This is a genomic window from Lactobacillus sp. UCMA15818 (genome assembly GCF_030400225.1).
Taxonomy (GTDB): domain Bacteria; phylum Bacillota; class Bacilli; order Lactobacillales; family Lactobacillaceae; genus Liquorilactobacillus.
In genome coordinates, this window is record NZ_VJYB01000001.1 from 519,042 (window position 1) to 562,054 (window position 43,013).

At 37.2% G+C, this 43,013-nt stretch carries 43 protein-coding genes, 19 tRNA genes, 1 rRNA gene, 1 riboswitch and 2 other annotated features (1 of these 66 only partly in view); of the genes, 6 read left to right on the top strand and 57 right to left on the bottom strand.

Annotated elements, in window-relative coordinates:
* From FFX44_RS02640 to FFX44_RS02760, 25 genes are all read right to left on the bottom strand, one after another.
* Positions 1-173, bottom strand: the 5' portion of a protein-coding gene (locus FFX44_RS02640) for a YceD family protein (protein ID WP_289977611.1). Its footprint begins 358 nt before the window's first position; the window shows 173 of its 531 coding nt (coding positions 1-173); the start codon lies at positions 171-173; the stop codon falls past the left edge of the window.
* An 82-nt stretch (positions 174-255) separates the two neighbouring features.
* A complete protein-coding gene (locus FFX44_RS02645; RefSeq protein WP_289977612.1) occupies positions 256-1,398 on the bottom strand; it encodes a nucleotidyltransferase in 1,143 nt (380 codons plus the stop codon).
* Between the two features lie 12 nt (positions 1,399-1,410).
* Positions 1,411-2,148, bottom strand: coding sequence for a class I SAM-dependent methyltransferase (locus tag FFX44_RS02650; RefSeq protein WP_289977613.1), 738 nt, complete (start codon positions 2,146-2,148; stop codon positions 1,411-1,413).
* Entirely contained in the window at positions 2,148-2,504 is a 357-nt protein-coding gene (gene rsfS, locus FFX44_RS02655; RefSeq protein WP_289977615.1) for a ribosome silencing factor, read from the bottom strand. Before rsfS ends, FFX44_RS02650 begins: the two co-directional genes overlap by 1 nt.
* 11 nt (positions 2,505-2,515) lie before the next feature.
* The gene (yqeK, locus tag FFX44_RS02660; protein ID WP_289977617.1) at positions 2,516-3,109 is read right to left on the bottom strand and encodes a bis(5'-nucleosyl)-tetraphosphatase (symmetrical) YqeK; all 594 of its coding nucleotides are present in this window, start codon (positions 3,107-3,109) and stop codon (positions 2,516-2,518) included.
* The gene (locus tag FFX44_RS02665; RefSeq protein WP_289977618.1) at positions 3,102-3,743 is read right to left on the bottom strand and encodes a nicotinate-nucleotide adenylyltransferase; all 642 of its coding nucleotides are present in this window, start codon (positions 3,741-3,743) and stop codon (positions 3,102-3,104) included. Before FFX44_RS02665 ends, yqeK begins: the two co-directional genes overlap by 8 nt.
* An 18-nt stretch (positions 3,744-3,761) precedes the next feature.
* A complete protein-coding gene (yhbY, locus tag FFX44_RS02670) occupies positions 3,762-4,076 on the bottom strand; it encodes a ribosome assembly RNA-binding protein YhbY (protein WP_289977620.1) in 315 nt (104 codons plus the stop codon).
* Between the two features lie 10 nt (positions 4,077-4,086).
* Complete coding sequence (yqeH, locus tag FFX44_RS02675) at positions 4,087-5,205, bottom strand: ribosome biogenesis GTPase YqeH (protein ID WP_289977623.1); 1,119 nt, start codon at positions 5,203-5,205, stop codon at positions 4,087-4,089.
* Positions 5,198-5,731: a YqeG family HAD IIIA-type phosphatase gene (locus FFX44_RS02680; protein WP_289977625.1), complete on the bottom strand. Its 534-nt coding sequence runs from the start codon at positions 5,729-5,731 to the stop codon at positions 5,198-5,200. Before FFX44_RS02680 ends, yqeH begins: the two co-directional genes overlap by 8 nt.
* 304 nt (positions 5,732-6,035) lie before the next feature.
* A complete protein-coding gene (gene rplT, locus FFX44_RS02685; protein WP_289977628.1) occupies positions 6,036-6,395 on the bottom strand; it encodes a 50S ribosomal protein L20 in 360 nt (119 codons plus the stop codon).
* Between the two features lie 93 nt (positions 6,396-6,488).
* Positions 6,489-6,689 (bottom strand): 50S ribosomal protein L35, encoded by a 201-nt coding sequence (gene rpmI, locus FFX44_RS02690; protein ID WP_003690491.1) that lies wholly within the window; start codon positions 6,687-6,689, stop codon positions 6,489-6,491.
* A 27-nt stretch (positions 6,690-6,716) separates the two neighbouring features.
* A complete protein-coding gene (gene infC / locus FFX44_RS02695) occupies positions 6,717-7,217 on the bottom strand; it encodes a translation initiation factor IF-3 (protein WP_289977632.1) in 501 nt (166 codons plus the stop codon).
* Between the two features lie 45 nt (positions 7,218-7,262).
* Positions 7,263-7,396 (bottom strand) — a sequence feature (ribosomal protein L20 leader region).
* 41 nt (positions 7,397-7,437) lie between these two features.
* Positions 7,438-9,375, bottom strand: coding sequence for a threonine--tRNA ligase (gene thrS, locus FFX44_RS02700; protein ID WP_289977633.1), 1,938 nt, complete (start codon positions 9,373-9,375; stop codon positions 7,438-7,440).
* Positions 9,376-9,689: 314 nt separating this feature from the next.
* Complete coding sequence (gene dnaI, locus FFX44_RS02705) at positions 9,690-10,607, bottom strand: primosomal protein DnaI (protein WP_289977634.1); 918 nt, start codon at positions 10,605-10,607, stop codon at positions 9,690-9,692.
* Positions 10,608-10,624: 17 nt separating this feature from the next.
* The gene (locus tag FFX44_RS02710) at positions 10,625-11,995 is read right to left on the bottom strand and encodes a DnaD domain protein (RefSeq protein ID WP_289977635.1); all 1,371 of its coding nucleotides are present in this window, start codon (positions 11,993-11,995) and stop codon (positions 10,625-10,627) included.
* A 14-nt stretch (positions 11,996-12,009) separates the two neighbouring features.
* The gene (gene nrdR, locus FFX44_RS02715) at positions 12,010-12,504 is read right to left on the bottom strand and encodes a transcriptional regulator NrdR (protein ID WP_289977637.1); all 495 of its coding nucleotides are present in this window, start codon (positions 12,502-12,504) and stop codon (positions 12,010-12,012) included.
* Between the two features lie 43 nt (positions 12,505-12,547).
* The gene (gene coaE / locus FFX44_RS02720) at positions 12,548-13,147 is read right to left on the bottom strand and encodes a dephospho-CoA kinase (protein WP_289977638.1); all 600 of its coding nucleotides are present in this window, start codon (positions 13,145-13,147) and stop codon (positions 12,548-12,550) included.
* Positions 13,148-13,975, bottom strand: coding sequence for a DNA-formamidopyrimidine glycosylase (gene mutM, locus FFX44_RS02725; protein WP_289977640.1), 828 nt, complete (start codon positions 13,973-13,975; stop codon positions 13,148-13,150).
* 22 nt (positions 13,976-13,997) lie between these two features.
* Positions 13,998-16,679, bottom strand: a complete 2,682-nt coding sequence (polA, locus tag FFX44_RS02730) for a DNA polymerase I (protein WP_289977641.1) — start codon at positions 16,677-16,679, stop codon at positions 13,998-14,000.
* A gap of 138 nt (positions 16,680-16,817) precedes the next feature.
* Positions 16,818-17,513, bottom strand: a complete 696-nt coding sequence (locus FFX44_RS02735; RefSeq protein WP_289977642.1) for a Bax inhibitor-1/YccA family protein — start codon at positions 17,511-17,513, stop codon at positions 16,818-16,820.
* Positions 17,513-17,998, bottom strand: a complete 486-nt coding sequence (locus tag FFX44_RS02740; RefSeq protein WP_289977644.1) for a MaoC/PaaZ C-terminal domain-containing protein — start codon at positions 17,996-17,998, stop codon at positions 17,513-17,515. Before FFX44_RS02740 ends, FFX44_RS02735 begins: the two co-directional genes overlap by 1 nt.
* A 211-nt stretch (positions 17,999-18,209) precedes the next feature.
* The gene (gene murC, locus FFX44_RS02745; protein WP_289977646.1) at positions 18,210-19,541 is read right to left on the bottom strand and encodes a UDP-N-acetylmuramate--L-alanine ligase; all 1,332 of its coding nucleotides are present in this window, start codon (positions 19,539-19,541) and stop codon (positions 18,210-18,212) included.
* Between the two features lie 75 nt (positions 19,542-19,616).
* Positions 19,617-21,812, bottom strand: coding sequence for a DNA translocase FtsK (locus FFX44_RS02750; protein ID WP_289977648.1), 2,196 nt, complete (start codon positions 21,810-21,812; stop codon positions 19,617-19,619).
* 157 nt (positions 21,813-21,969) lie between these two features.
* Positions 21,970-22,581: a YtpR family tRNA-binding protein gene (ytpR, locus tag FFX44_RS02755; RefSeq protein ID WP_289977651.1), complete on the bottom strand. Its 612-nt coding sequence runs from the start codon at positions 22,579-22,581 to the stop codon at positions 21,970-21,972.
* A gap of 62 nt (positions 22,582-22,643) precedes the next feature.
* Positions 22,644-22,964 (bottom strand): thioredoxin family protein, encoded by a 321-nt coding sequence (locus FFX44_RS02760; RefSeq protein WP_289977653.1) that lies wholly within the window; start codon positions 22,962-22,964, stop codon positions 22,644-22,646.
* Between the two features lie 168 nt (positions 22,965-23,132).
* On the opposite strand from FFX44_RS02760, the gene FFX44_RS02765 reads away from it, so the two are divergent.
* Positions 23,133-23,465 carry a hypothetical protein gene (locus FFX44_RS02765; protein WP_289977655.1) on the top strand — a complete coding sequence of 111 codons (333 nt, stop codon included), beginning with the start codon at positions 23,133-23,135 and terminating at the stop codon, positions 23,463-23,465.
* 40 nt (positions 23,466-23,505) lie between these two features.
* On the opposite strand, the gene trmB is transcribed toward FFX44_RS02765, so the two are convergent.
* The 4 genes from trmB to FFX44_RS02785 form a co-directional block, all read right to left on the bottom strand.
* Positions 23,506-24,153 carry a tRNA (guanosine(46)-N7)-methyltransferase TrmB gene (trmB, locus tag FFX44_RS02770; protein ID WP_289977658.1) on the bottom strand — a complete coding sequence of 216 codons (648 nt, stop codon included), beginning with the start codon at positions 24,151-24,153 and terminating at the stop codon, positions 23,506-23,508.
* A 349-nt stretch (positions 24,154-24,502) separates the two neighbouring features.
* Positions 24,503-25,297, bottom strand: coding sequence for a phosphotransferase family protein (locus FFX44_RS02775; protein WP_289977661.1), 795 nt, complete (start codon positions 25,295-25,297; stop codon positions 24,503-24,505).
* Positions 25,298-25,361: 64 nt separating this feature from the next.
* A complete protein-coding gene (locus tag FFX44_RS02780) occupies positions 25,362-26,567 on the bottom strand; it encodes an ABC transporter permease (RefSeq protein ID WP_289977663.1) in 1,206 nt (401 codons plus the stop codon).
* Positions 26,560-27,300, bottom strand: a complete 741-nt coding sequence (locus FFX44_RS02785; protein ID WP_289977665.1) for an ABC transporter ATP-binding protein — start codon at positions 27,298-27,300, stop codon at positions 26,560-26,562. Before FFX44_RS02785 ends, FFX44_RS02780 begins: the two co-directional genes overlap by 8 nt.
* Before the next feature lie 137 nt (positions 27,301-27,437).
* On the opposite strand from FFX44_RS02785, the gene FFX44_RS02790 reads away from it, so the two are divergent.
* The 3 genes from FFX44_RS02790 to FFX44_RS02800 all read left to right on the top strand — a co-directional run bounded on the left by FFX44_RS02790 (position 27,438) and on the right by FFX44_RS02800 (position 29,212).
* The gene (locus FFX44_RS02790) at positions 27,438-27,866 is read left to right on the top strand and encodes an HIT family protein (protein ID WP_289977666.1); all 429 of its coding nucleotides are present in this window, start codon (positions 27,438-27,440) and stop codon (positions 27,864-27,866) included.
* A gap of 3 nt (positions 27,867-27,869) precedes the next feature.
* Entirely contained in the window at positions 27,870-28,172 is a 303-nt protein-coding gene (locus FFX44_RS02795; RefSeq protein ID WP_289977668.1) for a hypothetical protein, read from the top strand.
* 149 nt (positions 28,173-28,321) lie between these two features.
* Positions 28,322-29,212 (top strand): peptidylprolyl isomerase PrsA, encoded by an 891-nt coding sequence (locus FFX44_RS02800; RefSeq protein WP_289977669.1) that lies wholly within the window; start codon positions 28,322-28,324, stop codon positions 29,210-29,212.
* 181 nt (positions 29,213-29,393) lie between these two features.
* Here the strand turns inward: FFX44_RS02800 and FFX44_RS02805 are convergent, their stop codons facing one another.
* Positions 29,394-30,344 (bottom strand): alpha/beta hydrolase, encoded by a 951-nt coding sequence (locus FFX44_RS02805; RefSeq protein ID WP_289977732.1) that lies wholly within the window; start codon positions 30,342-30,344, stop codon positions 29,394-29,396.
* A 231-nt stretch (positions 30,345-30,575) separates the two neighbouring features.
* On the opposite strand from FFX44_RS02805, the gene FFX44_RS02810 reads away from it, so the two are divergent.
* Positions 30,576-31,025, top strand: a complete 450-nt coding sequence (locus FFX44_RS02810; protein ID WP_289977670.1) for a universal stress protein — start codon at positions 30,576-30,578, stop codon at positions 31,023-31,025.
* Between the two features lie 16 nt (positions 31,026-31,041).
* Here the strand turns inward: FFX44_RS02810 and FFX44_RS02815 are convergent, their stop codons facing one another.
* The 3 genes from FFX44_RS02815 to pepV form a co-directional block, all read right to left on the bottom strand.
* Complete coding sequence (locus FFX44_RS02815) at positions 31,042-31,323, bottom strand: hypothetical protein (RefSeq protein ID WP_289977673.1); 282 nt, start codon at positions 31,321-31,323, stop codon at positions 31,042-31,044.
* 82 nt (positions 31,324-31,405) lie between these two features.
* Positions 31,406-31,651, bottom strand: a complete 246-nt coding sequence (locus tag FFX44_RS02820) for a hypothetical protein (RefSeq protein ID WP_289977676.1) — start codon at positions 31,649-31,651, stop codon at positions 31,406-31,408.
* Positions 31,652-31,810: 159 nt separating this feature from the next.
* Positions 31,811-33,211 carry a dipeptidase PepV gene (pepV, locus tag FFX44_RS02825; protein WP_289977677.1) on the bottom strand — a complete coding sequence of 467 codons (1,401 nt, stop codon included), beginning with the start codon at positions 33,209-33,211 and terminating at the stop codon, positions 31,811-31,813.
* Positions 33,212-33,344: 133 nt separating this feature from the next.
* Here pepV and FFX44_RS02830 point away from each other — a divergent pair, with 133 nt between their 5' ends.
* Positions 33,345-34,190: an NAD(P)H-hydrate dehydratase gene (locus FFX44_RS02830; protein WP_289977678.1), complete on the top strand. Its 846-nt coding sequence runs from the start codon at positions 33,345-33,347 to the stop codon at positions 34,188-34,190.
* A 116-nt stretch (positions 34,191-34,306) separates the two neighbouring features.
* Here the strand turns inward: FFX44_RS02830 and FFX44_RS02835 are convergent, their stop codons facing one another.
* The 24 genes from FFX44_RS02835 to rrf all read right to left on the bottom strand — a co-directional run bounded on the left by FFX44_RS02835 (position 34,307) and on the right by rrf (position 43,003).
* Complete coding sequence (locus FFX44_RS02835) at positions 34,307-35,029, bottom strand: pseudouridine synthase (protein WP_289977680.1); 723 nt, start codon at positions 35,027-35,029, stop codon at positions 34,307-34,309.
* An 11-nt stretch (positions 35,030-35,040) separates the two neighbouring features.
* Positions 35,041-36,717 (bottom strand): polysaccharide biosynthesis protein, encoded by a 1,677-nt coding sequence (locus FFX44_RS02840; protein WP_289977683.1) that lies wholly within the window; start codon positions 36,715-36,717, stop codon positions 35,041-35,043.
* A 298-nt stretch (positions 36,718-37,015) separates the two neighbouring features.
* Complete coding sequence (gene leuS / locus FFX44_RS02845; RefSeq protein ID WP_289977686.1) at positions 37,016-39,430, bottom strand: leucine--tRNA ligase; 2,415 nt, start codon at positions 39,428-39,430, stop codon at positions 37,016-37,018.
* 65 nt (positions 39,431-39,495) lie between these two features.
* Positions 39,496-39,716: a binding site (T-box leader), on the bottom strand.
* 50 nt (positions 39,717-39,766) lie between these two features.
* Positions 39,767-40,957, bottom strand: a complete 1,191-nt coding sequence (gene metK, locus FFX44_RS02850) for a methionine adenosyltransferase (RefSeq protein WP_289977687.1) — start codon at positions 40,955-40,957, stop codon at positions 39,767-39,769.
* Positions 40,955-41,039, bottom strand: a riboswitch (SMK box riboswitch). (Overlaps the previous gene by 3 nt.)
* Positions 41,040-41,156: 117 nt before the next feature.
* Positions 41,157-41,230 (bottom strand) — tRNA-Asp (locus FFX44_RS02855).
* A 13-nt stretch (positions 41,231-41,243) separates the two neighbouring features.
* A tRNA-Met gene (locus tag FFX44_RS02860) sits at positions 41,244-41,317 on the bottom strand.
* A 9-nt stretch (positions 41,318-41,326) separates the two neighbouring features.
* A tRNA-Glu gene (locus tag FFX44_RS02865) sits at positions 41,327-41,398 on the bottom strand.
* A gap of 6 nt (positions 41,399-41,404) precedes the next feature.
* Positions 41,405-41,492: transfer RNA gene (locus FFX44_RS02870), tRNA-Ser, on the bottom strand.
* Positions 41,493-41,507: 15 nt separating this feature from the next.
* Positions 41,508-41,578: transfer RNA gene (locus FFX44_RS02875), tRNA-Gly, on the bottom strand.
* Positions 41,579-41,588: 10 nt separating this feature from the next.
* Positions 41,589-41,661, bottom strand: a tRNA-Phe gene (locus FFX44_RS02880).
* A 34-nt stretch (positions 41,662-41,695) separates the two neighbouring features.
* Positions 41,696-41,769: transfer RNA gene (locus FFX44_RS02885), tRNA-Asp, on the bottom strand.
* Positions 41,770-41,771: 2 nt separating this feature from the next.
* Positions 41,772-41,845 (bottom strand) — tRNA-Met (locus FFX44_RS02890).
* Between the two features lie 15 nt (positions 41,846-41,860).
* Positions 41,861-41,950: transfer RNA gene (locus FFX44_RS02895), tRNA-Ser, on the bottom strand.
* A 43-nt stretch (positions 41,951-41,993) separates the two neighbouring features.
* Positions 41,994-42,067 (bottom strand) — tRNA-Ile (locus FFX44_RS02900).
* Between the two features lie 20 nt (positions 42,068-42,087).
* A tRNA-Met gene (locus FFX44_RS02905) sits at positions 42,088-42,161 on the bottom strand.
* Positions 42,162-42,189: 28 nt separating this feature from the next.
* Positions 42,190-42,263: transfer RNA gene (locus FFX44_RS02910), tRNA-Pro, on the bottom strand.
* 5 nt (positions 42,264-42,268) lie between these two features.
* Positions 42,269-42,342 (bottom strand) — tRNA-Arg (locus FFX44_RS02915).
* Positions 42,343-42,361: 19 nt separating this feature from the next.
* A tRNA-Leu gene (locus FFX44_RS02920) sits at positions 42,362-42,447 on the bottom strand.
* A 12-nt stretch (positions 42,448-42,459) separates the two neighbouring features.
* A tRNA-Gly gene (locus FFX44_RS02925) sits at positions 42,460-42,531 on the bottom strand.
* 13 nt (positions 42,532-42,544) lie between these two features.
* Positions 42,545-42,617: transfer RNA gene (locus FFX44_RS02930), tRNA-Thr, on the bottom strand.
* Between the two features lie 5 nt (positions 42,618-42,622).
* Positions 42,623-42,707, bottom strand: a tRNA-Leu gene (locus tag FFX44_RS02935).
* A gap of 22 nt (positions 42,708-42,729) precedes the next feature.
* A tRNA-Lys gene (locus FFX44_RS02940) sits at positions 42,730-42,802 on the bottom strand.
* Positions 42,803-42,806: 4 nt separating this feature from the next.
* Positions 42,807-42,879: transfer RNA gene (locus FFX44_RS02945), tRNA-Val, on the bottom strand.
* A gap of 7 nt (positions 42,880-42,886) precedes the next feature.
* Positions 42,887-43,003 (bottom strand): 5S ribosomal RNA (rrf, locus tag FFX44_RS02950).
* Positions 43,004-43,013: the final 10 nt, after the last annotated feature.

A 43,013-nucleotide genomic window follows, 5' to 3' on the forward strand; every position in this document is an offset into this window, starting at 1 on the left:
AACGAACCAAGGAGACCTAAACTATCTACTACGAAAAAGCCGCTTACATGTGCCGGAGAAATAGCAGTGATCTCGCTATTTCGTTTACCAATCGAATCAGTTAAGTTAACGACCTCATCAAACTGAAAAGGTGTTGAACCGATCTGTCCTAGCTCATTCAAAGACCACTTCATTCAATACTTCCTCCTAATGCAACAAACTTGATTATACCTGTCAAAAAATACATTGTCAATGTTTTTTCCTTGACAGCATTAACTATCGTTGAAATGGACTTTGACCAAAATCCTGGCGCTGACCACTAATCTGACTATATACTAATCCTGCTCGATAGTCCAAACTCAGCAAATTCGCGGCTATCTCTTGCGAGACCCTAGAAACAACTGGAAATGTCATCTTCTTCTTTATCATATTTAAATGCTTCTGACCCAGGCTATCAAATCCTAATATTCTAATGTAAGGATTCTGTTCGACTTGCTCAACTTCTTCTTTCTTTGCTTGTAGTAAAATCATCGTCGCCAGCCTTGTTAGGTGCGTATACGTAAAGCGCTTTGACTTAACTTCACTTACCCAATCCGCAAAAGTCACCGTTGGTCCCATTCTCTCTAGCTTATCCTTAAGTCGAAATTCAAGTCCTTCCGTTATTCCATATATTTCGCTTAAATCTTCTATCTTGCTTGTCAAAACTTGATATTTAAGGAGTGGCCAAAAATCTACCCAGCTTAGCTTTTTTGATTGCCGAAGATCTGCACCCGTCAAGTCAGGTACAAAGTCAATAACTAATTCTTTATTAGTCAATACTGCACTTCTGATTGCTGAAGCGCTGGCGATCTGTGAAGCAACCGGCAGCTGTCGATCATGATGCTCTGCTGACTTTCTTTGAATTGGTATCAATTCTAAAAAAGAACCTAATTTTAGATTTGCTTTTGCATATGCTAACCCTAAAAGATTATTTGGCTCAGAGACATCTACTCCGGTTTTTTGCGTAATAGCTCTCTGATACGCCTTTGCATAAGACTCATTATAAATCGAAAAATCTCCGTGCACCCGCTTGGTCAATTGTGCCATTTCGGCAAAGTCATAGTCTGCATTTTCAACACCAAAAACTAATTTTTGTACACCTAATTCTTTAAGAATTCTGAGTGCTCCAAATGCAAAAAAATCTGCTGGCTGAACACAGAAAGCTACAGGTAATTCAACAACCAGATTAATACCACTTAGGATTGCTTCTTTTGCCCTTGTCCACTTATCAAGAATGGCAGGCTCCCCGCGCTCCAAAAAATTGCCGCTCATTACAACAACTATGACAGCATTCGGAAATCTTTTTTTCACTTCATTAATTTGATATAGATGTCCATTGTGTAATGGATTATACTCGGTAACTATCCCCACAATATCCATACACATACCTCCCTATGACTTATGACAAACAAAGAAAAAACGAGTTGTTTTATCATCAATTTCCCGATTTCCGTAATCCGCAGTCGCTTCAATTCTCTTAAATCCAGCTTTAGCAAGGAGCTCTAAGTATACATCTAACTCGTAAGTTCGTTCATAATGAGTTTCTTCATACCGCTGATAACTCAACTTTTTTTTATCTGCAACAAAAAAAGTCAAATCATGGATAACACTATGTGGGACTTCACCCGCAAAACTTTCCCACAAAAAAGCTTGCTCCTGCGTCGTATAATTATACATGTACCCCGGATAAATAACATCCGTCTGATATGGAGAAAGTACATCAAAGATAAATATTCCATCTTTATTTAAGTGACCCGCAACTTCTCGAAAGGTCTGTAATAGTTCTTCATTATCAGCAAGATAACATAGTGAATCTAGTCCACAAGTTACAACATCAAAATTCTCTAACTCATTCAAATCAGTCATATTCACCTGCAAAAGTTCCAATTCAACCCGAGCTTTCCGAGCGCGAGCTTCCGCAAGTGCCAGCATTTCTTCTGATAAATCTGCTCCGGTCACCTGATAACCGCTCTTGGCAAGCAGTACTGCCAATCTACCAGCACCACATGCCAAATCCAGTAATTTTTTTTTTTGCTTACTTGTAACTGTATCAACCAATTTCAACCAGTTATCGTAGATTTGCGGATCCATCAACTCGTCATAGACTTGCGCAAATGCCGAGTAAATCATTATTCTGTAATCCAATCATTAACTTCAACCATTGGCGCATCGGCCCAAAGCTTTTCAAGATTATAAAAGCCCCTTGTCTCTGATTTGAATACATGAACAACTACATCTCTTAAATCAATCAAAATCCAGTTACCACTGCTTTTTCCTTCAACTTGTTTGATGTCAATCCCATTTTTCTCAACTTCTTCTTCGATACCGTCAACAATTGCCTTAACTTGGCGCTCAGAATCTGCTTGCATTATCACAAAGTAATCGGCTAAATAGCTTATTTTACTGACATCCAGTGCAACAATATCTTCGGCACGCTTGCTGTCAGCTGCTTCAACAACAACTTTTAATATTTCTTTACTATCCATTAAATTCTCCTTTATTTAACTACCCATTTATTATAAGTCAAAATTGCATCAGGGTACACCTCGCCGTTAGTCGAAATCAGATATTCCAATGTATGCTTAGTCTCAAATGCAACAGCATCATTCAAATTATTATAAGCTAACGTTCGTGCAAGACTGACATCTGGGAATATCCTGCCATCCTCAACATAATCGGCAACGTAAATAATTTTATCAAGGGTAGTCATGTCCTCAGCGCCGATAGTATGTTTCCTTACTGCATTCAAAATTTCTTCATCTACAATATGCAATTCATCTTTTATAATTTCAGCACCAACAACTCCGTGCCAAATAAAATTATTCCAATTCAACAGGTCCGTGTCAAGTTTCTTCTTCATTATAACTTGCTTAAACTCTGCAGCACTGCGTTCCTTGGCATAGTCATGTACCAAAGCTGCAATACTTGCCTTTTCAATCTCAAATTTATTCAGCTCAGCAAGCTTAATTGCCGCTTGCTCAACACCTAGTATGTGCTGATAACGCTTATCACTGACACTCTTTCTAACTTGCACTAATAGTTCATCCCTTGTGCCTGGAAAATATTTATGGCTATCTTCTTGCTTATTCAAGATAAAGACCTTCTTCCTTAATATAATGCACTACATCTTCAGGGACCAAATATTTGATTGAACAATTATGCTGAATATTCCAGCGAATCTGTGTTGAACTGATTTCAATCAATGGTATGTCGACCCACATTACCGGATAATCGCTCTTTCTTGGGAAATTAGCTCTCGCAACTCCTACAAAGTGAACCAATTTTACCAATTCAGCAATACGGTGCCATTTCGGAAGGTAGGCCACCATATCTCCACCAATAATAAAATAGTACTCATAATCAGGATGTTTCTTCTTTAATTCAACTATAGTATCAAAAGTATAGCTTACTCCGCCACGCTCCAATTCAGCAGTTTCTAAACTAAAAAGTGGGTTCCCTGCAATACTTAATTCGACCATCTTTCTTCTTTCAGCAGCCGCTATGGCATCCTTATGATCAACATGTGGTGGTAAAGCATCCGGCATGAATAACATCTCATCCAAATCAAGTTGACTCGTAACTTGCTCAGCAATTATTAGATGACCTGTATGTGGTGGATTGAAGGTCCCTCCTAATATACCTACTCGTTTCTTCTTCTGACTCTCATTTGACTCGACTGCAGGATTAGCCTGAATAACTGATTTCACGAGTGTATTCACATTCATCTATTGACACTCCCTATACTAAAGACCTTGTAATTCAACCGAAATTTCACGCTTTTCTATCTTGGATGATTGGCGATACAAAACAAGTACATGCCCGATGACTTGAACAACAACAATGTCAGTATTCTCTGTTAAGTAATCAGATACATCACTTGCTTCAAAATCAGAGCCTTGCAACACATTGACCTTTACTAACTCACGCTTATCCAAAGCATATCTAATTTGTTCAACCCACTTATCAGAGATTCCCTCTTTACCAACTTGAAAAATGGGTTTCATGTTATGTGCCTTGGCTTTTAAAAATTTCTTCTGTTTTCCATTCAATAAATTCATTTATTTCTCCTTAAATCATCGCACGTCTAATAGTTACAGTTACGCCCTTTGGTGCCCATCCAGCAACTACAGCCTTTGCCGGAATAGTAATCCACCCTAGACCAGAGAAGACCAAGTCACTCTTTTGGACGGTCTTAAATTCAAATCTCACCAACTCTGGCAATTTTGTCAATGTTTCTTCAGACGGCGGTTGCAGTAATTCCCCAACATGTTTCTCATAAAACATATCTGCATTTTCTAATTTTGTTCGGTGCAGCATCAAATTATTATCTGTATAAACAATAATTCCATCCTTTTCACCAGCAATATAATCAAAACGCGCTAAACCACCAAGAAAAAGTGTTTGGCCCGCATTTAATTGGTATACTCTAGGCTTTATCTCTTTTTGCGGCGAGGCAATATTAAGCTCTTTACCACTAAGAAAATGTGCCATTTGATCTTGATGAATAATTCCTGGAGTATCAATCAAAAGATGTTCGTCATCTAATGGAATCTCTATTTTATCAAGGGTTGTTCCTGGAAAGCGCGAGGTAGTAATCAACTCGCTTATTCCCGTTTGCTGCTTGATAATCTGATTAATCAAAGTTGACTTGCCAACATTGGTTACCCCTACAACATACACGTCACGTCCCTCACGATACTTTTCAATTAAAGACAGTAGTGTTGCTATTCCGTGATTCTTTCCTGCACTCACTAGCGCAACATCCACTGGTCTCAGCCCAACTAAATTAGCACTTTGCCTAATCCAGTCTTTCAATTTTGTACGCTTGAGTGATTTAGGTAATAAATCCTCTTTATTTCCAATCATCAAAATTGGATTTTTGCCTACATAACGCTGAATACCCGGAATAATTGATCCACTAAAATCAAAAATATCAATCACATTTACAATCAATGCATCAGTGTCTCCAATTTGCGTCAGAATTTTCAAGAAGTCATCGTCCGTCAAACTAACATCTGATACTTCATTATAATGGCGCAATCTAAAACATCTCTTACAATATAATTCCTTAGTTTCGACTTGTTTCTTCAAAGCGGAAGCAGGTACATAGCCCAGCTCGTCAGGATTATCACTTTGAATTAATGAGCCACATCCAATACAATATAGTGCCTCAGTTTCATCAGTCATTCAATGAATGCCCCCAAACTTTTTTTATAATATTTTCCTTTTGTAATCTTCTTTTTATTATTTTTTCTATAAAACGATTCAGTTTCGTGTTCCACGCGTCTGTCTCAACAATTGGTTTGACCCAGATACTCTTTATTTTGGCTGCATTTGCTGCTGCAATATCTGTTAACAATTGGTCACCAACTAAGACTATCTGTCTATCTTCTAAAGCAAATTTTTTCTTAGCTTCATTAATTCCCTTAGTCAAGGGTTTCATTGCACGTGCAATGAAAGGCAGCCCTAATGGCTCAACGGCTTTTTCAACACGCTTTTGATTGTTATTTGAAACAACAATCACTGGAATCTTTTCAATCCTCATGACCTCAAGCCACTCTCTCAACTCCGGAGTGCCATCTGGATTATTCCATGCAATTAGTGTATTGTCTAGGTCAGTTAAAATTACTTTGATGCCCATCTCTCTAATTTCAGCTGGCGTTATCTCATATATTGAGTTAATCATCCAAGTTGGTTTGAAACGAGTCAGCATTTGGTTCACTCCTATATTAATCCTTTTGTCTGTTAATTATATTCTATTGTCCCTACTTAAAGCAAAAAAATTACGTTTATTAATAAATTTCCCAATATAAATAAAATAAAGGGGCTGGGTCAAAAGTTAGATTTTGACCTGGTCCCTTCATGAATAACATATAAACATGCACCATAAGCCAAAATTTACCGTCTACTTCGAGTTACTCATAGCAAAATGCTATGTTCATAATTACGAGTTAGTACTTTAATTTTCGACCTATGCCATACTCGCTTGCACATCTGCAAACATATTTTACTAATGCTTATTTTGCTAATGCTTGTTTTGCTTCTTCAACAAGTGCTGTAAATGCTGTATTATCAGTAATTGCAAGGTCAGCTAACATTTTACGGTTAACTTCAATTTCAGCAAGTTTCAACCCATGCATTAATTTGCTATAGCTAATCCCATTCATACGAGCTGCTGCATTGATACGAGCAATCCATAATTTACGGAAATTAGTCTTCGTCTTACGACGATCACGGAAGGCATATATATATGACTTCATAACCTGTTGCTTAGCTACCTTAAACTGGATATGCTTTGAACCGCGGTACCCTTTTGCTAATTTAATCATTCTTTTACGACGTTGACGCGTAACTGTTCCACCTTTAACACGTGGCATGATAATTCCTCCCTTATATATTCGAGGTGCTTATCTTTAGCACACCTTCGAAACGGTCTTTTCTTCAAGACCTCATCATCAATTTTATTTTAATTAATTCATTTGTGAAAGCATCTGCTTGATACGTTTCATATCTGAGCTAGATACCATTGAGGCTTTGCGTAATTGACGACGTTGTTTCTTTGTCTTTCCATGGAAACGGTGACTTGTAAAAGCGTTTGAGCGCTTCAATCCGCCATCTCCTGTACGCTTAAAACGTTTTGCTGATGCACGATGTGTTTTTTGTTTTGGCATAATACTTTCTTCCTCCTATATTAAAACCTATTTTTCGGCTTTAGGTGCCAGCATCATAAACATGCTGCGTCCGTCCATTTTTGCTCTCGATTCAACAGTTGCAACTTCTTCAACCGCTTTTGCAAATCGATTCAAAACATCATAACCGATTTCTTTATGAGTAATTGCGCGTCCCTTGAAACGGATTGATACTTTTACCTTATCTCCTTTACCAAGGAATTTAAGCGCATTATTCAATTTTGTATTAAAGTCATTTGTATCAATCGTTGGACTCAAACGAACTTCTTTAACATTGATAATTTTCTGATTCTTCCTTGCCTCACGTTGTTTCTTTTGCAGCTCAAACCGATATTTACCATAATCCATGATTCTGGCAACAGGTGGTTTCGCCTTTGGAGCAACTAAAACGAGATCGAGACTAGATTGTTCAGCTAGCGTTAGTGCCTCTTGTTTGGTTTTAACCCCAAGTTGGGAACCATCACTGGCAATTAAGCGCAATTCACTTGCACGTATGCCTTCATTTACCATCTTATCTACTGCTATGATGCTTCACCTCCGTTTAATATCAGAGAAAAACGCAGAAAAAACCGGATAGCTTATACAAAGCTACCCGGACTAATCTTCACTTCATCAATTCGAAATAAATATCATCTGCCCGTGAACAATCAGTTCGCTAGGCGAGAAGCGGGTTGCTTCTGCTTTTTCTCAACTCTCTTACTATACATTACTAGCAAATCAAAGTCAAGAATTATTTTGTACGACTATAGCTCGCAATATCTGCTAGAATTTCATTAATAAATTCATCCTTTGTTACATTAACCGTCTTTTTTTCACCATAACGACGGACTGCAACTTGTTTGGCTGCAACTTCTTGGTCACCAACAACCAGGATATAAGGAATCTTTGTCACTTGAGCTTGACGAACCTTATAACCCATTTTTTCATTTCGATCGTCAATCGAGACACGCACATTGGCAGCCGTCAAACGCGCACGCAATTCCTCACAGTATGACAAATGTAAATCATTCTTAACAGGAATAATTGTAACTTGTTTTGGAGACAACCATGTTGGGAATGCCCCTTTATACATTTCTGTCAAGTAAGCTGTAAAGCGTTCCATTGTCGAAACAATTCCACGATGAATCATAACTGGGCGATGTTCTTCGCCATCTGCACCAATATAATGCAAATCAAACTTCTCAGGTAATAAGAAATCTAATTGAATGGTAGACAAAGTCTCTTCGCCGCCTAAAGCAGTCTTCGTTTGAACATCAAGCTTAGGACCATAAAAGGCAGCTTCACCTTCTGCTTCAAAGTATTCCAATCCCAAATCATCCATAGCAGACTTAAGCATTTTTTGTGATTTTTCCCACATTTCATCATCATCAAAGTACTTATGTGTGTTTTTAGGATCGCGATAACTTAAGCGGAAACGATAGTCGCTAATATCAAAATCTGCATAAACGGAAACCATTAACTGCAAAGTATTTTTAAATTCGGCCTCAATCTGGTCAGGCGTAACAAATGTGTGCCCATCATTCAATGTCATTTCACGAACACGTGATAATCCTGTAAGTGCACCAGACTTCTCATAACGATGCATCATCCCTAACTCAGCAATTCTGAGTGGAAGATCTCGATACGAACGAATATGATGATTATAGATTTGGATATGCGATGGACAGTTCATTGGTCGTAATTCCAATAATTCACCATCCCCCATATCCATTGGGGGAAACATATCTTCACGATAATGGTCCCAATGTCCTGACTGTTTATACAAGTCTAAGTTAGCAAGAATCGGAGTATATACATGTTCATAGCCACGAGATACTTCTTTATCAATAATGTAGCGTTCAATTGTTCGACGAATTGTGGCACCATTAGGCATCCAGTATGGCAATCCCGCTCCAGCCTTAGGATCAACAAAGAACAAATCCAAATCATTTCCAATCACGCGATGATCACGTTCACGTGCTTCTTGTCTTCTCTGCAGTTCTTCATCCAATTCTTTTTGTTTATAAAAAGCCGTTCCATAAATGCGTTGAAGCATTGGATTGCTTGAGGCACCCTTCCAGTACGCACCAGCAACCGAAAGCAATTTAAAAATTTTAATTGAACTAACTTTTTCCAAATATGCACCTGCAGAAACATCTACAAAGCTACCTAATTTGTGTAAAATAACTTTGCCAGAAACAACAGCTTCTTTGACAAGCTCCATTCGATAGGCGTCACCGTCCACTAAAGCTAATGCTTCTTTTTCAGTAACTGCCAAGCGTTCAACCTTTGCACCTGATTTCACAATTTCTTGCATTTTCTGTGTAATTTTATCAAACTCAGTCTCAGCAATTTGACCAGCTGCATTATCCGTGTCAAGGAAGAAACCATGCTCGCTGATGCTACATTCTCCAAACTTCATCTCTGCATATAAATCTACCATTGAGGCACCCAATAACAATGAAACAGTCTGCCATAAGACCTTCAATCCATCTTCAGAGTCTTTTGTGACAATTTCAATTTCTCCATCAGTATCTAATGGCGCATTGTAGTCAATCAAATTGCCATTATAACGTCCAGCAACTGCTTTTTTTGCAAGACTCGTACTAATTGATTGAGCAACCGTTGCAACCGTTGCTCCATCTTCAAATTCTTTAACAGCTCCATCAGGAAACTTAACTTTAACCATAATTCCATCTCTCCTTTAAAATAATAAACAAAATAAAAATCCCTGGTATACTTAAAAAAAGTACACCAGGGACGCAATTAGCGTGGTTCCACCCAAATTTAGATATTAAAAATCTCTCACATCGTTTTTAACAGGTTCGACCCGTTCCAACCAATATTGGAATAAATTCATCATGGAGGTGGTAAGTCATCACACTAGGCAGCTTGCAGTTAATGCCACTTATCCCTGATCTAGATAACCTTTTGTCCTCTGAGATATTACTTAACAATTATTAAACCACTATTACAGAAATCATTCAAGCATTAAATTATAATTTATGAATGGCGTCTATTTCTGCCAATCATTGTATACTCTTTACTCAAAAAAATAATTCGTTCCATTATTCTGCGTGCTTTTAACGGTTCGGCCTCTCCACGATTATTGACTGTTAAATATTGTTCCAATAAATCTTGCAGCGAAAGATTGGAGCTAAAGAAAGTTGGGAGTTCCTCTTGCATACGATATTGCAAAATAATCCCTAGAACATCATCTCTTAACCAGCTTGATAATTGATCAGCTCCAATATCGTCTAACATTAAGAGCGGAGCCTTCTTTATACTATCGATTTTTTCAATAACATTATTTGAACCAATTGCGCCTTTAATCTCAACTGCAAAAGATGGAAAATGAAGCATTGTTGAACGAAACCCCTCTTCTGCAAGCCCATTGGCAATCGCCCCCAAAAGATAAGTTTTCCCAACCCCAAAGCTTCCTTGCAGATACATTCCTTGAATAAACTTTTGTGGATTAGCGGTATACGCATCAATAAAATCCGCCGCCGCTTGTGCAATTTCTTCGCGTCCAGTTATGTCAAAATCTGCCAGCTGAGCATTTTTGATTGCTTTAGGCATGTTTAATGCCCTGACTCGCGCTCTGATTTCGGCCTGCTTTTGACTTTTTATTAATTCAGCACTTGGAACATATGCAACATCTATCAGATGATTACTCAAAACCAATTCTGGTTGATATCCAGGTGCGGGCGTGACTTCTCCATTTTCAATCTGTCTTTTTATACTTACAAACTCATAGACTTTACTGGCACTGCGCGCTAATTCGGCCTGAGACAATTGATTTTCAGTCACAAAAGCTTTAACCTCGTCGTCGGCAAAGGCATCATCAATTAACTCTTTGTAGTTTTTCACCCAGTTTCTATTGCGAAGTTGCTGTGCCATTTCCTCGCCAATGTCCTTCATCTTACCACCACCTTTTGCTAGTCGATTTTCTTCTTAAACCTACTCAGCCTTTTTTTCAATTGCGCCTGCTCTTCTTGACTCAAGGTTGACTTACCTTCTGAAACAAGTTCATTTTTCGCCCAGTCTGGCAGCTTTTCTTTTTGTACAACTCTTTTGTTTCCTGAATATCTTTGCGTTTGTGCATACTTGGAACTTTCTTTTTTAGGTGCATTGAAAGTTCGCACCTGAAGCATCGCCTCTTCTGGTGTACTGATCTTTTTTTGACTCCAATCAGCAATAACCGCCTCAAAAAAGGCCCGATTTAGGGTAGCCATCCCCCGATCAACTATCATGTAATGAATTAAAATATTTATTATTTCAGCTTGAAAAAAATTTTTTTGGACAACCCATTCGATAATGTTTCTCTCCGAACCGGTTACAAACGAGCCCTTCTCACGCTTCAATTCTTGCAAGAACTCTGCAGGAGCGTACGCCCTACTTGCAGCCAAAAGCTCTTGATCTTCACTTTTCAGTATCTTCTGCTTTTTATTTACTGCTTTCTTAGCTGTAATATCCGGATTAATATCTAACATAGCCTTTGAGTCTTGCTTTGCAAATTTCTCATGGACCAACTTCCAAAATAAAGTAAAGTCCACTTGACTTGTTGCAACATTTGCAGCTTCCTCAAGTAAACTCAACAACGCTAACTCATCAAACCCATACACCGCATTTGCAGCGGTTAGACGCTGATAATTATCAAAAACTTGTCTGCTGTCAATGAATGAATGCCCAATAAGCTGTTTTAGGAATTCTTCGTCTAAGTTAGAATTTTGTATTGCATTAGCCTTGGACAGCAATGGGTGCTCAGTCGCCACCAAGTTCTTGCCTTCACTCAAGGTCTCTGGCTGTACTGTATAGACTTCTAGAAAGTGTTTAGTAGTTTCAACTGCCTCTTTCGTTTCAATTGGTGCGAAGAAAAAGTAAGCTCGAAGCTCCTTAAAAATTCTTTCTCCGACCGTTTCCAGCAACAAACTCCGCAGTAAATCATCCGCAAAAAAATTTGCAGGCTCTTGCGGTTCCTGAAGCTCATAAATCACCAATCTACCAAGTTCATCATTTTGCTCAAATGTTCTAAGTAATCCGATTGCTTCCAGCTTACATCTGGCTTCATAGAAAGTCTGCAAACCAATATCAAGTAAATCAAATAATTCACTGTGCATTTTTCGATTTGAGAGTTGTAAATCAGACTGCACCATTGTTCGCAAAAGGGCATACAGGCTGAAGCTCGCTGTTCCAACCAATGGTTGATAAAGTTTTAAAACTACTTCCAGTTGACTTTCATACAGCTTATGCCCTGTACATACTACGAATCCATCTTTAGGTGTGAAGTTTCTCTCCTCAGCAACCATCTGCACTCACCTTCTTACTCACTCTTTTCATCGTCATTACTTGAAAGATTTTTCTTATCCCGTGCCATCATTTCTTGTAGTTCCTTTAAGAATACACGCATATCCTTAAATTGCCTATAGACACTTGCAAAACGAATGTAAGATATTTCATCGACATCTGCCAACATTCCCATCACATATTCTCCAATCAACTGACTAGAAACTTCACTTTCACCAAGCGAACGCACCTTATTTTCAACTTCATCAACAATTTTCGTAATCTGATCCATTCCAACTGGTCTTTTTTCAGCAGCTCTAATAATTCCGCGCAAAATCTTCTCGCGATTAAATTCATCGCGTGTCCCATCCTTTTTGATTACTAACAGCGGAGTAACTTCAATTCTTTCAAACGTTGTGAATCTAAAGCCACAAGCCTCACACTCACGGCGTCTTCTAATTACATGACCATCATCTGCAGGACGACTATCAACCACTCGTGAACCATTATGATGGCACTTGGGACATCTCATATCTTTCACCTCATTATTTTATACCTTTAATATACAGTGTTAATTACACTAATTCCATTGTCTCTAGCCATTTTAGCACTTGCTTAAGTGTTTCTTCAACTTGTTTAGAGTTATCAATTAAAACATCAGCTAGTATGCAGCGTTCTTCATTTGACATTTGACTCAAAATCCGTTGCTGTGCTTGTTGCTCGGTATAACCGTCTCTTGCCACCAAGCGCTCTACTTGTAGTTTTTCTGGAACCCAAACACACATGACACTATCACAATATTTTTGATAATTGCCTTCAAAAAGTAATGGAATATCTAATACCAGTAACCTACAATCCGCTACTCTTGCTGCAACAATCAAATCTTCAATTCGCTTATGAATTAATGGACCTGTTATATCGGTCAATTGTTTTAACTTATTTTTGTCATTGAATACAAGTGAGCCCAACTTCTTACGATTCAACTCACCCGTACTCGTTAAGTAATCTTCACCGAAAATATTCACAATCTGGCTTAATCCAACGCTCCCTTTTTGAACAACTTCGCGTGCAACCCGGTCACCATCGATAATCTTTGCACCTTTTTTTCTTAAAAAGAGACTGACTGTTGATTTACCGGCTGCAATTCCTCCAGTAAGCCCAAGAATATATGTCACTCATTTCACCTTCTGACAATTTGGACAATAATGGGTTCCTCTTTGAGCAACAACTATTTTTTCAATTGAGTTTCCACACCTGCGACAAGGTTCACCCGTCCTGCCATATGCATTCAGGTCAAATTGAAATGTCCCTGAATTTTCAAACGCATTTGTATAACTCCTAATTGTTGTCCCGCCAGCTTTCACAGCCTTTGCTAACTCAGCAATAATTGCATCATGCAAAATAATAATTTCATTTTTCTCCAGGTGCTTAGCAATTGTCTGTGGGTTTATTTTACTCATCCACAGAACTTCATCGACATAAATATTTCCTAAACCTACAACCAAACTCTGATCAAGTAATGCAGGCTTGATCATCTTATTTTTCTTTTTCAATTTGTTTGTAAAATCTTCTATGCTAAAATCAGTTTTTGTCGGTTCTGGGCCTAATTTCTTTAGACTTTTTAAGTCATTGATATTATCTGTCTTGACTAATTCCATTCTGCCAAATTTACGCACATCATTATATCTAAGCTGTTTCCCATCCGTAAATTCAAAAATAATATGCGTGTGTTTCTCAATTTCATCACCAGTTTGACGAACAAAATACTTTCCTTCCATTCGTAAGTGAGAGACCAGCGAAATCCCATCATCAAAGTTAAAAATCAAATACTTTCCCCGGCGTCCAATCTCTTTAATCGTCAATCCCTCAAGTGTTTCAATAAAAATATTGGTATCTCCATTTATAATCTTGGGGTAAAGGACTGTCACTTTGCGAATCTTTTTGTTCAATACTAATTGGCGTAGCCCTTGACGTACAGTTTCCACTTCAGGCAATTCAGGCATTTTTTATCTCCTTCTCAAAACTTTATTTTGCATCGAACCATGTTTTTCCATGTGCACTTTCAACTTTTAGTGGTACTTCCAAGGAAACCGCCTGATCCATTACTTTTGGTACCAATTTTTCCAGTCTTGTAATTTCTTTACTCGGTACTTCAAAAATTAATTCGTCATGCACTTGTAAAAGCATCTTTGCCTCAAGTTGTTCTCTGCTAAGCATTTTTTGCATATTTATCATAGCGACTTTGATGATATCTGCCGCACTCCCCTGAATTGGCGTATTCATAGCCGTTCTTTCCGCAAATGAACGTAAATTAAAGTTTTTGCTCTTAATCTCTGGTAAGTATCTACGGCGCTTGAATAACGTCTCAACATACCCTTGTTCATGAGCTTTTGCCACAATCTCGTCCATGTATTGTTTTACTCCGGGGAATATCTCAAAATAGCGTGCTATAAAATCCTTTGCTTGTTTACGTGTAATTCCAATATTTTGTGCCAATCCATAATCACTTATCCCGTATACAATTCCAAAGTTAACTGCTTTCGCTTGTCTGCGCATGTTACTTGTAACTTCAGAAGCTGAATCTAATCCGAATATCTGCATTGCAGTATTTGCATGAATATCTGCGCCTTTATTAAAAGCGGCCTGCATGTTTTTATCATGAGAAATATGTGCTAGCACACGCAATTCAATTTGCGAATAATCTGATGAAAAGATTTCCCATTCAGTCTTTTCAGGGACAAACGCCTTTCTGATTTGGCGCCCTTCTTCTAATCTCACAGGGATATTTTGTAGATTAGGATCAACAGATGATAATCTTCCGGTTGCTGTAAGTGTCTGGGTATATCTCGTATGGACTTTACCATCAGTTTCTGATACAACTTTTAACAGGCCTTCAACATAAGTTGACTGGATTTTTGCAACTTGACGATACTTCAAAATATTATCAATAATTGGTGCCATTCCTCTTAGTTCTTCCAGCACTCCGACTGCAGTTGAATATCCAGTTTTAGTTTTCTTAATCACAGGCAGCTTCAGTTTCTCAAATAAGATAACACCTAATTGTTTAGGAGAATTAATGTTAAAATCTTCGCCAGCTTCCGTGTGGATTGACTGCTCCAATTCTGCCAATCTTTCCTTTAGTTTACTGCTCATCTCTTCAAGCTTATCTTTATCTAATCTGATTCCAGCAACTTCCATTTCTCCCAAAACTAAAGAAAGTGGGCGCTCGATTTCAAAATAAAGTTTTTCTTGCTTATTTTTATACAACTTCTCCATTAGATTCTCTTTTAGCTGCTCAATTGCTTGAACTTTACCTGCCAAATGTTCAAAAAATACAGTATCTTCTTTTGGAATTTGATACTTTGCACCTTTGCCGTATACTTCCTCATCGCTTGCAACAGCGAAATAATCGTGCTGCTGTGCCAATTTACCAAAATCATTATTATTATCGCTTGAGTCCAATAAATATGATACAAGCAGCATATCAAAGTCAACAGTGGCAAGAGTGATGCCTAATCTTTTAAGTCCAACAAAAGTCCGCTTACCATCAAATAAATCAATTTTAACAGCTTCTTTTTCAAGTAATTCTTTGAGCTCTCTTTTCTTCAAAAGTTCCACATCACGGCTAACATATATCTTTGCTCCATTTTTAAGAGCAAAACCAGCAAATGGTGCCTGATGATAATTCTCACCACTCATCTCTAAATAAAACGACACAGCAGCTTTTTTTTCAAATACTAACTGCTTGATATTTTGTGTGCTCAATTTCTGATACTCTAATTCTGGAATCTTATTCTGTTTTGTTTGCGAATTACTAGTGTTACCAGGTAAACTCATTTTTGCAAGGAAACTCTTGAAATCCATTTCTTCATAAAATAATCTTAACTCATCTTCTATCGGCCCTGACCACTTCGCTTCATCAACCGTAACTTCAATGGGTGCATTTCTTAAGATTTTTGCTAAATCTTTGCACAAAAAAGCCAGTTCACGATCCTCAACCAAGTGTTCTTTCATTTTAGAGGCCTTGATATTATCTAGATTCTCATAGATTCCTTCAATTGTTTCAAATTGCTGCAACAATTTAACCGCCGTTTTCTCACCAACTTTTGTTACTCCGGGATAGTTATCCGAGTTATCACCAACTAATCCCTTCATATCAATAATTTGTGCGGACTTAATTCCATACTTTTCAAATACATGTGCTGGAGTATATTCTTCAACTTCACTAACACCTTTTTGTGTAACTGCTACCGTTGTCTTGTCAGTTGTAAGCTGAGTCAAATCTCGATCCCCAGTTACAATTGTGACCATAAAGTCTTGTGCCTCGGCCTCATTCGCCAAAGTTCCAATAATATCATCTGCTTCAAAATTTGCCAACTCATAACTTTTAATACCATAAGCAATCAATAATTTTTTAATATACGGAAACTGTTCAGAAAGTTCACTTGGTGTTTTAGAACGTCCTCCCTTGTATTCAGTAAATTTTTCAGTCCTGAATGTTTTTTTCCCCGCATCAAAAGCAACTAAAACATGACTCGGTTGAACCTTTTCAATAATCTTGTCCAACATTGTCTTGAAGCCATAAATAGCAGTAGTATGTAGCCCGTTATGATTCACAAATCTTTCAAGCGATTGATGGAGTGCAAAAAAAGCACGAAATGCCACACTATTACCATCGATGAGCAATAATTTCTTTTGTTTATTCATTCAATTAGCTCCTTTGAGATATTATCCTCTCTTATTTTAACAAACTATCGTGACCATTAATAGAAATCAACGACTGCATTCTACAAAAAAACCTCGCTAGGATTCTTCTCCTAACGAAGTTCTTAAAAAACTATTAACTTATTTATTATTAAATCCTGTGAAAATATTCAAAAGGCTGATAAAGAGGTTAACAAAATCTAGGTAGAGCTGTAATGCACCCATTAATGCCAAACCAGTTCCAGAAACTTGACCCCTTGTCTGCAGATATAATGTTCTGAATTTCTGAGCATCCCACGCTGTTAAGGCTGTAAAGATAATTACACCAGCAAATGAAAAGACAAATGTAATCATTGTACTTTGTAAAAACATATTAACAACCGAAACAATAACTAAGGCAATTAAAGCCGCCAAAGCATGCGTCCCAATTCTCGACAAATCTTTCTTGGTAGTTGTTCCCATCACAGCCATTGAAACAAATACCGCTGCGGCTCCCACGAAAGCCATTGTAACATCGCTTGCCGCATACAGTGAAACTATTATGCCAAAAAATACTCCCTGGATTGTCGCAAAGGCAACAAGTCCTAAGCCAGAAACAACGGGTGATCTATCAGCTTTAAAAGACATTCCCACGGCGATTAGCAATTGTAATCCAAACAAGATAAACATCATGAAGGGATGACCAGACATATAAGTAGCAACTTCATTGTAAAAAACGTTTGAAACTAGATATGCTACCACTGCAGAAATTGCAACGGCACCTGCCATAAAACCATACATTTTTGTTAGAAACCCATTAACCCCAGTATTACTTACTAATTTTCTTTCATTCTCCATTAAACACTCACCTCTGCACTTTCATTCTCATCGTTACTCATTAATGCTGCCTTAATTGGCGGTCTAACCATCACGACTGCATCGACAATCCGACAATTTTCATCATTAACGCCTGTTACGGATAATGTGACTACTTCCTTCATGTCATCTACCTTTATGACCTCAAAAGTAAAGGTCACATCTTCTTCATGATACACCGGCAAAATAAAATTGACTGACAAATTGACTACCTGACTCCCAGGACCCGGAAGCAGCTTTGATACTGACCTCGTAATAATTCCCGTCAACAAAACGGGGGGAACTATTGCTGCTTTATATCCCATATTTTTCGCATACTCATCTTGAATATACAGCGGATTATTGTCATTAGTCATCCCTAAATACAACAAAATATCGCGATCCGCAACACTTTCATTAACTGTCAACGAATCTCCTTCGTTTAAATCATCAATCGTTTTCCCTTGCCTATGAGTATCTTCTGACATTAATATCGACACCTCCATGTAGTCTTAAATGTATTCTAGCATATACTTTGATTTGCCTCAATCCATCTGACATGAAAATAAAAAAATAGAAAGTATGACATAAGTTCGTATTCAAGTTTTAGTTTATGGAACCACTTATCTGAGTTCACTGAACAGAGCTAAAACAAAATTTAATTATTGCTTCAGCTACTTTCTACAATTGCTCAAGTCTTTAATTATTCTTAAGACTTAAGCTACTCAATAGTTTTTCGTAAGCGTACTCATACTTTTGAATATCGCCAGCACCCATAAATACTACAACGGCATCATGAAAATCAAGCAACGGAGACATATTATCAACTTTCAATACTTCTCCACCTTTTGTAATTCTATCACCTAAATCGTTACTTGAAACATTTCCTCCGTGTTCGCGAATGGAACTGAAGATATCTGTTAAGTATACTTTATCTGCAAGATTCAAGCTAGTTGCAAAATCATCCATCAAAGCAATCGTTCGACTAAATGTGTGCGGCTGGAAAACTGCAATAATTTTCTTACTTGGATATTTCTGACGTGCAGCATCAATTGTTGCTTTAATCTCAGAAGGATGATGTGCATAATCATCAATAATCGTCATATCTGCAACATATTTCTCAGTAAAGCGTCTCTTGACACCTTGATAAGTCAATAATTCACGCTTGACTTCAGCTTGAGAAACTTTTTCAAAATATGAGACTGCAATCACAGCTAAACTGTTTAGTACATTATGCTCACCGAAAATTGGAATCTCATAAGTTCCCAGATACTCATCGTAATGATATACATCAAAAGTTGAACCAGTTGTTGCTCGCTTAATATTGGTTGCCCTGAACTCATTGTCTGTAGAAGTTCCATAATAATGAACTGGAACATCTGCATCTAAATTTCTTAAGTATTTATCTTCTCCCCAAGCAAAAATTCCCTTTTTCGTCTGCTTCGCTAAAGTTTCAAAAGCATCAAAGACATCCTCAATTCCTGTGAAATAATCAGGATGATCAAAATCCACATTGGTCATAACCACATAATCTGGATGGTATGCAACAAAATGACGGCGATATTCATCAGCTTCAAAAACAAAGAAACGTGCGTCAGGTACACCTTTACCAGAACCGTCTCCTATCAAATAACTTGTCGGTGAAACTCCGCCCAAAACATGAGCCAATAATCCTGTAGTACTCGTCTTTCCATGTGCCCCTGCAATTCCAATACTTGTCGTATTTTCTACGATTTTCTCTAGAAAATCGGGATATGTAATAATTTCAAGACCAATTTCTTTGGCTTTTTTTATTTCAGGATGATCATCACCAAATGCATTGCCTTGAATAATCGTCAAACCTGCTTGAATATTCTTTTCATCAAAGGGTAATATTTTTATTCCCGCTAACTCTAATCCTCGTTGTGTAAAAGTATATTTCTCAATATCAGAACCAATAACTTTTAATCCTTTATCATGTAAAAGCAAGGCCAATGAACTCATTCCAGTTCCCTTGATCCCTACAAAATAATAGGTGGTTTTTGTATCCATAATTATTGTCCTCTCTTTTCTTTAATTAAATAAAATTACCGTCTTAGTTTACCACAAAATTGATGGGATTTCTTTTCAATAATCAACATTTTCTCTAACCTTATCTAATCTCGCTTGGGTTAGGTAGACTTCCCTTGGCTTGGATCCTTTCGCCGGAGAGATGTATCTGCGTTCTTCCAATGTATCAATAATATTAGCAGCCCTATTATAACCAATTGCAAATATTCGCTGCAACTTTGATGTCGAAATACTGTCCTCGTTCACAAGACAATCTAGAACCTCAGGCAAAAGCTCATCTTCTTGTTTATTTTGAATAATTTGTTTTTTTAATCCATCTGGATCAAAAGCATATTGTGGATGCCCCTGAGTACGTACAAAATCCGTAATTTGTTCCACTTCATTTTGTACAAATGTTCCCTGTAATCTCATCGGCTGGCTTGCTCCATTGCCAAGGTATAACATATCACCTCTTCCAAGAAGACGCTCTGCACCAGCTGTATCAATGATCGTCCTTGAATCAATTTGACTAGAAACCATGAAGGCAACCCTTGTAGGAATATTATTCTTAATTGTTCCTGTTATCACATCAACACTTGGTCGTTGCGTTGCGATCAACAGATGAATTCCCGCTGCTCGAGCCTTTTGTGTGATTCTAGCAATACAGTCTTGCACCTCTGATGAGGCAACCATCATTAAATCGGCCAATTCATCGATAATGATCACAATGTAAGCCATCTGCAGCCCGTAGTCCTTATGCTCCATTACTTTCTCATTGAATCCTTCAATATTTTTAACACCCGCAGCAGCTAGTTTCTGATATCTTTCCTCCATCTCTTTAACGACCCATTTTAATGTCGCTGATGCAGCAGCTGGATCAGAAACAACTGGCGCTAAAAGGTGTGGAATATCATGGTAAGGTGCCATTTCAACAGCTTTAGGATCAATTAACAATAGCTTTACTTGTTGAGGTGTAGCCTTATACAACAAAGAAATCAATATACTGTTTATAAAAACAGATTTTCCAGAACCAGTTGCCCCAGCCACTAATCCGTGAGGCATTTTCCTTAAATCAGTCACAATTGGTTCTCCAAAAAGGTTAACTCCCAATGCTACAGTCAACGGTGAGGCCTTGCTTGCAAAGACAGTTGAATTTAAAACTTCTGATAACATCACTGGTCTTGCCTTTAGATTCGGAATTTCAATTCCCACACTGCTTCGCCCAGGAATAGGTGCCTCAATCCGGATATCTTTAGCTGCCAATGCTAACTTCAAGTCATCAATTAGATTAGTGATTTTATTGACCTTAACACCTCTTCCAAGTGTTAGCTCAAATTGTGTCACTGCAGGTCCAATCGTCCAATCGCTAACTGTTGCAGCGACATGAAAAGCCTCCAAGGTTTCATTGAGAGTATCAATTCGTTCCAATACCCATTCATCTTGAACATCCTCGTTTACTTGAACCGGTTTTGGAAGTAAATTAATGTCTGGAAGTTTATATCCATTAACAGCCACTATACTTTGTGGCTCTTTTTTGAGATTTACTACCGGATCTTTCAAAGTATTTACCACAGAATCTCCCAAAATATCTTTTTTTGCATCTGTACCCGATTCATCACTTGGTTCAAGTTTTTCTGCCATCTTATTGATATCAGGTTTATCATTGTAGCTTTGCAATTTTTGCTTATCATTTACATCGCTTTGACTATCTTGTTCTAATTTTATTTCAGCAGCTACAGTTTTTTTCAACTCATTTTCTTCATGGACTGAAATAGTTCCATCTAAATTAGGTTGAGCATTATTCTCACGAATCTCCTCACCTTTTACGTGAACTGACTTATCTACCTGCTGTCTATTACCTATACCATTCTTAATGTCATCGTTTGTCTCGACAACAACTGTTTGCCTACCATCATCTGCAACCTGTTCGCTAAATGCAGTAGTTTTGCTTGTTTCACTTTTTTGTCTCGATACATTAGAGACATTTTCTGTTATTATTTTTATTTTACTCTTCTCAATATCTGTAATTTCGGCAAATAGCAAATAATCAGTTGCTTGTTTTCGTAAGCATTCAAATAATTTTTGATATTTTTGTTTTCTTTTTTGGGCAGAATATTCCCAACCAGCAAAAGAAGGTGGAACATATGAGGGATGAAACGTCTGGCCCTTTTTTATATTTGGTTTATCTGCAGGTTTCGGCAGTTTATCATTCATATTTTGCTTGATTTTTTTATTTTGTTTTCTATAAAAAGCTGGTCCATCATAATGTTGCATTAGTATTCTTCCTTACCTTTTACAATACTTTATTCTAAAAAAATAGCTGTCTTCAGTTCACACGAGCTAAAGGACAGCTATCACTATATTAATTCTTCAAAGTGCCAATCTGCCCATGAGAGCATATTACCATACATTTATTTCAATCAGCAAAAAATTAACTAATCAAGAATGGTTGGCCTTGATGGAAGTTGTCTAGTGAAAGGACTAAAATTCCGCGTTTTTGCGGTGCATTCGGCAAATGCAATTCACGAGCTGAACAAACCATTCCGTTACTCTCAATCCCGCGAAGTTTTCCGGGCCAAATGATTTCACCATTTGGCATCATTGCACCAACCTTAGCAACAACCACTAACTGTCCTTGCATAATATTTGGTGCCCCGCAAACAATTTGCAATATTTCATTGCCAAGATTGATTTTTGTAATATGCAAGTGATCTGAATCTGGGTGTTCGATCATTTCTTCAACCAATCCAACTACGAATTTTGGTATTTCATCAATTTCAAGAATAGTTTCAAATCCAGCCTCACGGAGTTTAGCATTCAATATTTTGACTTGTTCGTCATCAAGCTTGATTTGACCAGTCGCAGTTAGTCCAAGTTCCTCCCCTACTCCAAAAAAATTATAACCTAATACAGTTCCATCACTTGAATCACTTATTTCTACAATTGTATCTTTTTTCTTTGTTACCTGACTTGGTCCATCCTCGTGTAGCATTACTACAAGAATATCCCCTAGCTGTGCCTTGTTATAACTAGCGATTAGCATCCCTTTTCTCCTTTACACAAAAAAAGAACTGCATAAGTTCACAGTCCCATTATCATTTAAAATTATGCGACCTCATTTAAAAATGTTTCAATTTCTTCTTTTGTTTTACGATCCTTATTAACAAATCGTGCGCTTTCTTCACCATTCTTGTAAACGACAAAGCTTGGAATCCCCATGATCATCAATTCTTGGCAAAGGTCAATATTTTCATCGCGATCAATATGAATAAATTTGTAATTTGGATATTCTGATTCGATTGCGGGAAGAGCCGGCTTGATAAAATTACAGTCTGAACACCAGTCGGCAGAAAAAAATAGGACATATGAACCCTTTTCGAGTTTTTTCTTTAATGTTTCCAAATTCATTTTTCCAAATTGTTCCATTTTCCATTCCTCCTCAACTTATCTTAATATTCTTTAGATAACATCATTATAGACTATTTATTCGCAAAAAAAAGTGATTTGTTTTAATTTTATTAAGCAATTAAGTTTAAACATTCTAAATTGGTGCTATAATTACATATCATAAGAAATTTGGTAAGGAGTCTAGCTATGACAAATACTTTTAATAAGTTTCTCCCACTGACGCTTGGTGTGCTAACTGGTTTTATTGGCGGCATCCAGGCTAGCAACGTTCTTAAGAAGCAGGAACGACTCACTCCCCAACAGATTTTAAACAACATCAAAAACTCGTTTCAAAACGAAACTCCTGTTCAAGATTCTTGGATATCTGTTAGACCTGAAAGAATTCGGAAATTTGCCTTAAGTACAGATATCTATCAAGGAGGAATTTCACGACTCGAAGATAATCAAATCGTTCGTTATGAATTCCAAGCTGATGCTAAAACTGGAAGTGTGCTTAACCTGAATAGAATTGATTTGTAAACTGTGTCTTTTGCAACTCAGGACAGCCAGAGGATTTTTGTTAACTTTTAAAGCTTGCGGAAATCTTGTAAATTGGTTGTCCTTTTTTACTGAATTTGTCTTCATATTCAGTCATTACATTCTCAATCATTGCTTCATCGTCTTTGTGCAAGTCTAAAAAGACTTGATTAAATCTCATTCCATAATTATTCAGACTGGTTAATGAATATTCAAACAATCCGCGGTTATCAGTCTTAAACTCCAAACTGCCTTTGCCATTCAACACATACTGATACTGCTTTAAGAACAATTTGTAAGTCAATCTTCTTTTCTCTTGTCTGGTTTTAGGCCACGGATCAGAAAAATTCAAGTAGATTCCATCTACTTCATTTTCCTCAAAATATTCACTTAAACCACTGCCATTAGCACAAATCAATTGCAGATTTTGTAACTTTGCTTCTATTTGTTTACGCAGAACAATCGCAGCAATCGTCGTCTGAATCTCAATTCCAATATAATTATTTTCAGGATGTCTGCTTGCCAACTCCATTATGAAGCCACCCTTACCCATCCCTATCTCAACGAATAATGGTGCTTTTTTTTCAAATCTTGTTTCCCACTTACCGCGATATTCAGCTGGTTTAGTTACAATCAACTCAAGGTTGCTATCAATCAGCGGCTTTGCCCATGGCTTGTTTCTTAAACGCATTTTTTCATTCCTTTCAACTTGGCCAGAATCATCCGCTCAAACAAAGGGGGTGTGCTATAAGTCGGGAAAATTTGAGTACTAACTCGAAATTATGAACATAGCAGGCACTTTGCTGTGAGTAATTCGAAGTTAGACGGAGAATTTTGACTTATGAAACACGTTTATACGAAATAAATAGAGAAACTGGGTCAAAAGTTAAATTTTGATCCAGTCCCATTATTGATTCCATCTAAATGTGTAACATAAGTCAAAATCTACCATTTAAGTTCATCATTAATACTTAAATTCTATCGACTTACGAGACACATTTTTGCTCAACATGTTCACCATCTAATTATGCTTTTTCGATTTAAATAAAATCTTGATTTTCAAAAAAGGCTGCTAACTTCAATATGTCTCGGTTCATTTCAAAAAAACGACCACGCTGATGCTCATCCTTTACAGAAAGAAGCAAATTAACCATGTAGTACCAACTAATTCTTTGTTTCAACCCTGCCGTGATTGAAATTTCATACTTCTCGGCTAACCATTGTTTCCACTCCGCGCGTGGGACATATTGACACATTAACATGCTAATATCCAGTGCACTGTCTGCTAATCTTGCCGATTCCCAATCAACCAAATATAATCTGTCTCTATCCGACAATAACCAATTCTTATGATTCAAATCGCCATGTGAAACCTTAAATTCTCTATGATCTAGCTTTGGCTGATGTGTCCGCAATTGGTTTGCAACTCTTTTAAGCAAGGGATGAGCTCTTAATTCTAAACTCAATCCTCGAAAATAGTTACTGAGTATTTCTTCAGGAAAAACATACCTTCCACCTACCTGACACAACATCTTTCTAAGAATTTTAGACCGATGAACTCTGCTCAACAGTCTTGCAACATTTTCCTGTCCCATTTCCTCTTTAGAAAGACATCTGCCATTTAGCCATTCTTGTGCGGTAAGCGTATCACCCGTTGAAATGTGCTTCGTCCATACCAATCTTGGTGTGATTTCTTCCAACGATAATGCAGCAAGAAAAGGTGAAGTATTTCTCTTTATAAATAACTTTTCCTGCTCTTTAACACCCATATAGGCAGTTCCAGTATTACCCCCAAGCGGATGAATCTGCCAACCATCATCCAATCTGAAATCCATATTGGCAAGTCTCCTCTACAAGTCCATAATCCTTAAACAAGGATACAAATTCATACCACAAGTGTCAAGTATTTTTTTTGATATAGCTCCTCAAAAAACTACCTGTTATCAAATATATTTCACCTAAAGAAACAGCCGAAATCAGCAAATACTTTACCTCAAAAAGAGGTGTTGCTACTGCAATAATATTCAATATTAACCATGCAAGCAGCAAGACTTTGCCCAATAACTTCTTGAAAGCAGATTTTTTTTGATTTTCATCAATTGGATAAATATGGGTGAAAACATTATCTTCGAAAATGAAATATAGGCCAAATAATTGCACTCCTATCAGATAGAGACAGATACAAATTATAAACAAACTAAATAGATAATTCGGCGAGAAAAAAACAATGATACTTGCTAGAAATAATAGGCGTAAGAAGAGTCCACTAAAACCACTCTGCCTAATGAAGCTCCTACTATACAGGAAAAGATAAACATTTTTAGATGTACCGTGCAACAGAAAGTCAAAGATTTTATGTCGCTTAGTTTGTCCAACTATTTGTGGAACATCCGTAAACATATTTATAAAGCGATATAAGGTCATCACTCGTTCTTTTTCAGACTTAATTGTCTCATTCCATTTGAAAATGTACTGCTGTGCTGACTTGTCAAAGGAATGCTTAATTATTACTACCAAACCCAGTGACAAAATCAAACTGAGTACAAGATTTAGATACAGTCCAATTGCTAAGATAGCTATCAAGGTTAACTGAAAATAGCATTGCTGTGAGAATTTCTTTAAAGCAGTGTTATAGACCCTTGCTGCCAAAAAAAGTAAATAACTTACCTTCAACAAACATTGTACGACTAGCAAAATACCCCACATCGTAAGATTCCACTGTAAACCACGTATAATAAATGGAGCTAATATTATCAAGAATATTACCTGTATCACACAAGATACGAGCGTCGAATGTTTTAAAACCAGCTTAAAATAATCTTTCATTTGATAATCTTTGGGTAAAAGAAAGACCTTGTCTGCCTCCTCCAGCAAACTTACTAGTTTACCAATATGTATTATCAAGAAAAGAATTATGATGAGCGTGGGCTGCTCCCACCAAAAAGGCCTTTCGGGTAAACCTTTTACAAAATTCGAGTATGAAAGTCCCACCCCTCCAGCAAAAAATAGTAATGCTAAGACAAAGTGATCATTAAAAACATATTTTGCATAACGCAATAGCATGCCTTGATATTTTTTTAATCTTCTATTCCATATTTCATTCATTGGCATTTCCATCCTGCGTCATTCCAAGATAAATATCCGTCAATGATGCCTTATTGTCGTTGAAGATTCCTCTTAGTTCTGCAAGATTACCTTGAGCTCTAATCTTACCTTGGTGAAGCAAGACAAAATAATCGCAATATTCTTGTGCCGTGCTGAGTACATGTGTAGACATTAAAATAGCCGCACCCCTTTTTTTCTCAGCATCGACCAAGTTCAATAAATCTCGGGTTGCCAACGGATCTAGTCCTAAAAACGGTTCATCAATTACATAAACTTGTGCTTCTGTCATAAAAGCACACACAATCATAACCTTTTGCCGCATTCCTTTTGAAAAATTTGCTGGAAACCAATCCAATTTATTATCTAGACGAAAAACTTTTAGAAGTTCGGTTGCCCTTTTCCAAGTATGCGTTGGCTCTAAATTGTAAGCCATAATAGTCAATTCTAAATGTTCCTTTAAAGTCAGCTCCTGATATAAAACCGGCATTTCTGGCATATAGGCCAGCTTTCCTTTATATACTTTGGAATCATCTTTTAACTCAACGTTATCAATTGTGATGCTGCCCTTTTGTGGCTCAAGCAATCCAATAATATGATTAATTGTCGTTGACTTACCAGCACCATTCAACCCTATTAATCCGACTAATTGACCCGAATTAACTGCAAATGAAATATCTTTTAACACTGGTATCCGCGAATATCCGCCCACGAGTCTATTTATTTTTAAAGTCATAGATTTGTAATTCCTTTCACTTCAATTATTGAAAATTATAACATAAACATCGAACAGCAAATCATGTTAAAGTTTCCTTCATCGGTGTGTGTTATTATATACTAAAATAAATATAAGTTGAAAGAAGGTTCTTTTAAATGAACGATTGCATTTTTTGTAAGATTATTGCTGGTACAATTCCAAGTATTTCTGTATATGAAGACGATGATATTAAAGTATTTTTAGATATTTCGCAAACTACACCAGGTCACACTCTATTAATACCAAAAAAACATGTTACTAATATTTTCGAGTATGATGAATCTCTAGCTCAAAAAGTTTTAACAAAAATACCCATGATTGCACGTGCCATTAAAAAAAGCAATCCAAAAATCTCAGGCCTTAATATTGTGAACAATAATGGAGCAATTGCATATCAATCAGTTTTCCACTCACACTTTCATTTCATCCCGAGATTTGCTGCTACCGATTCATTTGCAATGACTTTTAAAGATAATTCTGGAGAATATTCTTCAGCCAAACTGCAGGAAATTGCCAATCTTATTCATAAGAACATGGAGGATTAACCCATGAGCGGAAAAAGAGTTCTAATATCTTTAGGAGCACTTGGAATTATCTCAGCAATCGCATACTTATCTCGGAAAAAAACTACTCTTTCTGGTAATGAAAAAGCAAAAGAATTATCTGAATCAGCCAATAACGTAAAAAAAGCATATATTAAACTGATGGAAAATGTTGAAAAGCTTACTAATGAGCTACCTAGCTCACAGCAAACAATCGATGAAATATCTACTCTCGTTTCTGAATATCAATTCAAAATTCAGAATAATCTTGATAACATTTCGCAAATTCAAGCAAAAAATATGAAATAGTAGCTACTTATAAAACAAATTGAATAAATGATGAATTTTTTTGTAAATTTTATCTTTTCTTTCAACATCATTAACTATTGTGTTATAGTTAGTAACGTTGATTTGTATCTTAATACAAGCAAAATAAACGAATGGATGTGTATTTTATAATGAAAAAATGGTTTCTTGCACTAGCAGGTATTCTTATGACTGTCAGCTTGGTTGCTTGTTCTAAGACAGTTGCAACCACTTCCGGCGGTAAAATTACTGAAAGTGCATATTATGACAGTATGAAAAAAACATCATCAGGTAAACAAATTTTACAACAGATGATTCTTGACAAGGTTCTTGAAAAACAATATGGTAGCAAGGTTTCAACCAAACAAGTCAATGCGCAATACAATACGTATGCAAATCAATACGGCTCTTCATTTTCTTCAGTGCTTTCACAAAATAGCTTGACCAAAGCTACTTTCAAAAAGCAACTGCGTTCAAATTTATTGCTTCGTGAAGCAGTAAAAGATAATACAACTATTACTCAAAAACAATTAAAGACCCAGTGGAAGAGTTATGAAACAGAAACGACAGTCGCTCATATCTTAGTAGCTAAGAAAGCCACTGCTGAAGAAGTTATCCAGAAATTACAGGCAGGTGGAAACTTTACGAAACTTGCTAAGCAATATTCAACCGATACTGCTACCAAAAATAAGGGTGGAAAATTATCTGCGTTTAATAACACTGATACTTCCCTAGCTTCTGCCTTTAAAAAAGCTGCTTTCGCTCTGAAACAAGGTGAATACACAACAACACCGGTTAAGACAAGCTATGGTTATCATGTTATCAAGTCAATTAAGAAACCTGCTAAGGGTAAGATGAGTTCACATATTAGTGAACTTAAGACACAAATTATTGATAGCGATATGAATGATTCGACACTTCTCCAAAAAGTTATTGGTAAAGTTCTTAAAAAAGGAAATGTTTCAATTAAGGATAGCGATTTAAAGGATATTCTTTCAAGTTACTTATCAAGTAGTTCAAGCTCATCAAGTTCAAGCAACTAGACAACAAAATAGTTTAATACAAATAGAGGACTTAAATCAAAATTTACATTTTGGCTTAAGTCCTCTATTTATTACTAATAAAAGTGTTTCATAAGTCTAACTTCGAATTACTCATAACAAATTACTAATTACTCGCTATGTCTATAATTTCGGGCTAATACTCAAATTCTTCCGCCTCATTTTAAAATCCAATAATATCCACAATTTGTTCAAATGCTCTTTTAGACTCTGGTAATGGGAAGATTGGAAATACATGGAACATGCCTTCGTATGTGATTAACTTTACACTTTGCTGTGCCTTTTCTGTAAAAAGCTCCATATCCGGATACAAAATATCATTTGTACCACCAAAAATGGTTATTGGCGGTAAATCTGCTAAATCACCGTAAATAGGACTAACAAGTGGACTTTTTAAGCTTTCGCTCCCAGCATAATATTTTCCTTCAAATCGTAATTCTTCTAACTTTAAAATCGGATCTTTCTTTGCAATCTTTGCAATTTTTGCATTTTCCAAGGAAATATCCAACCATGGTGAAAGCAGGATAACCTGGCTTGGAAGATCAATCTGTGCATTCCTTAATTGTTCTACCAATGACACAGCTAGGCCGCCCCCCGCAGAATCACCAAGCAATATAACATTTTCTGCTGCAACACCACTAATAGCAAGTAATTCTTGGTAACTTTTCATAACCATAGACAAAGCAGCATTAACATCGTATGCGGGTGCTTTGGGATATATTGGCATAACAACACTCGCTCCTACCCGATCAGCCAACTTGGCTATAAAATGATATTGTAGAGCGAATGGTTGATACCAGTATGCTCCGCCATGCAAATAAAAAATAATTTTCTTTTCCGGTTTTACAATACTATCTCTCTTCAAAACTTGCATTCCAATATCAAGCCATTTAAAATCAAGCTGATCATGAACTTTTCTGGGAATACTATATACCTCAGAATTAATATGATTAAACTTCTCAAAGTCCAAAGCTCTTCTGGGATCTGGTCCCCGCAAAAAACTTCTTAGTCCCTGTTCGACCACTAAGCTTTGCATACTACGCTTTTGTTTTACACTCTGATACTTCAAATATGCAGCCGATGCCGCTAAAGTTGTAAGTAACACTTTCTTCATAGCCACAGTCTCATCTCCTAAAAAATTCATTATTGTACATGCTTAGGCTAGCACAAACTTTATTATTTAGTCTACTTTTTAAATTTAATTCTGATTCAACCCCGTTATATCAAACTTTCTATTTAACTATTTGTAACCATATCTTTTAAGATAGAGATATGCTCTTACAAATATGATATGCTTATCTTCAGATTGAATGTTCAATATAATAGTAAGAGGAAGTGTACTTTTATGTCTAACAATTATCAACGAATTTTATGTCCTATTTCATGGAGTAATAACTCAATAAATGCACTCAATGGAACTGTCAGCTATGCACGAGTCCATAATATTCAACTTGATATTCTCTATGTCATTGACGATACATTGCTTGCTTTTGGTAATTTTCAACCTGAAATGTCACCGCAGCAAAGAAAAGATTTAGCAGAAATTTATGAAAAAAAAATGGCGAATCTCATCCAAAAATTTTTGGATGAAGGTTCGTCCATGTACCAAATTCACTCGCATATTCGCTTTGGGGATCCACGAAAAATAATTTGTGACAGTTTTCTTGAAGAATACCGCAATGATCTAATCGTTCTTGGACAGCCGCAGTTCAATCATCTTCATAGAGTCCTGACTGGCTCTGTCTATACCTATGTGAGTAAATATGCAAGCTGCGATATTTTAACAATTCATTAATACCGACTTGCTCAAATCATTTTTTTGGAAAACTAATTGCTGTTCCATAGCCGTGTAAAACCATATATTTGGGACCGATACCTACACTGACTATTTCTGGGTTAAAATGTACAGCAATGATCCCATCACCATCTCTAGCGACCGTATGTTCAATCAATTTTGTCTTAACTTTTTCATATAAATCGTCAAAATTATCAACATCATCAATCTCATCTGGTGTTAAGGTTCTTTTTACTGTCGCATTAACAATCCCTACAACCATATATGCACGATTTATTTCTCCCGTTGTCAAAAACATTAATATCCTCCTTTTGAAACTACAATTTGACTTAATTAATCATAGCCACTATAGGATAAAAATCATAGGACATACATAATTATTAAAGAAAAATTCGATAATTACGTTTGGTTATGTTTATTATCTCTTTTTTTGTATTTTTCGAACTCATTTTAAGCAAATTCTTTAACATTCTTTCAAACTTTGAATCATTTTCCAACTTAGAAATGACTTCCTTATCCACTCTAATTACTAAATTCTCTCTCTTGCTAGGTACAGAAAAGGTCTTCGTTGTATTATCTTCATCTAAAACATTCGCTTCAATTTCATGCATAAATTCTTTTTGCATACCAAATCCCCCTTTGTATAACTTAAGTCTACCCCTTATTTATTGGTAATTCAAAGGTCAACCAAATATTAAAACCCTCACTACTGGTTGCATCCTTTACTTTTTATCAAAAAATTCAAGATTCTACACTTACCAGTAAAAGCTAATTCAAAAAAACTTTTATTTTATTAATTCATAAATTGCTTCGGCGTATATTGCAGCTGCTTTTAATATATCCTCAATCAGCATATACTCATTTGCCTGATGCATTGTGTCTGGCGTTCCTGGGAACATTGCACCAAATGCAACTCCTCGTTTCATTAAGCGCCCGTAAGTACCACCGCCAACAACCATTCCGTAACCCTTATTACCTGTCTGACGTTCATAAACACCCAACAAAGTCTTAACTAATGGATCCTCAATTGAGACATAATGTGGTTCTTGTAATTTACCAGTCGTGTTAACCTGTGCGTTCACCTTTGTCGCGACTTTAGCCAGTGCTTCTTCAATTTGACTTGCACCAATTCCTTTTGGAAAACGAAAGTTTAACGTCACACGTCCACCTTGCGCAGCTGCAAAATTAAAAATTCCAGCATTCATTGTTAAATCACCCATGGTTTTATCAGAAAAATGTAGTCCAAAATTATCCACTCGTGAATCTTCATGTAGATAGTCAGCCGCAAAATCAATAAATTGTTCAGCACCTGATCCTAATTCGATCTGTTTTAAAAATAGTGCTAGATATGTTCCCGCATTTTCACCATTTTTTGGTTCTTGGGCATGTGCTGCCCTACCAATAACTGATATTTCAATTCTTTCATTTTGTTCTAACGCTTCAACTTCAATTGGCTTATCGTCCGCAAATTCAGTAAGTAATTCTTTAATTTCTTTTAGTTCAATTCCACTGATGTGTGCAATCGCATCACGTGGCACCATATTTTCACGTAACCCTGCAGAAAAATCCAAAAGTTTTGCCCCTGCACCATTTCCACCTTGAAAATCAACATTAAAGCTAACATTTCCTTTCTCACCATTAATCAAAGGAAAGAAAGCATCCGGCGAAAATCCGAAATCTGGAAGCGGCATTTTCTCAAAGTAATGCGTCATACATCTCCAGCCGCTTTCTTCGTCCGTCCCAATAATCATGCGAACTTTTTTACTTGTTGGTAATCCTAATTCCTTGATAAGCTTCAAACCATAATACGCGGCCATCCCTGGTCCCTTATCATCTGAAGAACCTCGTGCAAATAATTTTCCATCCTTAATTATGGGCTCAAAGGGGTCAGTATCCCACCCTTTTCCAGCTGGCATCACATCAACATGAGCAAGAATTCCCATAGTCTCAATACCGGTACCATATTCAAGGTGTCCTGCAATTCCGTCCACATTAAGTACTGCAAAACCATCACGTTTTCCAATTTCTAAAAACTTGTCTAGCGCTGCGCGTGGCCCAGGACCAAAGGGGGCATTTTTTGACCCCAGTTTCTCATTTCTCACACTCTCAATTTTTAGCATTTCGGTTAAGTCTGCTAATAATGCATCTTTTCTTTGACTGATTTCTTTTTGCCATTCAATCTGCATGCTTCTCCTCCTTAATACGTGTCATACAATAATATTATCACATGATATCCAGATATTATTACTAAATACTGCAAACAAAAAAAAGATTTGCTGTATAATAAGAACGAACTTTCTTTTCAAGGAGGATTGGGTTATGCATGTACTTAGTAAAAATATTTTAAATCAGATTATTACTACTAGACCAGTTAAAAGCCATAAAGGTAATTATGGTCGTGTGTTAACGGTTGGCGGCAACAGCCAATTTGGTGGTGCAATAATCATGGCAACTTCAGCAATTATTCACAGCGGTGCTGGGCTGGCAACTTGTGCTACTTCGCTTGATAACTTAACAGCACTTCACACTATTGTTCCAGAAGCAATGTTCATTCCCTTCGATTCTGAATACAAACTAATTGATGCATTGACAAATTCAGATGTGATTCTTGTTGGACCTGGTCTTGGAACCAATGAAAATTCACTGAAAATTTTACAAACTGTCTTGCAACATATGACACTTCAACAAAAGTTAATTATTGATGGGTCTGCAATTACAATGATTGCCGATCATCATGAATTTCTGCCCCTTCTTAAAGAATTGCATCCGATTCTTACACCACATCAAATGGAGTGGCAACGTTTAAGTGGAATTAAGATTTCTGAGCAGGATGATATCAAAAATACGCTGTATCAGCAGCAATTACAGGCTACCGTTGTTCTAAAAAAATATCATACAACAATCTATCATAGAGATGGGTCTATTTCACAACTGGCAATTGGTGGACCGTATATGGCAACTGGTGGTATGGGTGATACACTTGCAGGTATAATTGCAGGTTTTCTTGCACAATTCAAATTTAAAAATTATGAATATGTTGTTGATGCCGCGCTTTATGCTCACAGCGCAATTGCTGATGAAATTAGTACAACAAAATATGTTGTTTTGCCCACCGATATTATTGCAGAAATTCAATCATTTATGAAACGTTGGGCTGTCTCGTAATAAATAAAAGCGGTAAAGGACTGCATGACTAATTTGTTTTGGACTATACAAGAAAGAAAATGGGGACTGAATCAAAATTTAACTTTTGACCCAGCCCCCACTTTATTTTAGCAAAATTAATTAATATTCCTAATTAAGCAACTCAATTCATCAGGTGTCAATTCACGATATTCCCCAAGTTTAAGCCCTTCATCAAGTTTTAAGCCACCCATTTGAACCCTTTTTAATTCTTGGACCCTCATTGAAACCGCTCCAAACATCCGCTTAATTTGATGATACTTACCTTCAACAATACTTATTTCTATTTTCGTTTCATTTTTCTGCCTATTAATAGCTAAAATTTTTAATAGCGCAGGTTTTGTCGTTTCACCATTTTTTAATGTAATTCCACTGGCAAAGGTTTGAACAATTTCCTCTGTAACCTCACCAGCAATCAAAGCGCGATAAACTTTAGTGACATGCTTTCTAGGTGCTAACAATTTGTGCCCCAACATACCATCATTTGTCAAAAACAATAACCCAGTTGTATCTTTATCTAACCTTCCTACTGGAAACAAACCTTTTTGATTTACCTTTGCAATCAAATCTATAACTGTTTTCTCAAGAACATCACTAGTCGCCGAAACTACATTCTTAGGTTTATTCATCATATAATATCTATATTCTTGATATATTACTGTTATCCCGTTTAATTGGACAACATCAAAATTCAAATCAACTTGATGTTTTGTTTGCTTAACAATCTTTTGGTTTACACTAACTAAACCATCTTTGATAGGTATTTTTGCCTGCGAACGTGTCAATCCTTTCGAGTCAGCAATAAATTTATCAAGTCTCATCTTTTACTTCCTCACTTTATTCTCAACTTTGATCTTAGTACAGCAGCCCGATTTCCTACTATCTTATCAGCTACCCTTGTTTTCAATGATAAATATACGTAGGTCAATCCACCAGCTAAGACAGCAACAATTAACACTACAAAGGCAGTTATTCGGTATTGTAGATTCAAGAAAAGATCACTTAGCTGAATTACACCTAATGCCACAACAAACACTATTAATGAGAAAAGCAGTAATTGATTAAATCTTCCAATAACTTTACCTAGATTAACTTGCAGATTGTAATAAAAATATCTAAGCATCAGACAACTTGAAACTGTCATCCCTATTCCCGTTGCCATCAGCGGTCCAAACGGATGAAAAAGTAATATCAGTGGAACTTGCAATACTAGCTTAATTACTAATCCAATTAAGAAGAATTTAATTGCCTGCATATTCTGGTAAACACCTTGTAGTAACGAGGCTAAGACCATAAACAAACCAATTGGTAGTGCAACATATGCAGAGAAACTTAAGACATATACCCCAGTAAAATTATATTGATAAAAAATGATATACAAGGGTTTGGCAACTGCGGCCATTCCTAAAGAACAAGGCAACATCACAAAAAAGAATAGTTCAATTGCATCAGCTAATTGAGTCGCAGTTTGTTCTCTCTTGTGTTTTGAATATGCTTGTGCAAGCAGTGGAATTGCTGTAGCAGACATTGCAGAAGCCAATGAGATAATAATCATTATTAACTTGTTCGAATTACCTGCAAAAATTGTATAGAGATCATTAATCACGGTTACTCTGTAGTCAGTAAAGCGCAACATCACTTGTTTAAAAGTAAATTGATCAATTAGATTATAAACAGTGGTTGAAACACTGATAACAACAAAAGGAATCGCCTCCAACAATAAAGTCTTAATGACCTGTGTATCAGAAATATTCAATTTATTTGCACTCTGTCTAGCTAATGTTGCAAACTCATCTTTCTTCTTAAAATAAAACCATGCTAGAAACAGTAAACCAGCAATTGCACCTATAAAAGCAGCAAATGTTGATTGAACAACTCCGGAAACATATTTTCCATGAATAACTTTCATAATTATAAAGGTGGTCCCCAGCATATATATAATTCGTGCAATTTGTTCTACTAACTGCGACATTGCAGACGGAAACATATCCTGATATCCTTGAAAAAATCCTCTAGTTAAACTCATTGTTGGAATAATTGTCAGTGCAATTGCAAGTGAACGATACACTGGAATAACATTCTTATCGTTTTGTGACAAAAATGGGGCAACAAACCACATTGCAATAGCAGAGATAATACCCAGCCCCAACATTATCAGTAATAATTTCTTGTACAACCGCTGGCCTAAAGCATATTCATTTTGCCCGTTATAATTAGATATTTGCTTGGAGACAGCAGATGGAATACCTGCAATTGAGATCATTAAAAAAACACTATACACAGTATATCCTTGAGTATATAAGTTATTGGCCGCCAAATTATCTTTCCCAAACCATGCATACCATGGAATGATATAAAGCGCTCCTAATATTCTAGAGAAAATACTTCCCATTGTCATCCAGGCAGAGCCACGTAACATTTTTGCCTTTGCAGTTTCATTTTTTTTCTTTAGAATTTTCTCACTCTCGGTCTTAGAATACCCCGATTCATCAAGTGACCTATTTGCCATGTATTTTCCTACCTTTTCCTAAATCACTCTGTTATTTTATACTGATTTTGATAGAGTTGCAATGTTGGTTATAATAATTTAGTAAATATCAACTAACTCAAATATTCCAATAAAAAAGGAGTGTACTAGAAAGTCGAGAAAATTTAAGTATTAACTCTAAATTACAAACATAATTAGTATTTTGCTATGAGGAATTAGAAGTTAGCCGCAGAGTTTTGACTTATGAAACACGTTTATCTGGAATAAATAAAAAACTGAGTCAAAATTTAACTTTTGACCCAGCCCCTAATCCTAGTATTTACTTCACAACAATATTTACTAATTTACCAGGAACCACGATTACTCGCATTATATCTTTTCCGGCAATTTCTTGTTTTATTTTTTCATCGTCCAATGCTATTTTTTTCAAATCTTCCTTTGAAATCTGTTTTGACACTTTCAAATGCTGCCGAACCTTACCGTTTACTTGTAAGACAACTTCAACCGTATCCTCAACTAGTTTATCCTCATCAAACGTTGGCCATTTCTCATATGTGATTGAACCAACATGTCCAAACTTTGTCCACAATTCTTCTGCAATATGTGGTGTGATTGGTGAAATCATTTTGACAAAGCCTTCAACATAATTTAATGGAAGTGCCTCAGCTTTATATGCTTCGTTCACAAAAACCATTAATTGTGAAATTGCAGTATTAAAATGAAGAGCTGCATAATCTTCTGTAACTTTTTTTACAGTCTGGTTATAAATAAAATCAAGATTACCATCATTTAATGTTGTAACACGGTCTCTTAAATGACTATTTTCATCAACAATCAATCGCCAAATTCTATTAATAAACTTGTTTGCACCGTTCAACCCTTCTGTACTCCAAGCAATAGATGCATCTAATGGACCCATGAACATTTCATAAAGTCTTAAGGTATCTGCTCCATACTCAGTAACAATATCATCAGGGTTTACAACATTCCCTTTTGACTTCGACATTTTCTCATGGTTATCACCTAATATCATTCCTTGGTTAATTAACTTATGGAACGGTTCCTTTGTCGGGACTACACCAATATCATACAAGAATTTATGCCAAAAGCGTGCATAGAGTAAGTGTAGTACAGCATGTTCGGCACCACCCACATATAGATCAACCGGCAGCCATTTTTTTAATTTAACAGGATCTGCAATTCTCCCTTGATTATGTGGATCAATATAGCGCAAGAAATACCATGAACTTCCTGCCCATTGAGGCATAGTATTTGTTTCGCGCTTCCCCTTTCGTCCATTCTTATCAACCACATTTATCCATTCATCCAAATTGGCTAAGGGGCTTTCCCCTGTCCCTGATGGCTTAATATCAGTAGCCTTAGGTAAGCGTAAAGGTAGCTTATCCTCAGGAACAAGCGTTGTTTCCCCGTCTTCCCAATGAATAACAGGAATTGGTTCTCCCCAGTAACGTTGCCGTGAGAATAACCAATCACGTAAGCGATAATTTACCTTTTTATCTCCAACTTTTTCTTCACGCAACCATTCAATAATTTTAGCAATAGCTTGTTTCTTATCTAGTCCATTTAAAAAGCCTGAATTTATATGGATTCCATCGCCTGTATATACTTCTTTTGAAACATCTCCACCTTCAATTACAGGTATAATCGGCAATTGGAATTTAGAAGCAAATTCATAATCACGATCATCATGCGCTGGAACAACCATGACCGCACCTGTTCCGTACGAAGCCAAAACATAATCAGCAATCCAAACCTGGATTTTTTCCCCATTTACCGGGTTAATTACGTAAGCACCCGTAAAGACTCCTGTTTTATCCTTTGCCAAATCAGTTCTCTCTAAATCAGATTTATGAGCAATTTCTTCGATATAGGCATCAACAGCATCTTTTTGTTCTGGTGTCGTTATTTCTTCGACTATTTCTAATTCTGGAGCCAGCACCATCGCAGAAGCACCAAAAATGGTATCTGGTCTAGTTGAGAAAACTTCGATCTTCTTGTCAGTAAATCCTGCAAATTTAAACTTGATACTTGCTCCAATTGATCGTCCAATCCAATTACGTTGTTGCTCCTTAATATTTTCTGGCCAGTCAAGATCGTTTAAATCTTCAATCAACCGGTCAGCATACGCTGTGATTCTTAAGACCCACTGTCTCATGGGTTTACGAATTACTGGGAATCCTCCACGTTCAGTCTTCCCATCAATTACTTCTTCATTAGCGACTACTGTTCCCAGATCGGGACTCCAATTAACAGCCACTTCATCTTCATAAGCTAGTCCTTTTTCATACAGCTTTTCAAAAATCCATTGTGTCCATTTGTAATATGAAGGATCTGTAGTATTAATTTCGCGTTCCCAATCGTAAGATAGACCCAATGATTTGATTTGCCTTCTGAAATTATTAATATTTTCTTTTGTGAATTCCTTTGGTGAATGTCCTGTATTTAATGCATATTGTTCTGCTGGCAGCCCAAAAGCATCCCATCCCATTGGATGAAGAACATTAAATCCTTGCATTCTTTTCATTCTGGCAATGATATCTGTTGCTGTATACCCTTCAGGATGTCCTACATGCAGTCCCTGTCCAGAAGGATAAGGAAACATATCTAATGCATAATAATTAGGCTTAGATTCATCTTCTGTTGTCTTAAAGGTCTTATGTTCTTCCCAATAGTGTTGCCATTTTTTTTCAATTTCTTTATGATTATATGTCAATTTGAAAACCATCCTTCTTCATTTTTTTAAAACAAAAAGCCCCATACAAACTCAAACAGAGTTCTGTATAGGACGAATGCAATCGCGGTACCACCTATTTTCCGACAACTAAAAATGCCGACACTTAATTTCATAACGGAAAATACCGTCCTTGCCTACAAAAAAATAAATTCTATTCAACAAGAAACTCAAAGGCGAGTTCATTATTTATCAAGTATACGTTAACACCACCCACGCACTCTCTTAAACAAGAAAAATAACTACTAATCCTTTTCAACACAATTATATTTAGTCAAATATAACAAAAAAAAAAATAAAAAGCAAGACAGATCTATGTCAAATATTTAATTTAGTTTTTAATTCGTCTACTTTATCTGTTTTTTCCCAAGGCAAATCAATATCTGTACGACCAAAGTGACCGTATGCTGCCGTCTGTTCATAAATTGGACGTTTTAAATTCAGCATTTCAATAATACCTGCAGGCCGTAAGTCAAAAATTTCTCTAATTGCTTTGACAAGAACCTTATCTTCTACTTTTGAAGTTCCATAAGTATTCACAGATACCGAAACTGGTTGAGCAACACCAATAGCATATGCCAGTTGAACTTCAACTTGTGAAGCAATCTTAGCTGCTACAATATTTTTTGCAATATATCGTGCCGCATAACTAGCAGAACGGTCAACTTTGGTAGCATCTTTACCTGAAAACGCACCACCACCATGATGAGCATATCCACCGTAAGTATCCACAATAATCTTACGGCCGGTCAGACCAGCATCACCTTGGGGGCCACCAATAACAAAGCGGCCAGTAGGATTAACAAAATATTTTGTTTCATCATCAAGTAATTCAGCTGGAATAACTGCCTTTATTACTTTCTCAATTATATCTGCTCGAATTGTTTTTAAGTTTACATCTTCAGAATGTTGTGTTGAAACGACGACTGTGTCAACTCGCACGGGTGTATTTTTTTCATCATACTCCACTGTCACTTGTGCCTTCGCATCTGGCCCCAAGTAATCTAAAGTTCCGTTTTTACGAATTTCTGCAATTTTGCGCATTAATCGGTGACTTAATGCAATAGGAATCGGCATTAGCTCTGGCGTTTCATCAATAGCATACCCAAACATCATACCTTGGTCACCCGCACCAATCTGATCTAGCGGATCAACATCACCATTTCGTGTTTCTAATGATGAATCAACACCTTGTGCGATATCAGGTGATTGTTCGTCTATCGCAGTCATAACCGCACAATTGTCACCATCAAAGCCATATTTCCCACCGGTATATCCAATTTTCTTAATAGTTCCACGGACAACCTTCTGAATATCAATATAAGCATCTGTTGAGACCTCTCCTACAACAACTACTAATCCTGTCGTGACTGTTGTTTCACAAGCAACACGTGAATTTGGATCTTTTTCTAACAAAGCATCTAAGATCGCATCACTTATCTGATCGGCTATCTTATCAGGATGCCCTTCTGAAACTGATTCTGATGTAAATAAATGTCTTTCTGACACAATAATTCCCCCATTACAATATTTTTTGGTTACAAGGCAGCTTCACATTACTGAATCCTCTCGGGAATACGCTGTAACAATACTATTTTATCACAATTATTAATTTAGCGGCCGCTTTGTTTCAATAGCTACTCAAAAAAAATAAAAAATCCTCCTTAAAAGGAAGACTTCACTTTACTTATACTTAAACCATTATCTACGGTCCTAGACGGATTCGAACCGACGATCTCCTGCGTGACAGGCAGGCGTGATAAACCCCTACACCATAGGACCATAACAAACAAAATTGCGGGAGCAGGATTTGAACCTACGACCTTCGGGTTATGAGCCCGACGAGCTACCAGACTGCTCCATCCCGCGATATTAAAATGACCCGTACGGGATTTGAACCCATGATACCGCCGTGAAAGGGCGGTGTCTTAACCACTTGACCAACGGGTCAAAAAACGGAGAAGGAGGGATTTGAACCCTCGCGCCGCTTTCGCGACCTACACCCTTAGCAGGGGCGCCTCTTCAGCCACTTGAGTACTTCTCCATGAAAAAATTAATAAGCGGGTGACGAGAATCGAACTCGCGACAACAGCTTGGAAGGCTGTGGTTTTACCACTAAACTACACCCGCATAAATCTTATGGCGCGGGACAGAATCGAACTGCCGACACATGGAGCTTCAATCCATTGCTCTACCGACTGAGCTACCGAGCCATAAACTATTTATTTAGTAATTCTAATTGTACCACGGTCCTAGACGGATTTGAACCGACGATCTCCTGCGTGACAGGCAGGCGTGATAGACCCCTACACTATAGGACCAATTGCGGGAGCAGGATTTGAACCTACGACCTTCGGGTTATGAGCCCGACGAGCTACCAGACTGCTCCATCCCGCGATATTAAAATTAAAAAGGAGGATAAGAGATTCGAACTCTTGCGTGGTTTTACCCACCTGACGGTTTTCAAGACCGTTCCCTTCAGCCAGACTTGGGTAATCCTCCATAATGAAACTTAAAAATCCAATATACAAAACCTTTAGCACAATGGACCTTGTAGGACTCGAACCTACGACCGGACGGTTATGAGCCGTCTGCTCTAACCAACTGAGCTAAAGGTCCAAGTTCTATAACATTGTATATCGCGGTGAAGGGGATCGAACCCCTGACCTCCCGGGTATGAACCGGACGCTCTAGCCAGCTGAGCTACGCCGCGATTAAGATAAATAAAACTATCTACCTTATCGGGAAGACAGGATTCGAACCTGCGACCCCCTGGTCCCAAACCAGGTGCTCTACCAAGCTGAGCTACTTCCCGATTAATGCACCCAGTAGGAGTCGAACCTACAACCTTCTGATTCGTAGTCAGACACTCTATCCAATTGCGCTATGGGTGCATCATAATAATATAATAAATGCCGAGGACCGGAATCGAACCGGTACGGTAATCACTTACCGCAGGATTTTAAGTCCTGTGCGTCTGCCAGTTCCGCCACCCCGGCAAAGAACTAACAAGCGGAAGACGGGATTCGAACCCGCGACCCCCACCTTGGCAAGGTGATGTTCTACCACTGAACTACTTCCGCATAAAAATATAGGTGCCGACTAGACGATTCGAACGCCCGACCCTCTGATTACAAATCAGATGCTCTACCAACTGAGCTAAGTCGGCAAATATGGTGCGGGTGAAGGGATTTGAACCCCCACGTCTTTCGACGCTAGAACCTAAATCTAGTGCGTCTGCCAATTCCGCCACACCCGCAAATATAATAATAAAAAACAAATGAGTCGTGACAGGCTCGAACTGTCGACCCTCTGATTAAAAGTCAGATGCTCTACCGACTGAGCTAACGACTCAAGATGGAGGATACAGGGCTCGAACCTGTGACCCTCTGCTTGTAAGGCAGACGCTCTCCCAACTGAGCTAATCCTCCATAATTTGCACGGCAACGACCTATCCTCGCAGGGGGCGATCCCCCAACTACTATCGGCGCGAAGAAGCTTAACTTCTGTGTTCGACATGGGAACAGGTGTATCCTTCTTGCCATCATCACCGCACTCTTTTGCT

Excerpts from the sequence above, each read along its gene's own strand:
- FFX44_RS02765 (WP_289977655.1), top strand. The coding sequence starts at position 23,133 with ATGACAAATACTTTTAATAAGTTTCTCCCACTGACGCTTGGTGTGCTA.
- FFX44_RS02750 (WP_289977648.1), bottom strand. The coding sequence starts at position 21,812 with ATGCAACATTATGATGGACCAGCTTTTTATAGAAAACAAAATAAAAAA.
- rsfS (WP_289977615.1), bottom strand. The coding sequence starts at position 2,504 with ATGGATAGTAAAGAAATATTAAAAGTTGTTGTTGAAGCAGCTGACAGC.
- FFX44_RS02645 (WP_289977612.1), bottom strand. The coding sequence starts at position 1,398 with ATGGATATTGTGGGGATAGTTACCGAGTATAATCCATTACACAATGGA.
- FFX44_RS02740 (WP_289977644.1), bottom strand. The coding sequence starts at position 17,998 with ATGTCAGAAGATACTCATAGGCAAGGGAAAACGATTGATGATTTAAAC.
- mutM (WP_289977640.1), bottom strand. The coding sequence starts at position 13,975 with ATGCCTGAATTGCCTGAAGTGGAAACTGTACGTCAAGGGCTACGCCAA.
- rpmI (WP_003690491.1), bottom strand. The coding sequence starts at position 6,689 with ATGCCAAAACAAAAAACACATCGTGCATCAGCAAAACGTTTTAAGCGT.
- FFX44_RS02760 (WP_289977653.1), bottom strand. The coding sequence starts at position 22,964 with ATGGAACAATTTGGAAAAATGAATTTGGAAACATTAAAGAAAAAACTC.
- FFX44_RS02680 (WP_289977625.1), bottom strand. The coding sequence starts at position 5,731 with ATGCTGACTCGTTTCAAACCAACTTGGATGATTAACTCAATATATGAG.
- trmB (WP_289977658.1), bottom strand. The coding sequence starts at position 24,153 with ATGCGTTTAAGAAACAAGCCATGGGCAAAGCCGCTGATTGATAGCAAC.
- FFX44_RS02775 (WP_289977661.1), bottom strand. The coding sequence starts at position 25,297 with ATGGATTTCAGATTGGATGATGGTTGGCAGATTCATCCGCTTGGGGGT.
- FFX44_RS02810 (WP_289977670.1), top strand. The coding sequence starts at position 30,576 with ATGTCTAACAATTATCAACGAATTTTATGTCCTATTTCATGGAGTAAT.
- FFX44_RS02650 (WP_289977613.1), bottom strand. The coding sequence starts at position 2,148 with ATGATTTACTCGGCATTTGCGCAAGTCTATGACGAGTTGATGGATCCG.
- FFX44_RS02795 (WP_289977668.1), top strand. The coding sequence starts at position 27,870 with ATGAGCGGAAAAAGAGTTCTAATATCTTTAGGAGCACTTGGAATTATC.
- FFX44_RS02840 (WP_289977683.1), bottom strand. The coding sequence starts at position 36,717 with ATGGCAAATAGGTCACTTGATGAATCGGGGTATTCTAAGACCGAGAGT.
- FFX44_RS02830 (WP_289977678.1), top strand. The coding sequence starts at position 33,345 with ATGCATGTACTTAGTAAAAATATTTTAAATCAGATTATTACTACTAGA.
- yhbY (WP_289977620.1), bottom strand. The coding sequence starts at position 4,076 with ATGAATTTATTGAATGGAAAACAGAAGAAATTTTTAAAAGCCAAGGCA.
- ytpR (WP_289977651.1), bottom strand. The coding sequence starts at position 22,581 with ATGCTAATCGCTAGTTATAACAAGGCACAGCTAGGGGATATTCTTGTA.
- FFX44_RS02785 (WP_289977665.1), bottom strand. The coding sequence starts at position 27,300 with ATGACTTTAAAAATAAATAGACTCGTGGGCGGATATTCGCGGATACCA.
- dnaI (WP_289977634.1), bottom strand. The coding sequence starts at position 10,607 with ATGAAGGACATTGGCGAGGAAATGGCACAGCAACTTCGCAATAGAAAC.
- FFX44_RS02790 (WP_289977666.1), top strand. The coding sequence starts at position 27,438 with ATGAACGATTGCATTTTTTGTAAGATTATTGCTGGTACAATTCCAAGT.
- FFX44_RS02780 (WP_289977663.1), bottom strand. The coding sequence starts at position 26,567 with ATGAATGAAATATGGAATAGAAGATTAAAAAAATATCAAGGCATGCTA.
- FFX44_RS02805 (WP_289977732.1), bottom strand. The coding sequence starts at position 30,344 with ATGAAGAAAGTGTTACTTACAACTTTAGCGGCATCGGCTGCATATTTG.
- nrdR (WP_289977637.1), bottom strand. The coding sequence starts at position 12,504 with ATGAGATGTCCCAAGTGCCATCATAATGGTTCACGAGTGGTTGATAGT.
- FFX44_RS02665 (WP_289977618.1), bottom strand. The coding sequence starts at position 3,743 with ATGAATGTGAATACACTCGTGAAATCAGTTATTCAGGCTAATCCTGCA.
- rplT (WP_289977628.1), bottom strand. The coding sequence starts at position 6,395 with ATGCCACGTGTTAAAGGTGGAACAGTTACGCGTCAACGTCGTAAAAGA.
- FFX44_RS02815 (WP_289977673.1), bottom strand. The coding sequence starts at position 31,323 with ATGTTTTTGACAACGGGAGAAATAAATCGTGCATATATGGTTGTAGGG.
- polA (WP_289977641.1), bottom strand. The coding sequence starts at position 16,679 with ATGAATAAACAAAAGAAATTATTGCTCATCGATGGTAATAGTGTGGCA.
- infC (WP_289977632.1), bottom strand. The coding sequence starts at position 7,217 with ATGGTAAATGAAGGCATACGTGCAAGTGAATTGCGCTTAATTGCCAGT.
- pepV (WP_289977677.1), bottom strand. The coding sequence starts at position 33,211 with ATGCAGATTGAATGGCAAAAAGAAATCAGTCAAAGAAAAGATGCATTA.
- FFX44_RS02820 (WP_289977676.1), bottom strand. The coding sequence starts at position 31,651 with ATGCAAAAAGAATTTATGCATGAAATTGAAGCGAATGTTTTAGATGAA.
- FFX44_RS02735 (WP_289977642.1), bottom strand. The coding sequence starts at position 17,513 with ATGGAGAATGAAAGAAAATTAGTAAGTAATACTGGGGTTAATGGGTTT.
- FFX44_RS02800 (WP_289977669.1), top strand. The coding sequence starts at position 28,322 with ATGAAAAAATGGTTTCTTGCACTAGCAGGTATTCTTATGACTGTCAGC.
- yqeH (WP_289977623.1), bottom strand. The coding sequence starts at position 5,205 with ATGACTGATGAAACTGAGGCACTATATTGTATTGGATGTGGCTCATTA.
- thrS (WP_289977633.1), bottom strand. The coding sequence starts at position 9,375 with ATGGTTAAAGTTAAGTTTCCTGATGGAGCTGTTAAAGAATTTGAAGAT.
- FFX44_RS02835 (WP_289977680.1), bottom strand. The coding sequence starts at position 35,029 with ATGAGACTTGATAAATTTATTGCTGACTCGAAAGGATTGACACGTTCG.
- FFX44_RS02710 (WP_289977635.1), bottom strand. The coding sequence starts at position 11,995 with ATGGTTGCTGAGGAGAGAAACTTCACACCTAAAGATGGATTCGTAGTA.
- murC (WP_289977646.1), bottom strand. The coding sequence starts at position 19,541 with ATGGATACAAAAACCACCTATTATTTTGTAGGGATCAAGGGAACTGGA.